Raw genomic sequence first — 55506 nt, 5'->3', positions numbered from 1 at the left:
TCCCGGCCAGCGATCCCAGCTCCGCCACCGCCACCGGCGGGCCGCGCGCCACGCCGGTGCAGGGGGGCGCGGCGGCGCCGCAAGTGCCGGACGCCAAGACGCTGACGCGCCGCTTCAAGGACCATGAATCGGCCAAGCTCGCGCTGGAGGAGCTGGTGCGCAGCGTGCCGCTGGACCGCGAGGCCACCCAGCTGGAGGGCAGCGAGCTGCAGCTGCGCGTGCCGCGCGACGACGCCGCGCGGATCGAGGCGCTGCTGCAGGCGGCCTGAACGCCTCAGCCCGCGACCGGCAGGCCCTTGCTGGTCGAGTATTCGAAGTGCAGCGCCTCCCCCGGGAAGATCCTCGGGTGGATGGCATGCGCCGCCATCGCCGCCTCCGAGAATCCCTGCAGGATCAACTTCAGCTTGCCGGGATAGGTGGCGATGTCGCCGATGGCGTGCACGCCGGGGATATTGGTGGCGCAGGTCGCGGGCTCCACCGCGATATGGCTGCGATCGAGGCCCAGGCCCCATTCGGCGATCGGGCCGAGCTCCATGGACAGGCCGAAGAAGGCCAGCAGATGGTCGGCCGGCACGGTCTTCACCTCGCCCTTCAGCGTGGCGAGCGACACGCCGGTCAGCACGCCATCGGTGCCTTCCAGCCCGTGCAGCTGGTAGGGGATGGCAAGCTCGATCTCGCCGCGTTCCGCCGCCTGCTTCAGCTGGGCGGCGCTTTCGGGGGCGCAGCGGAACTTGTCGCGGCGATGCACCACGGTCACATGCGCCGCCACCTGCTTCAGGCTGAGCGCCCAGTCCACCGCGCTGTCGCCGCCGCCGGCGATGACCACGCGCTTGCCCCGGAACTCCTCCCGCTTCGTGACCAGGTAGCGCACGGCGCCCGAGGCCTCGAATTCCGGCAGGCGTTCCAGCGGCGGGCGGTTCGGGCCGAAGGCGCCGGCGCCGGCGGCCAGGATCACCGCCTTGCAGGTGACGGTATCGCCCTCGCTGGTGGTCAGCACCAGGCTCTCTCCCTCCCGCCGCAGGCCCTCCACGCGGCGGCCGAGCATCAGCATGGGGTTGAAGGGGGCGCATTGCTTGTGCAGCGCCGCGATCAGGTCGCCGCCGGTGACTTCCGGATGGGCGGGGATGTCGAAGATCGGCTTTTCGGGATAGAGCGCGCTGCACTGGCCGCCGATCTCGCCCAGCGCATCGATCACCACCGTCTTCATCCGCAGCATGCCGCATTCGAAGACGGCGAAGAGCCCGACCGGACCCGCGCCGATGATCGCCACATCCGTCTCGACAACCGCCGGCATGCTGCCCCCGTTCCTTCTGCCTGGCGGCTGCTTGGACCAAGGCGAGGGAGGGATCAAGGTCCGCCGCCGCGCGGCTTGTGCGGTGCGGCACGGGCGGGGCAGATTGCCGCGGCGCATGTCCCTGATTCTCCCAATCGTGCTCCCCTTGGCCAATGAGGCCGCCACCGCGGCGCTGGCCGCGAAGCTGGCCGCGCGCGCCCGGCCGGGCGATGCGCTGCTGCTGGAAGGCCCGCTCGGCGCCGGCAAATCCGCCTTCGCCCGCGCCTTCCTGCGCGCGGCCTCGGGCGACCCGGCGCTGGAGGTGCCCTCCCCCACCTTCACCCTGGTGCAGCACTACGACCTACCGATCGGACCCGCCTTCCACTTCGACCTCTGGCGCCTCGATGGCCCCGCCGGCCTCGACGAGCTGGGCTGGGAGGAGGCGCGGGAGGGCATTTCGCTGATCGAGTGGCCGGAGCGGCTGGGCGCGCTGCGGCCGGCGGAGGCGCTGACCATCGCGCTGGCGCCGGGCCCGACCGAAACCGCGCGCATTGCGACGCTGACCGGCTGGGCCGGGCGACTGGAAGGAATGGGCGCATGAAGGCCGAGGCGGTCGCCTTCCTGACCGAGAATGATTTCGTGCATGCGGTGCGCCAGCCCCTGCCGGCCGATGCCTCCTTCCGCCGCTACACCCGGCTGGTCGGCGGCCCGCGCCCGGCGCTGTTGATGGAGGCACCGCCGCCGCAGGAGGATCTCGGCCCCTTCCTGCGGGTTGCCGCCCATCTTGCCGAGGCCGGTCTCTCGGCGCCGGAGGTTCTGGCCGCCGATCCGCGCCAGGGCTTTGCCATCATCGAGGATTTCGGCGCCCACACCATGGCGCAGTTGCTGGATGCCGGGGCGGAGGCCGCGCCGCTGTATCTCGCCGCCACCGCCGCCCTCGCCCGGCTGCACGCCGTGCCGCCGCCCGCAAACCTGCCGGCCTGGGACGCCGCGCGCATGGCCGACACCGCCGCCGCCACTTTTCTTGAATGGTGGTGGCCGGCGGCCTTCGGCGAACCGCCCTCCGAGGCGATCGGCGAGGAATTCGGGCTGGCGATCCATGCGATGCTGGCGCCCTATGCCGCTGCGGGCTTCGTGCATCGGGACTTCTTCCCGGCCAATCTGATGCCGCTGCCTGGCCGCGCGCCGCCGGCCGATATGGGGCTGCTGGATTTCCAGGACGCGGCGCTCGGCCACCCGGCCTATGACCTCGTCTCGCTGGTCGAGGATGCGCGGCGGGACGTGGACCCGGCAGTCCGCGAGGCCTGCATCGCCCGCTACCTGGCATTGCGGCCGGAATTGGACCCGCAGGAATTCCGGGGCGCCATGGCGGCGCATGCGGCGCAGCGGCATCTGCGGGTGGCCTGCCTCTGGGTGCGGCTGGCGCAGCGCGACGGCAAGCCGCATTACCTGCGCCACGGCCCGCGCTGCTGGGCGCTGCTCGGCCAGGCCTTGCAGCACGCGGCGGCGGCGCCGCTCGCGGAATTTCTGGACAGGCATGTCCCCCCGGCGTTGCGCGGCAACCCGGCGGGGCTGGAGGCTGAGGCGGCATGATCACCCTGACCCATGGCATGGTGCTCGCCGCCGGCCTCGGCACGCGGATGCGGCCGCTGACCGACGACCGCCCGAAGCCGCTGCTGGAGCTGGAGGGCGAGTCCCTGCTGCACCATGCGCTGGACCGGCTGCGCGATGCGGGCGTCGCGCATCACGTGGTGAACGCCCATTGGTTCGCCGACCAGGTGGCAGCGGCGGTCGAGGCGCATGACGCGCCGGACCGGCTGGTGCTGCGGGAGGAGGTGCTGCTGGAGACCGGCGGCGGCCATGCCGCCGCGCTGCCGCATCTGGGCGAAGGCCCCTTCGCCGTGGTGAATGGCGACGCCTTCTGGCTGGACGGCCCGACCCCCGCGCTGCAGCGCCTGGCCCAGGCCTTCGACCCGGCGCGGATGGATGCGCTGCTGCTGCTGGTGCGCACCGCCCAGGTGGATGGCGAGGCCGGCCGCGGCGACTTCTTCATCGACCCGCTGGGCCTGCTGCGCCGGCCGAAGGAGCGGGAGATTTCGCCCTATCTCTTCGGCGGCGTGCAGATCCTCTCGCCAGCGCTTTTCGAGGGTGCGCCGGCGGGGCCCTTCAGCCTGAATCTGCTGTATGACCGCGCCATCGAGGCCGGCCGCATCTTCGGCCTGGTGCATGACGGCGCCTGGTTTCATCTCTCCACCCCGCGCGACCTCGACCGGGCGGAGACCATGCTGCGGGCGGGGATGCTGACGGCGCTATTCTGAGACGGGCCGCTCCCCCAGATTTTGCGCCACCATCAGCAGGTAGCCGTCCGGGTCCTGCACAAAGACCTCCCGCTGGCCGCTCTCGCGGTCGCCGGTGCAGCGCCAGATCTCGCGCGGGCCCTGGTGGATCGGCCAGGACCGCGCCGCCAGTGCCGCCAGCACCGGGGCGAGGCGGGACAGATAGAGCTGGAACATCACGCCCTGGCCGAGCGGCCGGTCCATCGGCCCGGTCTCGAAGCGGCCACTGCGCTGGCACAGCATCGCCTGCTGGCCCGCATCCGGGTGCTCCAGATAGACAAACAGCTCCTCCGGCCGGTCATAGGCGAGGCCAAAACCCAGCACCTCGCGCCAGAAGGCCAGGCTGGCGGGCAGGTCGTTGACCATCAGCTCCGGCACGAAGCCCGCCCAGCCGCTGCGCGGCGGCGCACCCCGATCTCCCATAGCGGCTCTCCCCGCTGCCCGAAGCGCAAGCTGGACCAAACCGGTGCCCTGGCCTAGCGTTAGGAACGGAACATGAATCTCTTCGATATCCCGGCCGAGCTGCCCTTTCTTGAATGCCTCGCCGCCGGGGTGCTCGCGGATGTCCGCGACCGATCGCCGGAGGCGCTGTCCCGCGCCACCATCCTGCTGCCGACGCGGCGTTCCGCCCGCGGCCTGCGCGATGCGTTCCTGGCCCGCGCCGAGGGCCGCGCGCTGCTGCTGCCGCGGATGCGGGCGCTGGCGGGGCTGTCCACCGAGGATGCGGATGAGCTGGCCCTGCCCACGCTGCTGGAGCTGCCGCCGGCCGTCCCGGCGCTGACTCGCCAGGCGGTGCTGACCAGCCTGGTGATCCGCCTGCCGCCACGCCATGGCGGACCGGGCACGCCGGAGCAGGCCTGGGGCCTGGCGGCAGAGCTGGCCCGCATCTTCGACGAGATCGCGCTGGAGGAGCCGGATACGGAGCTGCTGGCCAACGGCACCCCGGCTGAATTCGCGGAAACCTGGCTGGCCCGGCTGGAAACGCTGGTCCCCGAATCCCAGGCGACCCATTGGCAGATCACCACGACCTTCCTGCGCGGCGTCGCCACCGCCTGGGCCGGCTGGCTGGAGGAGGAGGGCCTGCTCGATATCGGCCTGCGCCGCGTGCTGGCGCTGCGGGAGCAGACCAAGGCCTGGCAGAAGGACCCGCCTCGGCACCCCGTCATTGCCGCCGGCATCGGCGTCGGCGGCACCATACCGGCCGCGGTCGAGCTGCTGAAGGTGGTGGCGCGGCTCGACCAGGGCGCCGTGGTGCTGCATGGGCTGGACCGGGCGGAGCTGGCCGAGATCTGGCCGCATATCTGCGACAGCCCCACGCACCCCTTCTGCAGCCAGGGCCGGCTGCTGGCCGCCATGGGCGCCGCGCCGCGCCAGGTGCGCCGCTGGCACGGTTGTGCCGAGACCGCCCCCGCCGTCCCCGCCGCCCGCGTCGCGCTGCTCGAAATGGCGCTGCGCCCGCCGGAGGGAATGACGCCCTGGACCCAGCCGGCGGCCGAAAGATGGGCACCGGGCCTCGAAGGGCTGCGTCTGGTGGCGGCGCCCGAAGCGCAGACCGAGGCCGCCGCCATCGCCCTGCTGCTGCGGGAGGCCCTGGAAAAGCCGGGCGCCCGTGCCGCGCTCGTGACGCCGGATCGCGACCTCGCCCGTCGCGTCTCGGCCGAGCTGGTGCGCCACGGCATCCGCGCCGACGATTCCGCGGGCCAGCCGCTCGGCCAGACGCCCACCGGCGTCTTCCTGCGCCTGCTCGCCCGCACCGTCGCCGAGGATTTTGCCCCGGTGCCGCTGCTGGCGCTGACAAAGCATCCGCTGGCGGCGGCGGGGATGGATCGCGCGGAGTTCCTGGACGCCGTGCGGCTGCTGGAACGCCGCGTGCTGCGCGGGCCGCGGCCGCTCGGCGGGCTGGAGGGGCTCAAGCAGGTCATCGCCGCCCTGCCGGAGGATGACCGCAAGACGCGCCTCCAGGCGCTGGTCGGCGCTCTGGAGAACGCGCTCGGCGGCTTCAGCACCCGCCACGGCGCCGCCCGACCGCCGGCGGATCTGCTGGAAGCCCATCTCGCCGCCGCCGAGGCCTTGGCCACCACGCCGCAGGAACCCGGCGGGCTGCGCCTCTATGCGGCGCAGGAGGGCGAGGTGCTGGCCAGCCACATGGCGGACCTCGCCCCGGCCTTAAAACATCTGCCGCCGATGGACCCCGCGAACTGGCCGGCACTCTTCGAGGCGAGCCTGGAGGGGGTGGCCACCTACATCGTCCGCAAGCACGGCGCGGCGCATCCGCGGGTCGAGATCCTCGGCCTGCTGGAGGCGCGGCTGCTGGCCTTCGACCGCGTCGTGCTCGGCGCGCTGGATGAGGGCGTCTGGCCGCTCGCCACCGATCCCGGCCCCTGGATGAGCCGCCCGATGCGCAAGCAGTTCGGCCTGCCGGAGCCCGAGGCCCGCATCGGCCGCGTCTGCATGGATTTTTTCCTGTTTGCCTGCGCGGCGCCGGAGGCGGTGCTGTCCCGCGCCGCCCGCCGCGGCGGGTCGCCCACCGTGCCCGCGCGCTGGCTGACACGCCTCGAAACCTTCCTTTCAGGTCAGGATCTCAGGCTGCCGGGCAGCGAGGCGGCGCGGATGGCCGCCGCGCTGGATGTGCCGGACCGCGTCACCCCCGTCTCCCGCCCCGCCCCGCGCCCGACGCTGGCCCAGCGGCCGCGCGAAATCTCTGTGACGGAGGTCTCGGACCTGCTGGCCGATCCCTATGCCTTCCACGCCAAGCGCATCCTGCGACTGCGGAAACTGGACCCGCTGGATGCCGATGTCGGCGCGCTGGACTACGGCATCATCGTCCATGCCGCGCTCGCCGGTTTCGTCAGCGCCATCAGCCGCGCCCCCGGCGGCTGGCCCGGCGAGGAGGCGGCGCTGGAGGCCTGGGGGCAGGCGGCGGCCAAGGCCCTCGAAGACCAGGGGCCGCGCCCTTCGCTCGCGGCCTTCTGGCGCCCGCGGCTCGCCCGCATCGGCGCCTTCGTCGTGGCGCTGGAAGCGGAGCGGCGGGAAGGGGGCGGCATCGCCCGCAGCTGGACCGAGACCGATGGGCGGCTGGAGCTGCGCCGCCCGCGCGGCACCGTCACCCTGAAGGCGCGCGCGGACCGGATTGACCGGCTCGGCGACGGCAGCCTCGCCATCCTCGACTACAAGACCGGCACCCTGCCCCGCCCGGACGAGCTGCAGGACGGCCGCGCGCCGCAGCTCCCCCTGGAGGCCGCCATGGCCGCCGCCGGCGCCTTTGCCGACATCCCCGGCGCGGCGGTGCGGGCGCTGACCTATTGGAAGCTCTCGGGCGGCGAGACCCCTGGCGAGGAAAAGCAGATGTTTTCGGAGCCTGAGGACGTGGCCGAGCTGGCCGGGCAGGCGATGGAACGGCTTGGCGCGCTGGTCGACCGCTTCCTGCTCGGCGACGCCGCCTTCACCGCCCGGCCGCATCCCGGCCGCAGGACACGGGGCGGGGATTACGATCACCTTTCCCGCGTCGATGAATGGGCGGATGCGGAGGGCGAGGAATGAGCCTGACCCTCACCCCGCGCCAGGAAGCCGAGTTCGAGCAGGCCCGCGCCTCGGACCCCGCCGCCTCCGCCTGGGTCGGCGCCTCGGCCGGGTCCGGCAAGACCAAGGTGCTGACGGACCGGGTGCTGCGCCTGCTGCTGGCGCCGGGCACGCGGCCGGGCGCGATCCTGTGCCTCACCTTCACCAAGGCCGCCGCCGCCGAGATGGCGCATCGCCTGGCGCGCGACCTCGGCCGCTGGGCGGTGGAGCCGGAGGCGAAGCTGGCCGCGCGACTGGCCGCGCTGCTCGGCCGCGCGCCGGACCGGCAGGACCTGGATGCGGCGCGGGGGCTGTTTGCCCGCGTGCTGGACCTGCCCGGCGGCATGCGCATCAGCACCATCCACGCCTTCTGCCAGTCCCTGCTGCGCGCCTTCCCGCTGGAGGCCGGCCTCGCCCCGCAATTCGCCGTGGTGGAGGAGGCGGATGCCGCCGCCCTGCTGGCCGAGGCGCGGGAGGCGGTGCTGGCCAGCCCCGCCCAGGGCCCGGCACTCGAAGCCCTGGCCAGCCTGGTGCCGCCCGATTCCTTCGCCAGCCTGGTGCGGGCGCTGGACCGGGACCGCGAGAAACTGGGCACGGCGCTGCGCGAGACCGGCTCGCTGCCCGCGCTCTGCGCCGCCATCGGCCGCCATCTCGGCCTGCCGGAGGCGGCGCATGAGGCGGCGCTGGTCGCCGCCGGCGCCCAGGGGGTGGACGACCAGGCGGTGATCGCCGCCCGGCTTTTGCAGGCCAGCCGCAACGTCAACGACCAGGCGCGCGGCACAAAACTGCTGGACTGGCTGTCGCTGCATCCGGCGGAACGCGCCGCGCGCTGGGCGGATTGGGTGGAAATCCTGCTGACGCAGGAAGGCACGCCGCGCGCCCGCATGGCCACCAAGGATGTCGGCCCGCGCCAGGCCGAATGCGCCGAGATCCTGCGGCGGGAGGGGGAGCGCGTGGCGGCCGTGGAAGGCGCCCGCCGCGCCAGCCGGCTGCTAGCGGCAACGCGCGCCCTGCTCGGCCTCGGCGCCCCGGTGCTGGAGGGGTATCGGGCGCGCAAGCAGGCGCGCGGGATGCTGGATTACGACGACCTGATCCTCGCCGCGCGCCAGGTGCTGCGCGACCCCGGCAGCGCCTGGGTGCTGTTCAAGCTCGATGGCGGGCTGGACCATGTGCTGCTGGACGAGGCGCAAGACAGCAATCCCGCGCAATGGGGCATCGCCGCCGCGCTGACCGAGGAGTTTTTTGCGGGTGCGGGCGCTGAGAGGCGGGACCCCCGCGCGCGCACCATCTTCGCGGTCGGCGACGTCAAGCAATCCATCTACGCCTTCCAGGGCGCCGACTCCGCCGGCTTCGCCCGCTGGCAGCGCCACTTCGGGCAGCGGTTGCAGGCGCTGGGGGAGGAGCTGCGCGACGTGCAGCTGCAGGTCTCCTTCCGCTCCACCGCGCCGGTGCTGGCGCTGGTCGATGCCGTCTTTGCCGAAGGTGCGGCGCGGGACGGCGTGGTGGCGCCGGGCGAGACGTTGCGGCATCGGCCGGACCGCATCGGCCATGCCGGCTGCGTCGAACTCTGGCCCATGCTGGACGGCGCGGAGGGCGAGCCGCCGCCGCCCTGGGAAGTGCCCGAAACACCCGCCGCCGCGACGGGCGCCGATGCGCAGCTGGCCGAGGCGATCGCCGCCCGCATCGCAACCTGGCTCGACACCGGCGAAATGCTGCCCAGCCGCGGCCGCGCCATGCGCGCCGGCGACATTTTGGTCCTCGTGCGCAAACGCTCCGGCGGGCTGCTGCCGCGGCTGGTGCGGGCGCTGAAGGAGCGCGGCGTGAAGGTCGGCGGCACCGACCGCATCCGCCTGGTCGAGCAGATCGCCGTGCAGGATTTGCTCGCGCTCGCCGATGCGCTGCTGCTGCCGGAGGACGACCTGCAGCTCGCCGCCGCGCTGAAATCGCCGCTGATCGGGCTGGATGACGACCAGCTTCTGGCGCTTGCAGCCGGGCGTGAGGGCAGCCTCTGGCGGCAGCTCCAGTTGGCGCGGGGGCAGGCGACGCCCGAGGGGGAGGCGGCCGATTTCCTCGCCGGGCTGATGTCCCGCGCCGATGTCGTCACCCCCCATGCGCTCTTCGCCGAAATTCTGGGGGAGCATCGCGGCCGGGCAAAGCTCTTGGCGCGGCTGGGGCCGGATGCGGCGGATCCGGTGGATGAATTCCTGAACGCGGCGCTGGACCATGGCAGCCGCCACCCCCCAAGCCTGCAAGGCTTCGTCGCTTGGCTGCGGCGCGGCGGCGCCGAGGTGAAGCGGGACCAGGAGGCCGCTGGCGATTCCGTGCGCATCATGACCGTGCACGGCGCCAAGGGATTGCAGGCGCCGGTGGTGATCCTGCCGGATACGGTGGCCGCGGGTCGGGACAGCACGGAGGTGCGCTGGGTGATGCCGGAGGAAGGCCCGCCTTTGCCCCTCTGGGCCCCCAACAGGGACCACCACGCCCCGGCCTTTACCGATCTGCTGGCCAGCGAGAAGGCGGCACGGGCGGCGGAGGAGCATCGGCTGCTCTATGTCGCCCTGACCCGCGCCGAGGACCGGCTGCTGGTCTGCGGCTGGCAGCGCAAGCGCCCGAAAAGCCGGGATTTTCCCGAATCCTGCTGGTACGACCTCGTCGCCCAGGGCTTTTCGCGGCTGCCCACCACCGAACTGCCGCTGGAGGCGCCGCCCGGCCTCGGCTTTGCCGCCACCACGCTGCGCCGCCTCGACTCCCGTCAGGAGGTTCCGCCGGTGCCGGATGGGCGGGACACGCCGCCCGCCGCCGCCGCCGATCTGCCGGACTGGGCCCGCCGCCCGGCCCCGCCGGAGGTGACGCTGGACGCCCTCGCCCCCTCCGCCGTCCCCCGCGAGGAAACGCGGGAAACCCCCGCCGCCGCCCCGCATGGCGCCGCCGACCCCACCGGCCAGCGTTTTCGGCGCGGCCGCCTGGTGCACGCCCTGCTGCAGCACCTGCCCGACCGCCCGCCGGCGGAGCGGGAGGCGGCGGCAAAGACCTTTCTCGCCCGGCGCGGCCAGGGGCTTTCCGAAGCCGAGCAGGCGGCGACGCTGGCGGAGGTGATGGCATTGCTCGCCGCGCCGGATTTCGCCGCCGCCTTCGGCCCCGACAGCTTGGCGGAGGCGCCGATCGCCGGGCAGGTGGGCAACCGGCTGGTCAGCGGGCAGGTCGACCGGCTGCTTGTCGCGCCCGATCGCGTGCTCGTGCTCGACTACAAGACCAACCGCCCGCCGCCCACCGAGGTCTCGGCCGTCCCGGCGCTCTACCTGCGCCAGATGGCGGCCTACCGCGCCGTTCTGGCCCGCGCCTTCCCCGGACGGCGGGTGGATTGCGCCCTGGTCTGGACTTTCGGGGCGCGGCTCATGCCTCTCCCGGAAGGGTTGCTGGATGCGCATGCGCCAGGCGCATGACGCCCCGCGCCCCTCGCAAGATGCCCCTTGCTTGACCCGGGGCCGCACCGCCACGATCTTGCCATCAAAGCGCCAGCCCCCCGCGAGCGCGCCCGGAGACTCCCGATGAGCGAATTCACCAAGGCTGTCACCGATGACAGCTTCAAGCAGGACGTCCTCGAGGCGCCCGGCCCCGTCCTGGTCGACTTCTGGGCCGAATGGTGCGGCCCCTGCCGCATGGTCGCGCCGATCCTGGACGAGATCGCCCAGGAATATGCCGGCAAGCTGACCATCGCGAAGGTCAATATCGACGACAACCCGATGACGCCGAACGACTATTCGGTGCGCGGCATCCCCACCATGATCCTGTTCAAGGACGGCAAGCCGGTGGACACCAAGGTCGGCGCCCTGCCGAAGAGCGCGCTGAAGGACTGGGTCGCCGGCCGCCTGGCCTGAGGCTGATGCGGCCGTGATGCGGGTGGCGCTGGCGGAAGCCGCGCGCCACCTTACATCGCGGTCATGATCAAGCGCATCCTGGCCCTTGCCCTGGCTTTTCCGCTTGGGGCCCTCCCCCCTCCCGCCCTGGCGCAGAATGGGGAGGTCGTCCGTTCCGAGCGGGCGAATTTCCGCCTCACCACCTTCGCCAGCGGCCTGGAACGGCCCTGGGGCATGGCGCAGCTGCCGGATGGCCAGCTGCTGGTGACGGAACGGCCGGGCCGGATGCGGCTGGTGGGGCGCGACGGCGCCCTCTCCCGACCGCTGGGCGGGGTGCCGCAGGTGGAGGCGGCGAGCCAGGGCGGGCTGCTCGATGTCGCCCTGGCGCCGGATTTCGAGCGCAGCCGGGAAATCTTCTTCTGCTCGGCGATGCTGGTCCAGGGCGGCGCGCTCACCCGCCTCACCCGCGCAAGGCTGGCCGCGGACGGCGCGGAGCTGGAGGCGGTGACCCCGATCCTGGATGCGACGCCGGCCCAGAGTTCCGGCCGGCAGCACTACGGTTGCCGCATCGCCTTCGGCGCGGATGGGCGCCTGTTCCTCTCGACCGGCGACCGCAATGTGGACCGGATGCGGTCGCAGCGGCTGGACGACCTGGCGGGCAAGGTGCTGCGGGTGGACCGGGAAGGCCGGCCGCAGCGCGACAACCCCTTTGTCGATCAGCCGGGCGCGCGTCCGGAGGTCTTCTCCCATGGCCATCGCAACCCGCAGGGGCTGGCCCTGAACCCCTGGACCGGCAGCCTGTGGCTGGCCGAGCACGGGCCGCGCGGCGGGGACGAGATCAATGTGCTGCGCCCCGGCGCCAATTACGGCTGGCCGGTGGTGACGCATGGCGTGAACTACAGCGGCACCACGATCAGCGAGCGCAGCAGCGCGCCTGGCATGGTGGACCCGATCCGGGTCTGGACGCCGGTGATCAGCCCCGCCGGCCTCGCCTTCTACGACGCCGCCGCCTTCCCCGGCTGGCGCCGCAGCCTGTTCGTCGCGGCGCTGAACAGCCCGGGCCTGGTACGGCTGACCACCGATGGCGACCAGGTGACGGGGGAGGAGCGCCTGCTCTTCGACCGCCGCATCCGCATGCGGGACGTGCTGGTGGCGCAGGATGGCAGCTTGTTGGTGCTGACGGATGAATCCGACGGGCGCATCCTGCGCCTTGCGCCGGGCTGAAAGGCCGCCCGGCCGGGACAAGGCGGGGCGATGGCGGCAGAGGAAGTCACGGTTCGGCCGGCCCGGGCGGGGGAGGGTGCGGCGCTGTTCGACCTCACCCTGCGCTCCGTCCGCGGCCTGGCGGCGGGCCATTACGCGCCGGCGCAGATCGCCGGCTGGATGGGGGCCCGCACGACCGCGACCTATGAGGCGATGATCGCCCGCGGCGGCACCATGGTGGCGGAGCGCGCAGGCATGATCCTCGGCTTCGTCGATGCCGAGCCCGGCGAGGTCACGCGCCTGTTCCTGTTGCCGGAGGCCGCCGGCGCCGGGCTCGGCCGGCGGCTGCTGGAGATCGGGCTGGAGGCAGCCCGCCGCGGCCATGCCGGGCCGATCCGGCTGGAGGCGACGCTGAATGCCGAGGGCTTCTACCGCCGCTGCGGCTTCCGGCGCATTGGCACCGGCCACTTCGACCAGGGTGGCGATCCCATCCCGGTCGCGATCATGGAGCTTCCGGCAGGCTGAACGCCCTCAATGGTCGTAATGCAGGCGCAGCTCCTGCCGGCCATCGGCCAGCCGTCCCTCCGCCACCCGGTCTGCGGCGCGGCGCAGCATCACCGCGGCGAGGCGGGCCGCGAGGGCGGCATCCTCCGCCTCCTCCAGCGTCGGCGGCAGGCCGGCGGGCAGCAGGGCCTCGCCCGCCCAGCGCAGGGTCGTGTCCAGGTTGAACTCGTCGAAACGGGCGGTGACCTCCACCGCGCCCTGCGGGCCCAGCAGGCCGGGCAGGGCATGGGCCACCTCCTCCAGCGCCGCCTCCAGCCGCGCCACCACCTCGGCCCGCGCGCCCCAGGCGGCGCCGGACTGGCGGGCGAAATCCTGAAGCGCCGCCGCGCCATCCTGCGGCCGCCACAGCAGGCGGCGCTGCTGCGCCGTGCCCATCCGGAAGGCCGCCACCAGCAGCAGCGCCGCCACCATCCCCAGCACGAGCGAGGATGAGACCAGCAGCCGTGCCGCCTGGGGCAGGCCCGCGAAGATCTGCGGCGCGGCGTCGTAGGACAGGCCGATCACCAGGGCGGCGCCCACCACCAGCGTGCGGCGCGCATCCATCAGCCGCTGGGTGACGATGCCCATGCCGGTGACGGTGATGAAGGCGGCGGCGAAGAACAGCGCCGCCCCCAGCACGCCGCGCGGCACCGCCAGCACCACCTCCGCCGTGCCCGGCACGATGGCGAGCACGATCCACAGCACCCCCACCGCCAGCCCGACCCGCCGCGCCGTGACGCCGGTGGCGATCGAAAGGCCGACGCTGGCCGTGTAGCTGTTGGTGCCCGGCACGCCGAGCAGGCCGGCCAGGCAGGTGCCGAGCCCATCGGCCAGGGCGCCGGCCTTCATCTGCGCGTAATCGGGCCGCCGCCAGTTCGGATCGGTCGCCCGCTGGCAGGCCACCACGTCGCCGCAGACCCGCACCAGGCAGGCCAGCGCGCCCATGGCGAAGCCGGGCAGCAGGGTCCAGTCCAGGCTGGGGGTGGCCAGGGGCCAGCTGGGGAACTGCCAGATGATCGGCACCGGCAGCAGCGGCGTTCCCCGCAGCTGGGTCACCATGACATGCACGGCGAAGCCCAGCACCAGCCCGCCCAGCACGGCGATGGGCCTCAGCCGCGGCCCGCCCCAGACGCTGACGCCGATGATCACCGCCAGCGCCACCGCGGTGGCCAGCAGATCATCCGTGCCGCGGTCCAGCCCCGGGCCGAAACCCAGCATCATCCGCAGCGCCAGCAGGCCGAGGCTGACGCCGATCATCAGCACAACCAGGCCCACCAGCTCCGTCGGCAGCCAGGGCCGTAGGCGCTGCACGGCGAAGGACAGCACCAGCTGGGTCAGGCCCGCCACGATGGTCATCCCCGCCACTGCCGAAAGCCCGCCCAGCTGCGCCGCGATCAGCGTCGGTGGCAGGTAGATGGCGGTGAAGACGGCGGGCAGCAGGAAGCCGGAGCCGATGGTCGTCCCGCCCCAGATCGGCCGGCCCCAGGCCTGCAGCAGCGTGGCCAGGCCCAGCGCCAGCATGGCCAGCGACAGGTAGGAGGAGAGGGTGGCCGCATCCGCGCCGGCGGTATCCGCGACCACCAGCGGAAAGACCAGGGTGACGGAGCCGAGGCCGATATGCTGCAGGGCGGCGGGCCAGAGCACGCTGGCGGGCGGCGCGCTGTGCAGGCCCCAGCCCGTGGCCGGCGGCGCAGCCGCACGGACCGTCTGCTCGGTCATCCGCCCCCCCTGTGCCACGCGCTCCGGTTGTCCAATGATTGGAGTGCTACCGCAAGCATGGGCCGGCACATTGCCGCCGGCTGCCGAGGGGCCGGGGCAGCCGGCGGGGGGCCCGGGTCAGGCCCTCTGCATCAGGCCGGCCGGATCGGCGGGCCGGGGGGGCGTCGGCCGCTCAGAACCAGCCGAGGTCGGAGGAATCGTTCACCGTCCCGGGCGTGAAGATGTCCGGGTCCAGCTGGCCATAGCCGGGCTCGCTGAACTCCGAAGGGTCCAGCTGGCCATAGCCGGGCTGGCTGAATTCGGACGGGTCGAGCTGCCCGTAGCCGGGCTGGCTGAATTCGGCAGGGTCCACCTGCCCATAGCCGGGCTGGCTGAACTCCGAGGGGTCGAGCTGGCCATAGCCATAGGTTCCGGAGGCGGTTTCGTAGATGCCGCTCATGCGGGCTCCTCTTGCGCGGCGGCCATGATGCCGGTCCCGGGCCGCCTGGTTGTGTCCGGCAGGGCGCCGGATGGGTGGGAGCCGGTGCGCCCAAAACCTCGCGCACCGCTGCCGGCCCTCCCCAGGATCAGACAGCCCCTGGCGGAGGAGCCGGCGGCCGGATCATGTCCGGCCCCTTGGCATCACGACAGCGGATATGGTCGGCAGCCCCGGGGAGTCCATGCAACGAGACGGCGTCAAGTCTTCACGGCCGCGTGGGAACTTGCCTTACTTGCGACACAATGCGTTCTTCTGGTGAGACCTTGCTGGTGACTTCACGCGGTGTCGGCGGCGGCGTCCAGCTTCAGCACCTCGCCCGCCAGATACAGGCTGCCGCAGATCAGCACCCGCGCCGGGCCGCCTGTGGAGGCCAGCCGGTCCAGCACCTCCGCCACCGTGCCGCCGGGATGCGCGGCGCCGCCGCTGGCGCGCACCACATCGGGCACGGTCATGGCCAGGTGCTGCCCGGGCTCCGCCACAGCCCAGAGGCTGTTGGCCACCGGGATGATCGGCGCCAGGAATTCCGGCACCTGCTTGCCGCCCTTCATGCCGACCAGGACGTGGATGGGCCGGTCGGCGAAGCTTTCGCGGATGTGCTGGCCGATCACGACGCCGGCGCCGGCATTGTGGCCGCCATCCAGCCACAGCTCCCAATCCGGCGGCAGCAACGCGGCCAGCCGCCCGGTCAGGCGCTGCATGCGGGCGGGCCAGCTGGCCTGGGCGACGCCCTGGCGGATGGCATCCTCGGTCAGCCAGGGGGGGTTCCAGGCGCGCAGCGCGGCGATGGCGATGCCGGCGTTTTCCGCCTGGTGCGGGCCGATCAGTCCCGGGCGGGGCAGGGCCATCCGCGTCGTCTCATCCCACCAGTCCAGGCTGCCATCCGGCTTGCGCAGCACATCCCAGTCACGGCCGCGGACCCGCAGCGGCGCGCCCTGCCCGGCTGCCTCCTTCAGGATCACCTCCGCCGCCTCCGGCACCTGCCGCCCCGTGGCGCAAAGCACGCCCGGCTTGATGATGCCGGCCTTTTCCCAGGCAATTCGGGAAATGTCGTCGCCGAAGAAGTCCATGTGGTCGCGGGAGATGCTGGTGATGGCGGTGACGGCGGGGCGGTCCACCACATTGGTGGCATCAAAGCGCCCGCCGAGGCCGACCTCCAGCACCAGCAGGTCCGCCGGGACGCTGGCAAAAAGGTGCAGCGCGACGGCGGTGGTCACCTCGAAGACCGTGATCGGCTGGCCGCCATTCACCTGCTCGACATGCGCCAGCGCCGCTGTCAGCGCCTCCTCCGTCACCAGCTTCCCCGCCAGGCGGATGCGCTCATGGAAGGAAACGAGGTGGGGACTCGTGAAGACATGCACGCGCAGCCCGGCCGCTTCCGCGATGGCCCGGAAGAAGGCGCAGGTGCTGCCCTTGCCGTTGGTGCCGGCGACATGGACGACCGGCGGCAGTCGCCGTTCCGGATGGCCGAGCGCGGCCAGGCAGCGCTGCAGCCGGTCCAGGCTCAGGTCGATCAGTTTGGGATGCAGGCTGTGCAGCCGGTTGATGATCTCCTCGCTGCGCGAGGCCGGTAGCTGGCTCACGCGGGCTTCACGACCTCGGCCTCCACCGTCTCCGGCGCCGGCAGCATGGGAAGATCCTCGGCCGGGGTCTCGGCCGACAGGGTCGGCTCGCGCAGCAGGGAGATCACCTGGGCCAGCGTCGCGCGCATGTCGTGCCGCTTCACCACCATGTCGAGGATGCCGTGCTCCAGCAGGTATTCGGCGCGCTGGAAGCCCTCGGGCAGTTTTTCGCGGACTGTCTGCTCGATGACCCGGGCGCCGGCGAAGCCGATCAGCGCATTCGGCTCGGCGATCTGGATATCGCCCAGCATGGCGAAGCTGGCGGTGACGCCGCCCGTGGTGGGATCGCACAGCACCACGATGAAGGGCAGCCCGGCCTCCTTCACCATGCGGGTCGCGATCACGGTGCGCGGCATCTGCATCAGGCTGATGGCGCCTTCCTGCATGCGGGCGCCGCCGGAGGCGGTGAAGACGATCAGCGGCGCATCCTGCAATACGGCGAGCTTGGCCGCCGTCACCAGCGCCTCCCCCACGCCGGCGCCCATGGAGCCAGCCATGAAGTTGAATTCGAAGACGCCGAGCACCGCCTTGCGCCCCAAAATGGTGCCCTGGGCCACCAGCACGGCGTCGTCCATGCCGGATTTCTGCTGCGCCTCCTTCAGCCGGTCGGCGTATTTCCGCTGGTCGCGGAAGCGCAGCGGGTCCGCCGGGGCCTTGGGCAGCTCGATGCGCGACCAGCCCTCATCCAGCGTCGCCTTCACCCGGCCGGCGGCGGACAGCCGCATGTGATGCCCGCAATGGGTGCAGACATGCAGGTTCCGCTCCAGGTCGCGGTGGAAGATCATCTGCTCGCAGGCGGGGCATTTGTGCCAGAGATTGTCCGGCACCTCCCGCGGCTGCCCGAACAGGGCCTTCACCTTCGGCAGCGCCCAGTCGGAAATCCAGTTCATCGGTCCATGCCCTCAAGCGCCCGCCTGCCCCGGGGGGCGGCCGGCCTGCCCCGGAAGGGGCTTCCTCGCGCGCGACGCGCGCGGCCATTGGCGGCGGAGGTAGGGTCAATGGGGGCTGCGGCGCAAGGGGTCCCGCCACAGGCCCGCGGGTCAGAAGCGGCGATGGAGGCCGAGGCGGAGCGCATGCAGGTCCAGGCGATGGATCCCAGCCCGGCCGGCAGAGCCAGCGGATGAGATGCCCGGCTGACCGCTGCGATCGCCCACGGCATCAACCTAATCGATTGATGCCATCTATGATACTCCCTAAGCGCCCCCTGGTATCATCGATGGAGAAGCAAGACGGGGAGGCCGCCACCATGAACCTGCGCGACCTGCGCTACGCCCTGGCGGTAGCGGAACACCGGCACTTCGGCCGCGCGGCCGAACTCTGCCACATCAGCCAACCCACCCTCTCCACCCAACTGCGCAAGCTGGAAGACGAACTCGGCGTGGTGCTCTTCGAACGCACCAACAAATCCGTGGTGCCCACCGCCGCCGGCGAAGCCCTGCTCGCCCATGCCCGCGCCGCGGTGGAGGCCGCCGACGCCATGCTGGCCCTGGCCCACGCCTCCCGCGACCCGCTGCGCGGCCAGCTCCGCCTCGGCATCATCCCGACCCTCGCCCCCTACCTGCTGCCCCTCATCTTCGGCCCCCTCCGCGACGCGCTGCCCGAGCTGGTGGTGGAACCCTGGGAAGACGTGACCGCCGCCCTGCTCGACCGGCTGCGCAGCCACGACCTCGACGCCGCCCTGCTGGCCACCGAAACCGAAGCGCCGGACCTGGAAACCGAAACCCTCTTCTCCGAACCCTTCCTGGCCGCCCTGCCGCCCGACCACGCCCTGGCCCACCAACCCCGCATCCGCGAGGAAGACCTGGCACCCGACGTCCTCGTCCTCGCCGACGGCCACTGCCTGCGCGACCAGGCTCTGGCCGCCTGCGGCCAGAACGGCCCCCGCAGCGGCGCCCTGCGCGCCGCCTCCCTCGCCACCCTGATGAACATGGTCGCCGCCGGCTACGGCACGACCCTAATCCCCGGCCTGGCCGCCGGCGTGGCCCGCGACGCCGGCATCACCCTCCGCCCCCTGACCCAAAACACCGGCCGCGACATCCGCCTCGTCTCCCGCACCACCTTCCCCCGCCGCGCGGCGCTGACCGCCATCAGCCACCTCATCCGCAGCCGCCTGACACCGTTTGCCGAAAGCGCCGCGAAGGGCGACGTCTGACGCCGAGGGGGCGGTGGTTGCGCCCGTGATGCGGGGAGGGCGCTGCCCTCCCCGCACCCCTCCAGCCAGGAGGCAGTGGCCTCCTGGACCTCAGGACCTTGAACGGAAAGGGAGAGGGGCCGGAGCGCGCGCATGTTCGGCGCACCCGCTGGCCCCTCTCCCTTTCCGTTCATGAATCAAAGGGTTCCAAGGGGCCACTGCCCCTTGGCAGGGGGTGCAGGGGGACAGCGTCCCCCTGCAATCACGCAGCGCACCCTCCGCCCATCCCTAGGGCTTCAGTCGTTCGCCATCCGCAGGGCTTCGCAGACGGCGTCGGTGACTTGGCGGGTGGTGGCGGGGCCGCCGAGGTCGGGGGTGTGGAGGTTGGGGTTGGCGGTGGTGTGTTCGATGGCGCGCATCAGGCGTTGGGCGGCGTTGGGTTCGCCCAGGTGGTCGAGCATCATGCTGGCGGTCCAGAAGGTGGCGATCGGGTTGGCGATGCCTTTGCCGGTGATGTCGAAGGCCGAGCCGTGGATGGGTTCGAACATCGAGGGGGTGTCGCGTTCGGGGTTGATGTTCGCGGTGGGTGCGATGCCGAGGGAGCCGGCGAGGGCGGCGGCCAGGTCCGACAGGATGTCGGCGTGCAGGTTGGAGGCGACGATGGTGTCGATGGTGGCGGGTTTGATGACCATGCGCATGGTCATGGCGTCCACCAGCATCTTGTCCCAGGTGACGTCGGGGAATTCGGTGGCGATTTCGGCGGCGATTTCGTCCCACATCACCATGGCGTGGCGTTGTGCGTTGGATTTGGTGACGACGGTCAGCAGCTTGCGCGGGCGGGATTGGGCCAGGCGGAAGGCGTAGCGCATGATGCGTTGCACCCCGGCGCGGGTCATGATGGAGACGTCCTGGGCGACTTCGATCGGCAGGCCGCGATGGGCGCGGCCGCCGACGCCGGAGTATTCGCCTTCGGAGTTCTCGCGGACGATCACCCAGTCGAGTTCCGGGCCGGAGACGTTGCGGAGTGGGCTGGTGATGCCCGGCAGCACGCGGGTGGGGCGCACGTTCGCGTATTGGTCGAGCGGCTGGCAGATGGCGAGGCGCAGGCCCCAGAGGGTGACGTGGTCGGGGATGTCGGGGGCGCCGACGGCGCCGAAGAGGATGGCGTCGAAGGCGCGCAGCTGGTCGGCGCCGTCGGCCGGCATCATCACGCCATGCTTGCGGTAGTAGTCGGAGCCCCAGTCGAAATCGGTGAAGTCGAGTTGGAAGCCGCCGTCGCGTTCGGCGCAGGCCTTCAGCACTTCGACGCCCGCCGAGATGACTTCCGGCCCGATGCCGTCCCCGCCCATGGCGGCGATCCGGTAGCTGCGCATGCGTTCTCTCCCTGGATTTCTCCCCTGTCGTATGGCGCGTGCGGGCGGTGGACAAGCGCCGCGCCGCTGCGCACCTTGGGGCGGCTTGGATGCAGGGGGTTCGGATGGCCGATCGGGCATATGATCTGGTGGTGCGGGGCGGCACGGTCGCCACGGCGGCGGAGGTGGTGGAGGCTGATATCGGCATCCTCGGCGGGCGCATCGTGGCGCTCGGCCGCAACCTGGCCGCGGGGCGGGAGGAGGTCTCGGCCAAGGGCCTGGTGGTGACGCCGGGCGGGCTGGATCCGCATTGCCACCTGGAGGAGCTGGCCCAGGACGGCTCCGTGCATGAGGAGAGTTTTGCCAGCGGCTCCGCGGCGGCGCTGGCCGGCGGCACCACCTCCTTCATCTGCTTCCTGCCGCAGTGGAAGGGCCACAGCCTGGCGGACAGCGCCCCGGGGTATGAGGCGCGGGCGCAGAAATCGCGCTGCGACTATTCCTTCCACCAGATCATCACCGACCCGACGCCAGAGGTGCTGGAGCGGGAGATTCCGGCGTTGATCGCGCGCGGCGTGCGCAGCCTGAAGGTGTTTCTCACCTACGACCCGCTGCGGCTGGACGATGCGCAGCTGATCCGGGTGCTGGCGGTGGCGCGGCGGCATCGGGCCTTCGTCACCATCCATGCGGAGAATTACGACGCCATCGGCTGGCGCATCGACGCGCTGCTGAAGGCCGGGCTGACCGACCCGCTGCAGCACGCCTGGGCGCGTCCCCCGGTGGTGGAGCGCGAGGCGACGCATCGCGCCATCGCGCTGGCCGAGATGGTCGATCAGCCGGTGCAGATTTTTCACGTGAGCTGCGAGGAGGCTGCGGAGGAGATCGCCCGCGCCCGCGCGCGGGGGGTGAAGGTGTGGGGGGAGACCTGCCCGCAATACCTGACCCTGTCGCATGACGACCTGCAGGGCCCGGACTTTGCGGGTGCCAAGGCCGTATGCTCGCCGGCGCTGCGCGAGAAGGGGGAGAATGAGCGGGTCTGGCGGCGCATCCTGGATGGCACGCTGGACATCGTCTCCTCCGACCATTGCGGCTTTTCCTTCGCGACCGCCAAGCGCGCGCCGGGCAGCGGCGGCTATGGCATGGGCGATGCGAACCTCCGCCCCGACGGCACGCCCGCCTTCAATGCCATCCCCAATGGCGTGCCGGGCATCGAGACGCGGCTGCCTGTACTGTTCAGCGAGGGTGTCTCGAAGGGCCGCATCGACCTGCCGCATTTCGTCCGGCTGAGCTCCGCCAATGCGGCGAAGCTGTTTGGCCTGGAAGGACGCAAGGGCAGCCTGATGCCGGGCGCCGATGCGGACCTGGTGCTCTGGGACCCGGATGCGGAGCGCACCATCCGCAATTCGGAGCTGCACCACGCCATCGACTACACGCCCTGGGAAGGTTTTGCCGTGAAGGGTTTTCCTAGTGTCACCATCGCCGCTGGCCGTGTGGCCGTGCAGGGCGGGGAGGTGCTGGCGCAGCCGGGCGCGGGGCGTTTTCTCGCGCGCGGCCCCTATGCCATGGCGCGGCCAAGCGGGCGCGTGCCGGATGGCTTCGACGCCGCCGCGGTCGAGTGAGTCTGCCTGTGGCTCCCGCCCGGTGACGGGTGGGAGCCTTTCGCTGCTCCGCAACAGAACCTTCTAGGCTTTCACGGTTTCAAAACCTCTCGCCGCTAAACCTCGGCTGACGATTGCCCTTCGGCTGTCGTGCAGAGGCGACGCGAACCGTGCCGATTCAGTTGCTCCATGCGCGGAGGCTGTCCGCGTCGATCCTGCCTTCCGGCCGCGGCGATGCGGCGCCGGCGGAGGCGCGCCCCTCCGGCATCATCCTGGCCCCGCTCGCCGGCGTGGTCTGCGGCGCGGCGCTGGCCGCCGGCGCCCTGCTGCTCTGGCCCGGCGCGCTGGCCTCCGCCGGCGCCTCCAGCCCCGCCGTGGTGCTGGCGGTGGAGGATCGCGCCGCGGCGCTGGAGACGCTGCTGCGCCAGGCCAATGCCCAGCTCGCCGCCCATGCCGCGCGGGCCGAGGCCGCGGCGCAGCAGGCGGAAGCCGCCGCCCAGCGCATGGCGGCGCTGGAACAGCGCGGGCCCACCGCCGACCGTTTCCTGGCCGCGGCGCTGCTGCTGCAATCGAGCATCGCAACCCCCCGCCCCTGGCTGCGCGAATACCAGGCCATGGCCGCACTGGCCCCGCCCGGCGCGCTGCCGCCGCCGCTGGCCGAGGTGCTGGCCAGCCACGCCGCCCGCGGCCTGCCGACGGAAGCCGAGCTGCGCGAGCGTTTCGCCGCCCTCGCCCCGCAGCTGCTGGCCCGCGCACCGCGGGAGGCAACGCTGGTCGACCAGGCGGGCAGCACGGCCCGCGGCATGCTGGCCGCCATCGGCCTGGCGGCGCAGCCGCAGCCGGGCGCGCAGGCCACGGCGCTGGCCGGCATCGCGGAACATCTGAAGCGCGGCAACCTGCCCGCGGCACTGGCCGATGCTGGCGCGCTGGATGCCTCGCTGCAGCCGCTGGTCGCCGGCTGGCTCGCCCAGGCGCGTGCCCGCGTGGCGGTGGAACAGGCGGTGCAGGAAACCCTGCTGCGCGCCCTTTCGCCGCCGCCCAGCCCGGCGCTGGCCGCCATGCGTCGCCCGTCCTGATGCCCGCCGCCCGAGCCTGACCTGCGCCGTCGGGCCGCCCGCTTCACGCCCTTCCCCTGGAGTTCCAATATGGCACGCCTCCGCAACCTCCTGATGGGTCTCGCTCTCGCGGCCGGCGTGCTGCCGCTGGCTGCCGCACCGGCCGCGGCGCAGAACGGCCTGGCGATGCGCGACCGGCTGGTGGTCATCAGCTCCTCCTCCGCCACGGCCGTCACCCGCATGCTGAGCCTGAGCTTCACCGAGCGCTTCGAGGGCGTGACGGAGCCCCTGGTGCGCCAGCTGCCCTCCTCCACCGCGCTCGACCTCTTCTGCGCCGGCATCGGGCCGCAGACGCCGGACATTGCCGTGGTGGTGCGGCGCATGGCCCGCACCATGCTGGAAAGCTGCCAGGAGAATGGCGTGCGCGACGTGGTCGAGCTGCGGCTCGGCCTTGGCGCCGTGGTGCTGGCGGTGCGGCGCGGGGAGCCGACGCCGAATCTCTCCTCGCGCCAGGTCTGGGAAGCGCTGGCGGCGGAGCATGTGGTGCAGGAGGAGTTCGTGCCGAACCGCCTCTCGCTCTGGTCCGATGTCGCGCCCAGCCTGCCGCGCAGCGAGATCCGCCTGCTGATGCTGGAGCACGGCAACGGCACCACCGGCCTGTTCGAGGACATGGTGCTGGAAGCCGGCTGCCGCGACGTGAAGGCGGTGCGGCTGATCTTCGAAGCCTCCTACCGCCGCAGCAAATGCGTGACGCTGCGCGAGGATGGCCGCGTCCGCATGATGGATGGCGTGGACATTCCCGCCGCCCTGCTGGCCAGCCCGCCGGGCACCATCGGCGTGCTGTCCTACGACCAGCTGCTGGCCAGCGGCGGCAACCTGGTGGCGCTGTCGCTGGATGGCGTGCTGCCGACCCAGGCCACCATCTTCGCGCAGGACTACGGCCCGACGCGCACCGTCTATCTCTACGCCAAGCGCCAGCATACGCGGCTGCGCGAAGGCGTCGGCGTGGTGCGCGGCATTCGCGAATTCCTGAACGAGGCGACCAGCGAGGCGGCGGCCGGCCCCGGCGGCTATCTCGCCGTCACCGGCCTCGTCCCGCTCGGCCCGGCGGAGCGTGCGCAGCAGCGCCAGATCGCCGATCGCCTGACCCTGCTGTCCCGATGATCCCCCCGCCGGAGAAACCCGCCATGCCGCATTCCTCCCCGAAGCGCCGCCGCGCCCTCGGCTGGCTGCTCGCCGGCACGCTGGCCGTGCTTCCCCTGGGAAGCCAGGTGACGCAGGCGCAGGGCGTGGCCCCCGCGGCGCCGCGCACCATGGTGACCGTGCCGCTGCAGGACCTGACGGACTCCGGCGGCATTGGCGAAAGGGCGGAGGAGCTCTGGGGCCGCGTGCTGGACTTCTTCGGCTTCAGCGGTGGCACCGGCCATTTCATGCGTCGCCATGGCGCGCTGTCGCGGTCGCGCGCGCAGAACGACGACTTCACCTGGCTGATGGATATCAGCGGCTACAAGCTGAAGGAGATCGAAAGCTCCATCGGCCTGATCCCCACCTTCGGCCTCACCTTCGGCCAGGCGCGCGAATTGACGGAAGCGGATCGCGACTATGTCGAGCGCATGCTGGAACGCCACGCGCAGCGCAATCCGGGGCCGCTGGCCGTGGTGCAGCGGACCATCGTGCGCGGCATCCTGGATGCGACGGAGATCGGTGGCTTCACCGTGGACAAGGTGGATGTCGATCTCTTCCCGCTGCCGCGCGTGAAGTTCGTGCTCTCGCCCACCGATGCGCCGCTGGGGCTGGAAGCCAGCCGCATCCTGCGCGCGATCGACCGGCTGAATGCGCGGGTGCAGGGCATGGCGACGCAGCCGCAGGGCATGGATGGACCAGCGATCGCGCCGCCGACGCAGGGGCTGCGCCCAGCGACGCTGCACAATTGAAGCATGAAGGATAGTGCCATGATGGCCGGGCATGATGGCCGGACCCGCTTCGGCGAACTGGTCAAGCTGCAGATGCAGGGGCGCCGCTTCCTCGAAAGTGCGGAGGAACGCCGACTGCTGGAGGAAGGGCTGACGCGCTACGGGCTGACGCTGGAACAGGCCAGCGGGTTGCTGCGCGCGGCGGCGGAGCAGGACGAGATCGCGCTGGAAGGCGAGCTCGGCCGTTCCTCCGGCATGCTGCTGAAGACCATGGCGGATCGCCGCAACCGCATCGCGAGGCACGATTTCGACAAGGCCGTGGCCTTCTACCGCGCGCGTGCCGGCGCCGGGCTGACGCAGGCGGAAGCCGCGCGCCGCGTGAAGCGGCGGATGGAGGAGCTGGAGCTGCAGCCGAAGCCGCATGGAAGGCTGATCCGCACGCGGCGCTGGTACCGCGCGATCGAGAGCTGAGGAAGGACCATCCCATGAAGACGCTGCTCGCCACGCTGCTGCTGCTCTCCGCGCTGGTCCTTGCCCCGCAGGGTGCCCAGGCCCAGCCGGTGCTGACCACGCCGGCCATTCCCTCCGTCACCATTCCCGCCGTGACGCTGCCGGCGGTGCCGGCGCAGCAGATCACGGCGGGCCATGCCGTGGCGCTCGGCGTCGGGCTTTTCGTCGGCGCCACGGCGGGCTCCGCGCTGATCCATGGCGGTGCGCTGGCCGCCGCGATCGGTGGGCTGGCGGGCCTTGCCGTCGGCCATTGGGTCTGGACCGAAGCCGAACAGGATTGAGATCGCCCGCGCCAGAAGGCGCGGAGGGGGCAAGCCCAGGAGGGGCGGTTGGAAATCTCGCTGCCACATCAGATCGCGGCCATGCCCGGCTGGCTCGCCATCGCGCTGACCGCCGGCGTGCCGGTGCTGCTCGCGCTCGGCATCGGCCATGTCATGCACCAGCTTTTCACGCCGCAGGAATTCGCCGCGAATTCGCAGATCGGCGCGGTGAAATACGGCTTCGTGGTCGAGATCTATGCGGTGGTCGCGGCCCTCGCCTTGGTCGGGTCCTGGGACATCTACCAGACCGCGCGCGACACCGTGCAGCAGGAGACGGCGAACCTCTATATGCTGGCGCTGTCGGTCGATGCCTTCAGCGGTCCCGATTTCGCCAGCCTGCGGGAGGAAATGCGCACCGCCATCCGCCTCTATGCGGGCGCGGTGGTGCAGCAGGACTGGCCGGCAATGCAGGCGGGCCAGCCCAGCACGGGGTCGGAGGCCGCCTTCCAGCGCCTGGCGCGCGTCTTCCTCGATGCCAACGGCGAAACCTCCGGCCAGCAATCGCTGAAGCAGACCACCGCGGACTGGCTGGCGCAGGTCTCGCAGGCGCGGATCGGGCGGCTGTCGGTGATGTCGCGCACGCTGTCGGGGCTGATCTGGGCGCTGGTGCTGACCGTCTCTGTCGCCACCATCGCCTTCCAGTGGTTCTTCGGCGGCGGCCACGCGGCCATCCACTACACCATGGGCGCGGTCATCGCGCTGATCGTGGGCGCGGTGCTGCTGGTGGCGCTGAAGCTGGCCTTTCCCTTCGTGGGCGACCCGGCGCTGCTGACGCCGCGGCCCTTCCTGTCGCTGATGCAGGTGACGTGATGCTAATGCCCGGTACGAGCGGGCGCATGACGCCAGCGCTGGAAAGCGAACAGCAGCAGCGCGAACAGCCAGAAATTCAGCAACGCCAGCATCCAGGCCAGCAGGTGGATGGCGTAGTGCAGCAGCAGCGCGGTGCTGGCGGCCAGCAGCAGAAAGGCGCAAAGGGCGCGCAGGCTCGCCATGCCGCGCCACCAGCGCAGCGCCGCCAGCGGCCCAGCGGCCAGCAGCAGCAAGGCGAGCCCACCCGGCAGGGCGCCCAGCCCGCCGCCGCGCAGCTGCGCCCAGGCAGCCTGCAGCGTGGCGGCATCGGGCAGGCCGTGGCGGGCCAGGAAGCCGGGCAGGCCGAGATGCCAGGGCCCGTCGGCGGCGAAGATGCGGGAGATGCGAAAGCTCTCGGCATGCGGCACGGCAAACAGCAGCGCCACGCCACAGGCCAGGCCCGCGGCCAGCGCCAGAACATGCAGCAGCGGCACGGCTTCCGCATCCGCCGGCGCCAGCGCGCCATAGAGCACGCTGGCCAGCCGCAGCAGGGCGAGTGCGAGCAGGATGGCGAGCGCGGCCTCCGCCCCGCCCCACAGGATCGTGCCGATGCCGCTGGAGTCCATTTTGCGAAACTAGGGCGGCGGGGCGTGCTGCGTCCATGGGTTGCGCTGGGGATGGTGCTTTTCGCTTTTCCGGCGATGGCCGCCCCGATGGCGGTGCGCCAGGCCGATGGCAGCTGCGCCTTGCGCGAAGTGCCGGAGGCCGTCCTGGCCGAATGGGATGAGCGCCTGGGGGCGGAGGCCGCGCGCCTCCAATCCATGGCGCATCGCCTGCTGGCAGATGCCGCCGCCATGCGCCTGGCCGCGGCACGGGAAGCGGTGCCGGCCTTCGGCGACTGGGCCTATGGCTGGGTGCAGAGCTACATGACCGCCTATCGCGTGCTGGGCCTGGCCGCGCGCGGCCTGGCGGAAGGCGTGGCCCAGGCCGATGCCCAAAGCCTGCCGGAGCGGATCGCCCAGGGCATGGCCACGCCGGTGCGGGAGGAATTCCGCAACCGCGTGCTGGCCCCCGCCATCCCGCCCGAATCCCTGGCCGAGGATCGCGCCCATGTCGCCGCGCTGGTTTCGGCCGAATGGCGACGGGCGCTGGAGGGCGTGGCGCGGCAGGCCGCTGCCCTGCCCCGCGTCGCGCTGATCGCCCCCGGCGCCGTTTCCGTGCCCCGGCTGGATCTGGCCGCCGCCGCCCGGCCGCTGGCGGATTGGCAGGAGGCGGGGCTCGATCCGCTGGCCCTGGTGGTGGAGGAAGGCGCCGATACCGGCACGGTCTTCCTGCGCTCCATGCGGCCCATGGCGGCGCGGCTGGGGGCGGTGGTGCTGCGGGTGAGCGAGGCGGGGTCGCTGGTCGCGACCGGCGGCGCCTTCGGCTATGCGCTGGGCGGCACGCCGGGCGTGGCGCTGGGGGTGGCCGGCGGCGTCGGCCTGTCCTGGGGCCTCGACTGGGTGCTGAACCGCGTCGATTCCGCCCTGAACCGCGAGGCCTTCGAGGCCCAGGCGCTGGAGGCCATCGGCCGCGCGGAGACCCGGCTGGCCGATGAGGGCCGCGCCGCCATCGCCGCCGCCCTGGCCGCCCGCCAGGCGGCGCTGCGCGGCGCGCAGACGGGGTGCGGCTGATGCGCCGCGCGCTGCTGGCCCTGGTGCTCACCGCGCTGCTGGCCCCCGCGGCGGGCGCGCAGCCGGCGCTGCTGGCGCTGGCGGGGGCCGAACTGCTGGCCCCGCATCTGTCCCGCGCCGCCCCCTTCCCGCGGCCGCTGGCCGTGGCCCAGGCGCTGACCGCCGGCGATCCCGGCTGGCAGGCGTTGCTGGCGCCGCTGGAGGCGGTGGCGCCGCTCGGCGCGCCGCTGCCGCGGCAACTGGCCGCCAGCTTCCCCGCCGCTGCCGAACGCGCGGTGCTGGCCGAGATGGGCGAGGCGGAGCCCGGCCGGATGCAGCACTGGATGGCCGCCGCCATGCGGCTGGGTGCGCGCTTCGGCGCCCGGATGGGGGCCGATGACAGCCCGGCACTCGCCGCCACCGCGGCGGCGGAGGCGCTGCTCGACCAGGGCGCGCTGGCGGCGGCGGATGGGGTGCTGGCGACGCTGCAGGGCCCGGCGGCCGAGGCGCTGCTTCCCTGGCGCGCGCAGCTCGCCCGCCGCCTGGCGGCGGACGCGGCCGCCGCCGCTTTGGCCGGGCTGGTGGCGCAGCGCACGGGATTAAGCCCGTGAGCGCGGAGCGCTTCGACTGGCGCGGCGTGGTGGCGCGGGGGCTGTTCTGCCTCTTCGTCGTCTTCGGCGCCTACAACCCCTCCGGCTATTCCTACCTGCATTGGCTGCTGCAGGGCTTCGACTGGTTCTGGGCCAAGCTGGCGGTGGGCGCGCTGCTGACCATCATCCTGCTGATGCTCTGGCGCACCACGCGCGGCGTGCTGAAGCTGCGCGGCATGGTGCTGGTGACGCTGTTCTGCCTGGGCGCCGGCATGACGCTGGCCAATCTGACCGGCGCCGGCGCCTTCAGCCTGGGCTCGCTGATCACCGGCGCGCTGCTGACGCTGGCGGCGCTGTTCACCGCCGGCCTGTCCTATTCCCATGTCGATCACCGCCTGGGCGGCATCAGCCATACCGAGGAAATCGCGAAATGACCCAGGCGCCCCATGGACCGCCCAGCAAGGCGGATGCCTTCGTCGTCGGCTGCATCGATCCGCGGCTGGTGGACGACCTGACGGTGCTGATGGATGCGGTCGGACGCACCGATCGCTACGCCGAATTCCGCATCGCCGGCGCGGCGCTGGCGGCGGTCGATTCGAATCGTCCCGCCTGGGGTCAGGCGCTTTGGGAAAATCTTGCGGCGTCGCGCCAGCTGCACGGCGTGCGCAAGGTGGTCTTCGTCAATCACCGGGATTGCGGCGCCATGGACCTGTTCGCCGGGCGGCGCCTTTCGCTCGACCCGGCGGATGAGCTGCGGCAGCACCAGGCGGTGCTGGACCAGGCGGCGGCCGCCGTGCTGGCGCGGCATCCGGACATGCAGGTGGAGCTGCGGCTGATGGAGCTGGATGGCCGCTCCACCCTGCTGCCCTGCGCCGCCTGCGCCGGCTTCCCCCAAGCTGGCCGCGCCCCGCTGCGGGCGGAGGCCGTCTCCCCCGTCCAGCCGACCAGCGCGGTGCCGCCCGCCTACGCCGAGCTGCTGCGCCTTCGCCTGCGCGACGGCCCGCTGGCGCCGGAGGCCGAGCGCGATCTGCTGGCCGAAGGCGTCACCCGCCATGGCCTGACCGCAGAAGCCGCCCGCGCAGCGCTGGCCGCCGCCGCCAGCGAGCGCGGGCAGGCTACGGGCGCCGCCGCGGCGCGGGAGGTGGCGGTCTACCTCCGCAGCCGCGCCGATGCGCGCGGGCGCGTCGCCCGCACCGATCTGGCGCGGGCCAGTGCCCTGTATCGCCGCCTGTCCGGCAGCCTGCCGACCGCCGAGGCCGATCGCCGCACCGCCCTGCTGCTGGAGGCCGAGGGGCTTTCGCCAAGGCCGGAGGGGCTGTGGCGATCCACCAGCTGGTTCGACCGCCTGGTCAGGGCGCCCGCGCCGCGCCCGGCGTGATGCCGAAGGCCGCCCGGAAGGCAGCACCGAAAGCCGGCGCGCTGGCATAGCCCACTGCCGCCGCGGCGCGCGCCGGGGTTTCGCCACCGGCCAGCCGCGCCGCGGCCTCCGCCAGCCGCAGGGTCTGCCGCCAGCGGGCGAAGGACAGGCCGGTCTCGGCGCGAAAGCGGCGCTCCAGCGTACGCGGGCTGGCGCCGGCCAGCGCCGCCCATTCCTCCAGTCCGCGCTGGCTGGCGGGCGCGGCGCGCAGCGCGGCGGCGAGGCGCTTCAGGCGCGGGTCGCGCGGCTCCGGCACCCGGAAGGGCAGCGCGGGGGCGCGGGCGATCTCGTCCAGGATCAGCGCGGCCAGATGCCCGCCTCGCCCAGCCTGGTCCCATTCCAGCGGCTCCGCGCAGGCGGCCAGGATCAGTTCGCGCAGCAAAGCGGATACGGCGAGCACGGTGGTGGCGCCGGGGCCGGCGCGGGCGGCATCGGCGCGCAGGAACAGGGCGCGCATGGCGACGCCGCCCTCCGTAACCACCTGATGCGCCACACCCGCCGGCATCCACAGCGCGTGCAGCGGCGGCACGACGAAGCCGGCCTCGTCGGTGGTGATGCGCATGATGCCCTGCGTCGCATAGAGCAACTGGGCGCGGTCGTGGCTGTGGCGGGGCACTTCCTCGCCGGCCGGATAGTCGCGGGCGAAGGCGGCGAGGGGGCGGTCCACCGCCTCCTGCGGCAGCCCCCTTCGCGGGGCGGGATCTTGGCGGATTGGCGACATGATCTGTCGAGCCGTCTGTGGACCGCCAGGCTAGCATGAGGCCGTTCAGGGGAAACGGTCATGGACGCGGCACAGCGGCAAATCTGGTTCGTCAATGCGGCGCATATCTTCACCCATTACGGGCTGCTGATCCTGGCCACCGCCGTGCTGGCCATCGTGCTGCAGGAACCGGCGATGTTCGGCACCGACTACGGGCCGATCCTGGCGCTCGGCACCGGCATGTTCGTGCTCTATGGCCTCGGCAGCCTGCCGATGGGCTGGCTGGCGGAACGTTTCGGCCGGCCGGCGCTGATGGCGGCCTTCTTCCTCGGCAGCGGCGGGGCGCTGGTGCTGTCGTCCTTCGCGCCGGGGCCGTACTGGCTGGCGGCGGGGCTGGCAGTGATGGGCGCCTTCAGCGCGATCTACCACCCGATCGGCACGGCCATGCTGGTGGATGCGGCGGGGGCGCGGGTGGGCGCGGCCATGGGCATCAACGGCGTCTTCGGCAATCTGGGCGTGGCCCTGGCGCCGGTGGTCACCGCCTTCCTGGCCGCCTGGCTTGGCTGGCGCTGGGCGCTGGCCGTGCCGGGCGCCTTGTGCCTGCTGGTCGGCCTTCTGTACCTGCGGGAGGGGCCGGAGGACGTCGCCCGCAACAAGGCCGCCGGCAAGCCCTTTCCCGAAATTCCGGCCGCGGTGGTGCGGCGCGCGGTGGTGGTGCTGCTGAGCCTGGCCACCGTCTCCGGCTTCATCTTCAACGCCTTCACGCTGCTTTTGCCAAAACTGATGGCGGAGCGGCTGGCGGATAGTCCGGACCTGCTGCCGGTGGTGGGGCTTCTCGCCTTCCTGGTGACGATCTGCGGCGGGCTGACGCAGTTCACGGTGGGCCGCCTGATCGACCGCAACACGCTGAAGCGCGTCTTCCTGCCGCTGGCCTGCATCCAGATGCCCGGCTTTCTGCTGTTGTCGCAGTTGCAGGGCTGGGCGGTACTGCCGGTGGCCGGGCTGATCGCGGCCGCCATCTTCGGCCAGGTGACGGTGAACGAGACGATGACGGCGCGCTATGTGGCGCCGGCGCTGCGGGCGAAACTCTATTCGATCCGCTTCTTCGTGGGGTTTTTGGGCGCCGCGGCGGCCAGCCCCTTCATCGCCTGGCTGCATGCGACGGCCGGCGGCCTGGGCAGCGTGCTGACGGTGCTGGCGGTCTTCGCCGCCATCACCTTCCTCTGCGCGCTGGCCTTCCCGGATCGGAAGGAGGAGCTGGCGCCGGAGCTCTGGGCCGCGCCGGCCCCGCCGCGCGGGGCGGTGCCGGCGGCGGAATAGTCAGTCCTTCAGCCGGGCCGCCCAGCCCACCAGCCCCGCCAGCACTTTTGTCACCGCGGCGCGGCTCGGTTCATCGATCAACTCGCCGCCTTCAAACTTCTTCGGCGCGGCACTGACAAAAGCCTCGGGCCCCGGCATCACCGGGGTGCCGGTGGATTGCAGCGACATGCGCAGATGCTGCTGCGCGCGCGCCGTGCCGAGCATGCCGGGGGAAGCGCCGATGATGGCGGTCGGCAGTCCGGCCAGCGGCGTGCGGCGTGTCTCGCCGGGCGGCGCCGTGACGCCGCCGATGCCCTCGGCGCGGGACAGCCAGTCGATCGCGTTCTTCAGCGGCGCGGGAATGCCGGCATTGTATTCGGGGCAGGCGATCAGAAGCGCCTCGGCCGGCCAGACCGCACGACGCAGGCGCTGCACCGCTTCCGGCCAGGCCGGCTTTTCCAGATCCTCGTTCATCAGCGGCAGGTCGCCGATCTCCACCACCTCCAGCGTCGCGCCGGCCGGCAGCAGCCCAGCGCAGGCGCGCAGCAGGGCGCGGTTGAGGCTGGCCGCCCGCAGGCTGCCACAGATGCCGATGATGCGCGTCACATGCACTCTCCGATTTGCCGCATTTTCCGAGTCGCCTTGCGAAGCCGCAAGGCTTGAAAATGCTCAGTCCTCCGCCAGCAATCCCAACCGGCGAAGCTTGCGGCAGAAGCCCAGGCTTTCCAAGCCGAGCTCCGCCGGCGTCGCGCCCTCGGACAGGCGCTCCACCCATTCGGCCTCCCGCGCCCCCAGCGCGATCGGCGCGCCGGCCCAGCGCAGGGACGCGCCCTCGCCGGAGGGTTCCGGCACCAGCGCATGCAGCGCGCCCGGTGCCAGACGCAGCCTAGTGCCTGCCTCCGGATCCTTCGGAAACAGCCCGCGCGCCAGCAGCGCCGGCTGGTCCGCCGCCAGCCGGTCCAGCAGCGCCAGCGCCGTGCGCTCCAGCGCCGCGGGTTCCGCCAGCTTGGCTGCCAGCGGCTGCGCCAGGGCGGCCAGGCTGCCGGGGCCGTCCGCCAGGCGCCAGGTGGGGAAGGCGGCGCGCAGCGCGGGGTCCGCTTCCTCCAGCAGGTCCACCGCCATGCGCAGCACCGCGGCGAAGGAGGGTTCCATGAAACCCACGGTGATATGCAGCGAGGGTTCGCCATCCTGCGTCGCCGCGTCATGCAGAACGCCGCGCGGCACATAGAGCGCATCGCCTGGGCGCAGCGTGATAGCGACGGGCTCCGCCACCGGCTCGATCCCACCCGGCCAGGGGGTGCGGCGCGTGGGGTTCGGAAAGGGCTGGCCCGGCCAGATGCGCCAGGCCTTCTCGCCCTGTACCTGCAGCACCAGCACGTCATGCGTGTCGTAGTGCATCCGGAACCCCTGGGCGCCGGGCGGGGTCAGGTAGATATTGGCCTGCACCGCATGCAGGAAGACCTGCTCCAGCCCCCGGCAGAAGCGCGCCAGCGGCGCGTGCAGCTGGTTGAACTGGGAGATGACGAGTGTCGCCCCCGCATCGAAGCGGGCGAACAAATTCGGCAGGTCCACGCCGCCATCCTCGAAGGCATACTCCTCCTCCGGCACCGCGGCGCCGCCCTGGCGGCTGCCATCGGCCATCGAGATGCGCGGCCGCGCCGCCGCATCGGTCGCCAGGAAGGCGTCGATATCGGCGATGGAGAGCAGATGCGCGTAGCGGCCGGGGTCGCCGCCGGGGAAGTGGCGCCAATCCGTCCCCTCCCGCAGCGCCAGCCCTTCCTCGACCGGCAGCGCACCGAAGGCGAGGCTCCACGCCTCCTCAGCCAGGGTGGGGGGCCGGAGTGTCATGCAGGCGGACCTTGCTTCTGGCCGACCGGGCACCGGCGGGGCGGACGGGCCTGTGAGGGGATCAGTAGCCGCGGCGGCCGCGGCCCGGACCATCCGAGGGATCGCTATCGGTCAGGCCGCTGCTGCGGCGATAGCCGCCCCGGCCCCGGCCCGGCCCGTCCGAGGGGTCGCTATCCGTGATGCCGGAGCCACGGCGATAGCCGCCGCGTCCACGGCCGGGACCATCCGAGGGGTCGCTATCCGTGATGCCCGTGCCGCCGCCGCGATAGGAGACGCCGCGCCCGCGCCCCGGCGGGTCGTTCGGGTCGCTGTCGCTGACGCCGGCGCTGCGGCGATAGCCGCCGCGGCCATAGCCGGGCGCATCGTTCGGATCGCTGTCGCTGACCCCGCTGCCGCGATGCCCGCCGCGGCCATTGCCGGGCGCGTCGCTGGGGTCGCTGTCGCTGATGCCGGTGCCGCGGCGCACCTGCGGCGGCGGCGCGTAATAGACCGGCCCCTGCTGCGGCACGCAGGCGGCGGCGGGCAGCACGCCCAGCATGGCGCCCAGGCGCAGGACGAAAAGCCGGCGGCGTGTCGGCGTGCCCGATTCGGGCGTCTTATCCTCCGGCTCGTCGGTCACCGGCAGCTCCCATCCCCTGCGGCAGCCGTCCGGGGTCCGGGGGCTGCGCCATGCGCCACCTGCCAAGGGCCTGGGCCGGCGGCGGCGGCAAGCCATGATGACCCAGCCGCACTCAATGTTACAGATCGCCGGGTAAACAAATTTCTAAAATTTTGCGCCGGGCCGTCCCTGCGCCTCATTCTTGCGAATGCGTCGCAAGCGCGGGCTTATCGCGCCGGCAGGATCACGATGGTCACCGCCCGCGCCCCCGGCTCCGACACGCGGCCGCTATAGGCGCCGACCCGCGCCTCCGCCCGAACCCGGTCCCGCTCCACCCCGTTCTGCGCCAAGGCGAGGGAGACCGCGCGCGCCCGCCGCGCGGCGATCTGCGTGCTGGTCTCCGCACCGGCGCGGCGATCCGCATGGCCGAGCACGCAGATGTTCCGCTCCGGCTCCGCCCGCGCCTGGGCGGCTGCCGTCTCGATCGCGCTGCGTCCGGCGGGGCCCAGGCTGGTGCTGTTGCGCGCGAAGGGCACGGCGATGACGTCATCCTCCAGCTGCTCGGCGCCGACGCAGTTGAAGGGCCGCGGCTGCGCCATGGCGGGATCGGCCAGGGCCAGCAACCCGGCGGCCAGGATGACGGCCCTCATGCGCCCGGCGCCAGCAGGCCGGCGGCCGAAAGCCGCCCGAGCAGCGCGCCGGCATCCACGGCCGGCGCCTTGGCGGCCAGCTCGGGCTCCGTCACATCCGGCCGGGCGAGCAGCCAGGCCGCCGCCTCGGCTTCCGGCGGCGTCACCACCACCGCGCCCTGCGGCCCCTTCACCACCCATTCGGCGCCGCGGCGCACCGGCTTGGCGCCGGCCGCCAGCACACGGAAGCTGGGCGCATCGCCGCCACCCGCGGCGGCGGGCGATGCCACGCCGCGTGAGGCCAGCACATCGTAGCCGCCGCGGCTGTAGCGGTAGTTCGCCACGAACTGGGCCAGGACCTCCATCACCTTCGGGTCGCGGCTGAGCTCCGCCAGCCGCTGGCCGAGCAGCCCGGCGCGCTGCGTCAGCGCGAATTTCGCTGGGTTCGAGCCATCCTGCCGGGGCAGCGGCTTGCGGAATTCCGGGTCGTAGAGGATGCGCTCGGACAGGATGTTCACGAAATCCATGCCCAGCGGCGCATGCACGCCATAGGCGACATGGACGCTGGCCGGCGCCTCCGCCAGCGCGTCGTGATACCAGCCGCGCGGCAGGTACAGCAGGTCGCCCGGCTGCATGTGAACGGTGCCGCGCAGCTTGCCGCGCGCCTGGTCGTGATGCGCCTGCGGCTGGCCACGGAAGGCGGGGTGCGGGATGGGGTAGTCGGCGCGCCCTTCCCAGATGTTCCAGACCTTCTCGCCTTCCACCTGCACGGCCCAGACATCATGCGTGTCGTAATGGCTGTGGAAGGCCTTGTGGCTCTGCCAGCTGATATAGACATTGGCCTGCGCCTTGCCGAGGCCGGCGGCCTCCAGCGCATTGGAAACGCTGGCCAGGCCGGGGGTCAGGCTGTCCACGTCGTTCATCACCACGCTGGCGCCCTTGGCGATCCAGCCCTGCACCAGCCGGGCATCCGGCTGCAGCACCGCGGCGCCATCGCGGCTGGTGGCGCGGCTGCAGAACTGCTCCGGCGGCACGGCGCCGCCATCCATCACCAGCTTCAGGCTGGTGCTGGTCCAGATATGCGTCATGTCCAGCAGCCGGTTGATCTGCCGCCAGGACAGCACATCGGCGAACTTCGCCGCCGTGCCGCGGATATGCAGCGGCTGGCGGTCCAGATGCTCGGCGAGGAAACGCTCGGGCGTGACGGGGGCGAGCAGGGCGGCGAGGCTGTCGATCATCGCAACAGAATAGCCTGGATGCGGCCCAGGTTGCACCCATGGCGAAAGGCCGGCCACTTTCCCGGCGGCTTGCGCCGGAATGGCCAAGGACCCAGCTTGCGGGGCGCAGGAGGAGCCAGCGCATGAACGACAAGGCCGGTAGGACGGGCGAAATGCCGGAGGATGGCGTACGGCCCCAGGTGCTGGCGGCCGCGGAGGCGGCGCTGGCCCGCCTGGCCCCCGCCCTGCCCCCGGCCGCGGCCGAATTGCTGCGCCGGCTGCACGCGGCCGTGCCCACCGCGGAGCTCGCCGCCACCGCGCCGGAGGAGCTGGCCGAGGCCGCCGCCAGCCTGTTCGCCTTCGCCGAGCAGCGCCGCCCGCGGGAGACGCGGCTGCGCCTGCTGCCGCCCGGCCCCGGCCGCGGCGCCGTGGCGGTGGCCGAGATCGTCACGGACGACATGCCCTTCCTGGTGGACAGCGCCCTGGCGGCGCTGACCGTCAGCGGCCGCGTGGTGCGCCAGCTGCTGCATCCGGTGGTGCCGGTGCGCCGCGACGCAGAAGGTCGGCTGCTGGCGATCGAGGAGGGTGCGACGACGCGCGAGAGCATGATGCGCATCTCGCTGGCCGCCGGCGCCACGCTCTCGCTGGCGGGCACCGGCGCCGCCGATTGGCCGGCGGTGGAGGCGGCGCTGCGCCGGGCCATGTCCGATGTGCGGATGGCGGTCGGCGATTTCGGCGCCATGCTCGCCCGGCTGACCCAGGCCGAAGGCGAGGTACAGGCCGAGGGCGGATCGGCCGCGGATTTCCTGCGCTGGATGGCGGAGGACAATTTCGTGCTGCTCGGCCATCGCCGCCTGGAATGGGACGCGGCCGGGCGCCTGTCCGTGGTGGCGGAGGAAGACCTCGGCATGCTGCGTGACGCCTCGGTGCCGGTCTTCGACGCGCTGCGCGACCTGGCCGCCGTGCCTGCCGCCGTGCGCGCCACCTTCGGGCGGATGGAGGCGGTGGTGGTCGCCAAGGCGAATATGCGCGCGACGGTGCATCGCCCGCAGCACGCCGATGTGGTGATGACGCGCATCCGCGACACGGAAGGCCAGGTCACCGGGCTGCGCATGTTCCTCGGCCTGTTTGCGGCGGACGCCTACAACCGCAACCCGCGCGCCATCCCCCTGCTGCGCGACAAAGTTTTGCGAGTCTTGGCCATGGCGGGGCTGGATCCCGAGAGTCATGACGGGCGCGCGCTGCGCAACATTCTGGACACCTGGCCGCGCGACGAGCTGTTCCAGGCGCCGGAGACGGAGATCCTCGCAGGGGCGCGGCGGGCGCTGGATCTCGCGATCCGGCCGCGCGCGGCGCTGGTGCTGCGGCGCGATCCCTTCGAGCGCTTCGTCGCCGCCATCGCCTGGCTGCCGCGCGACACCTTCGACACCACGCTGCGGCAGCGCGTCGGCCAGATGCTGGCCGAGGCCTTCGGCGGCAGGCTCTCCGCCTGGTACACCTTGATGGGCGATGCGCCGCTGGCGCGCGTGCACTACGTGATCGGAACCAAGCCGGGCGCGCTGCCGGCGGTGGATGCGGCGGCGCTGGAAGCCGCGGTGGCGCAGGTGGCGCGTGGCTTCGCCGAAAGGCTGGAGGAATCGCTGGCCGAGGATTTCGGCGCCGCCGGGGCGCCGCGCCTGGCCCGCTGGCGCGGAGCCTTCCCCCGCGCCTATCGCGACCAGGAAACCATCGCCCAGGCGGTGGGCGATATCGACCTGGCGGAGCTGGCGCTGGAACAGGGCCGGCCGCAGGCCCGGCTGCACCGCGCGCCCGGCGCCGCGCCGCGCCGCCTGACGCTGCGCCTGGCCAGCCCCGGCCGCCCCCTCGCGCTGGCGGAGGCGCTGCCGCTGTTCCAGAGCCTCGACCTGCGCGCCATCGAGGAACAGCCCTATCGCCTGACCCCGCACGAAGGGCCGGAAGTGGTGCTGCATGTCTTCCAGCTGGAAGCCGGCGCGGATGTGGCGGAGGCGCATTTCGACGAGATCCTCGACGCGCTGGCCGCCCTGCTGGATGGCCGGGCCGAGGCCGATGGATTCAACCGCCTGGTGCTGCGCGCGGGCCTCACCTGGCAGCAATCCTGGCTGCTGCGGGCGATGTATCGCTGGCTGAAGCAGGTGGGCTTTTCCTTCGCGCAGGAGAGCGTGGAGGACGCGCTGGCCGCACACCCCGATGCCGCGCGTCTGCTAGTCGACCTCTTCGCGACCCGCTTCGACCCGGCGCGCGAAGATCGCGACGAAGGCGGGCTGGTCGCGAACTGGTCCATGCTGCTGGACGGCATCGCCAATCCGGACGAGGACCGCATCCTGTCGCGCCTGCGGCGGCTGCTTGATGCCATGCTGCGGACCAACTTCTACCAGTCGAAGCCCTATCTCGCCTTCAAGGTGGATTCGGCCCTGGCGGGCGACATGCCGCTGCCGCGGCCCTGGCGCGAGATCTTCGTCCATTCGCCGCGCATGGAAGGCTGCCATCTGCGCGCCGGCCCCGTGGCGCGCGGCGGCATCCGCTGGTCGGACCGGCGCGAGGATTTCCGCACCGAAGTGCTCGGCCTGATGAAGGCGCAGCGGCTGAAGAACGTCGTCATCGTGCCGACCGGCGCGAAGGGCGGCTTCGTGCTGAAGCATCCGCCGCCGATGACGGATCGCGAGGCCTTCCAGGCGGAAGGCATCGCCGCCTACAAGACGCTCGTGCGCGGCATGCTCGACCTGACTGATAATTTTTCGGAATCGGGCGGCGTGGTGACCGCGCCGGGCATCGTGCGGCGGGATGGCGACGACGCCTATATCGTCGCCGCGGCCGACAAGGGCACGGCGACCTTCAGCGACATCGCCAATGGCCTGTCCGCCGAATACGGCTTCTGGCTCGGCGACGCCTTTGCCAGTGGCGGCTCCGCCGGCTACGACCACAAGGGCATGGGCATCACGGCGCGCGGCGCCTGGGTGATGATCGATCGGCATTTTGCCGAAATGCGTGGCCAGGGCGTGCAGGAGGCCGATTTCACCTGCGCCGGCGTCGGCGACATGTCAGGCGATGTCTTTGGCAATGGGTTGCTGATCTCGAAGCGCACGAAGCTCGTCGCGGCCTTCGACCATCGGCACATCTTCCTCGATCCCAACCCGGATCCGGAAACGTCCTTCGCCGAACGCGCGCGGCTGTTCGCGCTGCCGCGGTCGAGCTGGGCGGATTACGACGTGCGGCTACTTTCGCCCGGTGGCGCGGTGTTGCCGCGCAATGCGAAGACGCTGCCGCTGTCGCCCGAGGCGCAGGCGCTGCTCGGCATCGCGGCCGATCGCGCAGAACCCGCCGCCATCCTGCGCGCCATCCTGACGCTGGACGTCGACCTGCTCTACTTCGGCGGCATCGGCACCTATGTGAAGGGCAGTACCGAAAGCCAGGCGGAGGCGGGGGATCGGGCCAATGACGCGATCCGCGTCGATGGCGCGCAGCTGCGCGCGAAAATTCTCGGCGAGGGTGCCAATCTCGGCATCACCCAGGCGGGACGCATCGAGGCCGCCCAACATCGCGTGCGGCTGAACACCGATGCGCTGGACAATTCCGCCGGCGTCAGCACCTCGGATCACGAGGTGAACATCAAGATCCTGCTGGCCGAGGCCGAGCGCGAAGGCGCCCTCACCCGCCGGCAGCGCGACCAGCTGCTGGGCGAGATGACGGAGGAAGTCGGCCGCCTGGTACTGGCCGACAACCACGCGCAATCCATCGCCATCAGCCTGGATGCGCTGAATGCGGCGGAGGACCTGACCGCCCATGCCGCGCTGATGACGCGGCTGGAGGCGGAGGGCGTGCTGGATCGCGCGGTCGCCGGCCTGCCGGATGCGGCGGCGCTGCGCGCCCGCGCCGCGGCGGGGCAGGGGCTGACACGACCCGAACTCGCCACCCTGCTGCCGCCCGCAAAACTCTGGCTGACCGAGGCGATCGAGGCCAGCGACCTGCCGGACGAGCCGGCGCTCGCGCCCCTGCTTCGCGCCTATTTCCCGCAGCCGCTGCAGGACCGTTTTTCCGAGATCATCCCGCGCCATCGGCTGCGGCGTGAGCTGGTGGCGACGGGGCTGGCGAATCTGGTGGCAAACCACCTCGGCACCGCCGCGCTCGGCCGACTGGCCGGCGCCGAGGCCGGCGGCGCCGCGGTGGCCCGCGCCGCCTGGCTGGCCAGCGCGGTCTTCGGGTTGCAGGAGGCATCGGCCGCGGCCGATGCCGCGCCGGTGGCCCCGGCGCTGCGGCTGGACGTGCAAGGCGCGCTGCGCCGGCTGCTGGAGGCGGCGACGCGCAAGCTGATGCTGGGGGAGGCGGCGCTGCCGCTGGAGGCCGCGCTGGACGCCCTGGCGCCCGGCGTGGCCGCCCTGGTGGCCGCCGAGCAGGCGGAGCCGGGGGAGGAGGCCAGGCGGCTGACCACGGCCGGCCTGCCGGCCTCACTCGCCGCCTTGGCGGGCGGTGCCGCCCGGCTGGCCGCCGCACCCTCCGTCGTGCGGCTGGCGCAGGAGATCGGCGCCGACCCGGCCAGCGCGGCGCGCGCCTGGCGCGAGATCGGCGAGACCTACGGCTTGGATGCGCTGCGGGAGGCGGCGGAGGCGGCGCGCGTGACCAATGCCTTCGGTGCCCGGGCGCAGGCAGAGGCCCTGGCCGACCTCGCCGCCGTCCAGGCAAGGCTGGCCCGCGCCCGGCTCGCTGGCCAGGCCGAGCCGCCGCGGGCGGCGGAGGCGGTGCAGCTGGCGCGGGAGGCGGCGATTGCCGGGGAGCTGGTGGCGATCGGCGTGGCGGCGCGCGCGCTTTCGGCCCTGGCGTGACGCCGGACGTCCTGCCGGACCTGCTGCCGCCGGGGCTGCGGCTGGTGTTTTGCGGGATGGCAGCCGGGCCGGAATCGGCGCGGCGCGGCGCCTATTACGCGGCGCCGGGCAACCGCTTCTGGCGCCTGCTGCACGAGGCCGGCTTCACGCCGCGCCGGTTGCGGCCGGAGCAGTTCGCCGAACTGCCCAGCCTCGGCATCGGGCTGACGGACCTGGCAAAAACGCAATGGGGCGTCGACCGGGTGGTGCGGGTGACGCAGGCGGATCGGGACCGGCTGTTCGGGGCCATCCGCACGGCTGCACCCGGCGCCCTGGCCTTCACCAGCGGCCGCACGGCGGCGCTGGCCCTGGGTCTCAAGGCCGTGCCCTTCGGGATGTTGGACGAGGCGCTGCTTCCGCAAAAATTCCCGCCGGTTTTCGTGCTGCCCAGCACCTCTGGTTCCAACAACGGGAATTGGGATAGGAACGGCTATCAGGCGCATTGGATGGATACGGCGATGGCCCTCGGCTTCCGCGACGCATGACCCGCCCCAAATGACCCGCAAAGCCTGGGCCTGGGCCCTGTACGACTGGGCGAACAGCAGTTTTCCCACTGTCGTCTCAACCTTCGTCATCGCCGCCTATTTTGCGAGTGGCATCGCCGCGGACCAGGTGACGGGGCAGGCGCAGTGGGGCTGGATGCAATCCGCTGCCGGGCTCGCGGTGGCGCTGCTCTCGCCGGTGCTGGGGGCGGTGGCGGATGCGGGCGGCAGGCGGCGGCTGATGCTCGGCATCTTCACGCTGCTGACCGCGGTTTCCACCGGCATGATCTGGTTCGCCCAGCCCAGCCCGGACTGGGCGTTGTATGCGCTGGTCTGCGTCGGGCTGGCGACGGTGTGCTTCGAGATCGGCACGGTCTTCTACAATTCGATGCTGCCGGGCGTGGCGCCGCCCGGGCGGCTGGGGCGTGTCTCCGGCCTCGGCTGGGGGCTGGGCTATGCGGGCGGGCTGGCCTGCCTCGCCATATCGCTGGTGCTGCTGATCCAGCCGGATCCGGCGCTGTTCGGGCTGGACCGCGGCGCGGCGGAACATGTGCGCGCCACGGCGCTGCTGGTGGCGCTCTGGCTGCTGGCCTTCGGCTGGCCGGTGCTGGCTGCGCTGCCCGATCCGGCGGGGCCGCGGCCGAGCTGGGCGGAGGCCGCCGCGCGTGGGCTTTCGGAAATCGGCGCGCTGATCCGCACCCTGCCGCGCAACCCGGACCTCGCCCGCTTCCTGCTGGCGCGGCTGTTCTACACGGATGGGCTGAACACGCTGTTCGCCTTCGGCGCCATCTATGCCGCCGGCGTCTTCGGCATGGGGCTGGATCGCATCCTGCTTTTCGGCATCGCCATGAATGTCACAGCCGGCCTCGGCGCCGCGGGCTTCGCGCTGATCGAGGACCGCGTCGGTTCCCGCCGCATGGTGCTGGGCGCGCTGCTGGCGATGGTCCTGCTCGGCACCGGCCTGCTGCTGGCGGAGACAGAGCTGTGGTTCTGGATCATGGCGCTGACGCTGGGCCTGTTCTTCGGCCCGGCCCAGGCGGCCAGCCGCAGCTTCATGGCGCGCCTGGCGCCGCCGGAGGAGATTGCGGCGCATTTCGGCCTGTTCGCGCTCTCCGGCCGCATCACCGGCTTCCTCGGTCCGGCGGCGCTGGCGCTGGTCACCTCGGCCACCGGCAGCCAGCGGCTCGGCATGGCGACGGTGCTGGTCTTCCTCGGCATCGGCGCCGCCATCCTGCTGACGGTGCGGGAGCGGCGCTGAGCCGCTCCCTCCTGCCTCAGACGGCGGTATAGAGATAGGCCGGCATGGGCGTCGTCTTGTCCTTCACGCCCTTCACGCCCGGCACATTCTCCGCCAGCACGCGGAGTGCGCGCTGCACCTCCGCGCTGCGGCTGAAGCCGTTGAGCTCCACCACGCCGTCCTTCACGTCGATCAGCGTGTAGAAGGTATCCGCCCAGGGCTGCTTGCGCATCGCCGCCATCACGGCGCCGCGCACGCGGTCATCGGAGAGTTCGAGCGCTTCATTTTGCGGCGCCACCAGCGCGCGCAGCAGATCGGCGCGGGAGACGATGCCGAGCAGCTTTCCGCCCTCGAGGACCAGCACGCGGCGGATGCTGCGCTCCTCCATCATCTGCGCCACCTCGGCCGCCGGCGTGGTGGGGCCGACGGAGACGAGTTCGGTCGTCATCACATCCGCGGCGGTCACGCCATGCGCGCGGGCATAGCGCGCGGCGTCACGCTCCGCATTGGCGAAGAGGCTGGCGAGCCAGGAGGCGGGATGATCCGCCTCTCCCGCCAGGCGGCGGATCAGGTCGGCCTCGGTCACGATGCCGAGCACGCGGCCGGTGCCATCCAGCACCGGCACGGCGGAAATGCCGCGGTCGGCCAGCAGCCGGGCGATGGACAGGACGGGCGTGGCCGGCGGCACGGTCACCACTTCAGCCGTCATGAGATCACGGGCGGAAAGGCGGGTCATGGCCTGTTCTCCTTCATCGTCGCAACGATGAAAAGAAGGTTAGGCGCGGCCGGGACGCGCGACCTTGATGCAGGTCAAATCTCTGCTCTTTCCCATCCGGCGAGGCGCCTGTATTGCTGGACGCGGCCAAGAACACAAAAGGGGAGACACAGGAAGATGACATCCATTCTGGGACCGCGTGCAGTGGGACGCCGTGCGCTGGGCGCGGGCAGCCTTGCGGCCGCAGCGGCGCTGGCCCTTCCGGGCCGCGTCCATGCGCAGGCAGCACAGCAGCTTGCCATCGCAACCGGCACCACGGGCGGCGTCTATTATCCGCTCGGCGGTGCGCTGGCGAACTACCTCTCGCGCAGCATTCCCGGCATGTCCGCAACGGTCGAGGTCACGGGCGGCTCCGTCGCCAATCTGCAGCTGCTGGGCGCCAATCGCGTCGGCATGGTGATCAGCCAGGTCGATGCGGCGGTGGATGCGGTGCGCGGCAATGACCGCTTCCGCGGCCGCCCGGTGCCGGTGCGCGCCATCGCTGTGCTCTACACCAACCGCATGCAGGTGGTGACCGTCGCCTCCACCGGCATCACGAAGATGTCGGACCTCAAGGGCAAGCGTATCTCCACCGGCGCGCCGGGCTCCGCCACCGAGGTGATGGCGCTGCGCCTGATCGAGGCCGCCGGCCTGCACCGCGACAACGATTTCCGCGCGCGCGAAAGGCTCTCGCCGGCCGAGAGCACGAATGCCATCAAGGACGGCAAGCTCGACGCCTATTTCTTCGTCTCCGGCTATCCGACCAGCGCGATCACCGATCTCGGCGCCTCACCCGGCGTGCAGCTGGTGCTGATCGACCATCACGAATACATCCCGTCGATCATCGAGAAATACGGCCCGGTCTATTTCCCCGAGGAGATTCCGGCCGGCGCCTATCCGGGCCAGACGCAGCCGAACAAGCAGATGTCGGTCGCCAATATCGTCGGCGTGCGAGAGGACATGTCCGCCCAGCTGGTGGGGCAGATCCTCGACGTGATGTGGAACAACCGGCAGGACTGGGCGCAGGTCCATTCCGCCGCACGGGACTTCAAGCTGGAAGGCCAGAAGACCGCGGCGGCCGGCGTGCCCTGGCACCCGGCGGCGGAGACCTTCTGGAAGGGCAAGGGCGCGACCCTCGCCTGAGTGCGGGTGCCGCACACCACTGAACACGGCGCGGGGCCTGCCCCAGAGCAATATGCGCTCAGATGACTTCATCTGACCGCATTTCCTGCTCTGGTTTCAAAAGCTCCTGGAGCACGCGGCGTTCAAGCGAACGCAGCGGGCTCCAGGGCGCCGCCCCGGTTTCGCCATGGCCGACCTTAGCCGCCTGGCCGTCATGGCCTTGCTGCCGGAGCTGACATCTTGAGCACCCATTCGCCCCTGCCGCCGGAGCTCGCGCCCGGCGCCCTGGATGAGGCCACCGCCTCCCGCCTCGAGACGCTGATCGAGGAGGAGGAGGGTGCGCAGAACCGCTTCACCGGCCTGCTCGGCCTCGGCGCGGTGGCCATCGCGCTGGCGATGAGCCTGTTCCACCTCTGGGCCGCATGGGACATCGTGCCGACGACGACGCTGCGCTTCGTGCATGTCGGCTTCGCACTCGCCATCGGCTTCACGCTGTTCCCCATCTCCCGCCGCTTCCGCCACCGGCTGATGCCCTGGGACTGGGCGCTGGCGGCGGCCGGCATCTATGTGGTCTGGTACCTGATCAGCGGCGGCGACGATCTGCAGGACCGCGCGATCTTCCCCGAGCCGATGGACATCGTCGTCGGCTGGATGCTGGTGGCGATGGTGCTGGAAGTGGCGCGCCGCGCCACCGGGCCGGTGATGCCCGTGGTCGCGATCTGTTTCCTGCTCTACGGCTTCTTCGGCAATTGGCTGCCCGCGCCCTGGCAGCACCAGGGCTATGATTCCGAGCGCATGATCCCGCATCTGGCGATCGGCCTCGATGGCATCTTCGGCACCGCGGTCGATGTCTCCGCCACGCTGATCATCCTGTTCACCATCTATGGCGCCATCCTGCAGGCCAGCGGCGCGGGCAAGTTCTTCGTCGATTTCTCCTTCGCCGCCACCGGCGGCAAGGCGGCGAGCGCGGGGCGCACCGTGGTGCTGTCCTCCTTCCTGCTGGGCGGGCCTTCGGGGTCCGGCGTTGCCACCACCGTCACGCTGGGCACCGTCGCCTGGCCGATGATGAAGAAGGTGGGCTACCGGCCGGATGATGCGGGCGGGCTGCTGGCCGCCGGCGGGCTGGGCGCCATCATCTCGCCCCCCGTGCTGGGCGCCGCGGCCTTCCTGATCGCCGAGTATCTGAACATCGGCTATCTCGACGTCATCAAGATGGCGATCATCCCGACCGTCCTCTACTACGCCTCGCTGCTGTTCATGGTGGAGTTGGACCAGCGCCGGCTGATGGCCAGCGGCAATGCGGTGGCGGAGGATGCGCTGCAGGTCGAGCCGATCCCCGTCATGCTACGGAAATACGGCTTCCACTTCTCGTCCCTCATCGCGATCATCGTCTTCATGGTGATCGGCTATTCGCCGACCATGTCGGTGCTCTACGCCATGGGGGTCGCGGTGGTGCTGTCCTTCGTGCGGCCGGAACAGGCGCTGTGGCCGCGCAAGCTGATCGGCGCGCTGGCGGCGGGTGCCGTGCAATCCGTGGGCATCGCCGCCACCTGCGCCAGCGCGGGCATCATCGTGGGCGTCATCACGCTGACCGGGCTCGGGCTGAAATTCTCCGATATCGCGATCCAGGCGGCGGGCGGGTCCGTGGTGATCACGGCGATCTACACGGCGCTGATCGTCTGGGTGGTCGGCCTCGCCGTGCCGGTGACGGCCAGCTACATCATCTGCGCGGTGGTCGCGGCGCCGGCGCTGATCAAGCTGGGCGTGCCGGACTATGCCGCGCATATGTTCGTCTTCTACTACGCGGTGCTCAGCGAGGTTTCGCCGCCCACCGCGCTGTCGCCCTTCGCGGCGGCGGCGATCACCGGCGCGGGCCCCTACCGCACCACCTTCCAGGCCTGGAAGTACACCCTGCCCGCCTTCGTCATGCCCTTCGTCTTCGTGACGGATCCGGAAGGCGTCGGCCTGCTGCTGAAATTCACCGGCGACATGGGCTGGGCGGATGTGGCCTGGCAGTTCCTGCTGGCCGTGGTGGGCCTGGCCACGCTGGCGATCGCCTGCCAGGGCTTCTTCCGCCGCGCCTTGCCGGGCTGGGAGCGCTGGCTGCTGGCGGTGGCCGGGGTGCTGATGATGTTCCCGGCGCTGCTGGACACCATCGCGCCGAACCTGCTGCCCTATCCGCATCTGATCGGCATGGTGCTGGCGCTCGGCCTGCTGTCCCTGCAATGGCGGCCCGCGCCCCGCACGGCATGAGGCGCGGGCGCGCCCTGCTGGCGGCGCTGGCCCTGCCGGGCCTGGCCGCCTGCGGGGATATGCCGGCCGCGACCGCGCTCTGGGCCGCGCCACCGCCGGCGCCCACGGTGGCCGCGGTGGCGCCCGCCGGGCCGGTGCTGCGCGTCACCGGCGGCCCACGGCCCCTCCTATTCTCGCTGATCCAGGAGACCGGCGAGCGCCGCTTGTGGCGTGCCGAGGCGGGCGCTGCGCTGGCCACCGAGGGCCCGCGGATTACCGCCATCGCCGGCCTCGGCCCCGGCCTTTCCGCCACCCGCCTGGACCAGCCGGACCCGCTGGCGGATCCGCGCGCGCTGCTGGCCACGCCGGCCACGACGCGGCGCAGCATCGACCTGCATGGCGGGGATGGGCAGGCCGCCGGGCGGCGCTTCGGCGTGACCCTGTCCTGCCGGCTGTCCGCCACGCCGGAAGGCGGCTGGCTGGTGGTGACGGAGGCCTGCGCCGGCGACGACATCGCCTTCGAGAACCGGTTCGTGGCGGAGCCGGCCACCGGCCGCATCCGAGGCAGCCGGCAATGGGTGGGCGATGCGGTGCTCGAGGTGGAGGGGCCATGAGGCTGGTCCTGGCCCTGCTGCTGGTCGCCTCGCTGGTCGCTGCCGCCCAGACCCCCGCGCGGGGCGACTGGAACGCCGAAAAATGCGCCCGCTACAGCGCCGACTGGCCGCGCGCGCTGGAAATGTTCGGGCGGCAGGGGCTGAGCGCGGAATTCCTCGACCGGCATGCCGCCTTCCTCGACTCCGGCTGCCGGTCCCGCATCGAGGTCTGCCCACGCTCGGCGCAGGAGCTGGCGCTGGCGGATGCCATGACCATCGCGGCAATGAATTCCGGCATGGCCAGCAGCTTCGTGCCGTTTCGCTGCGGCGGCGGCTGAGAAGGGGCTTGCAGCCGAGGCAGTCTCGATATATCTGAGAAAAAGATACATCGAAACTGCTACGGAAGACGATCATGCATCATCGACATCACGGCTGCGGTCGCCACGGCCACGGTAACCATCACGGCCACGACCGGCGCTTCGCGCGCGGCGAGGAGGGCGGCCACCGCTTCGGCCGCGACCATGGCCGCATGCGGGGCGGACCCGGCGGCGGGCGGTCCGGAAGGCTCTTCGACCACGGCGAGCTGCGCCTGGTGGTCGCCGCGCTGATCGCGGAGCAGCCGCGCCACGGCTACGAGCTGATCAAGGAAATCGAGGACCGCGCCGCCGGCACCTACAGCCCCAGCCCCGGCGTGATCTACCCGACCCTGACCATGCTGGAGGAGCTGGGCCATGCCACGGTGGCGGAGGGCGCGGGCAAGAAGCTCTATGCCATCACCGAGGAAGGCCGCGCCTGGCTTGCCGCCAACCAGCCCGCGGTGGATGCCGCGCTGGCCCGGATGCAGGCGGTGCGCGCCGCGCATGGCGGGCCGCAGCCGGAGCTGATGCGGGCGACCGAGAACCTCAAGCTGGCGCTGCGCCTTCGCCTCGCCCGCGGCCCGCTGGATGCGGCGCAGCTGCGCACGATTGCGGAGGCGCTGGACGCCGCCGCCATCGCGATCGAGCGGAGCTGAGGCGATGGAGCCCGCAGCCCTGCTGCTATTCGCGGCCTCCTACCTCGCGGTGCTGGTGCTGCCGGGGCCCAGCGTCACGGCGCTGATCGCGCGCGTGCTGGCCCAGGGCCTCGGCGGCGCGCCGGCCTTCGTGGCGGGCGTGGTGGTGGCGGCGCTGGTCTGGTTCACCCTGGCGGCCACGGGCCTGGCGCTGCTCGCCGCCTCGCTCGGCGGCGTCTTCGAGGTGATCCGCTATGCCGGCGCCGCCTATCTGCTGTTCCTCGCCTGGAAGATGTGGCGGGCGCCGGTCCGGCCGCTGGCGGCACCGCCGCCGGTGGCGGATGCGGGCCGGATGTTCCTGGCGGGGCTGGCCGTGAACCTCGGCAATCCGAAGGCGATGATGTTCTTCTTCGCCCTGCTCCCCACGGTGGTGGATCTCGGCGGGCTGACATTACTGGGCTTTGTCGAATTGGCGCTGGTGATCGTGCTGGTCTGCGGCGGCGTGCTGGGGGGCTATGCGCTGGCGGCGGCGCGGGCGCGGCGGCTGTTCACCTCGCCTTGTGCCATGCGCTGGATGAATCGCGGCGGCGCCACGGTGATGGCCGGCACGGCGGCGACCATCGCCGCGCGCTGATCTCAGCGCCAGCCGAGGCCGGCGGCGCGCATCCGGCGCATCACATAGGCCAGCCAGGCGCATTGCACGGCCAGCGCCGGCACCACCACCAGCGGCTTGGCCGAGGGCGACATGTCCAGGAACAGCAGCGCCAGTCCGGCGTGGAACAGGGTGAAGGCCCAATGCGTGGCCGCCACCGCGCGGGTCGGCACGCCGGCGCGCTGGGCCAGCTGATACAGATGCGTCCGGTGGCCCTCGGCCAGCCGCTCGCCCATCAAGGCGCGGCGGGCCAGGGTGAAGCCGGCATCGAAGAGCAGGCCGAAGATCAGCAGCGGGACGATCAGGAAGGAAACCTGCTGCCCGTCGAAGCGCGCGGCGGCGACCGCCAGGGTGGCGAAGATGAAGCCGGAGAACTGGCTGCCGACATCGCCCATGAAGATGCGCGCCGGGTGCAGGTTGAAGGGCAGGAATCCCGCGAAGCCGGCCGCCAGGAACAGGGCCGCGGCATAGACGAACCAGCCGCCCTGCAGCGCCGCGATCAGCGCCAGCGCCGCGGCCGCCAGCAGCAGCGTGCCGCCGACCAGCCCGTCCAGCCCATCCATGAAGTTCACCGCATTGGTGCAGCCGACGATCCAGACCAGCGTCAGCACCAGGCCGAACAGGCCCAGATCCACCACGCCGATCCAGGGCAAGGCGAGGCGCGAGATCACCAGCCCGCTGCCCACCGCCACCAGCGCCACGCCGCATTGCGCCGCCAGCCGGAGTCTTGCGGAGAGGTCCCGCACGTCATCGACCAGCGCGACGGCGGCAATGGCGACGGCCGCCAGGATCACCCCCAAAAACTGCGTCTCCGCGATGCGGGCGAAGCGGGCCGTCAGGTACAGCGCCAGCATGCCGGAGACGAAGGCCACCACCACGCCCAGGCCCCCGCCGCGCGGTGTCGGCGTCTTGTGCGCACTGCGGCCATTTGGCGTGTCGAGGATCGGAAAGGCGATCATCAGCCGCACCACGGCGGCCGAGAGAAGGGCGAGCCCGCCGGCATAGGCCAGGTGCTCGATCAGGGCGTGGAATTGCATCGGTCAGGGGGTCAGCCGCGCGGGCTCCAGGCTGGCATAGACATCGCCGGAATTGGCGGCGTGGGGCAGGGCGGCGATCCAGGCGGCCATGGGCTCGGCCGGGATCGGGGCGGGGTGGGCGAAGGACATGCCCTCGCCGAGGCAGGCGTTGAAGTGGCGGTAGCCCAGGGCGGCGAGCTTCGCCAGGCACTGCGCGGCCACGTCGCGCTGGATGGTGGTGAATTCGAAGGAGAGGCTGCGCGGGGCCTGGGTGAGGCCGGAGAGCGCCACGGCCTCATAGCCCTCGACGTCGATCTTCAGGAAGTCGGGCGCGCCGTGCTGCGCGGCCAGGGCGTCCAGCGTGGTGACGGGCAGGGTGAGTTCTGTGTCCCAGACCTGATCCTCCCAGCCCTCGGCGCCTTCGGCGGCGGCGATGAAATCCGGGGAGGCGCTGGCAACCGTAGGATTCCGGGAATTGACCCGCAGGGTGGCGGTGCCGGGCTCCGAGCCGACCAAGGCGGAAACCAGGGTGAAGCCGGGACTGCGGCCCAGCATCAGGCGGATCAGACGGGCGAGGCGCGGCTGCGGCTCCACCGCCAGGGCGCGGGCGCCGAGGCGCAAGAAGCTGGCGCTGCGGTCGCCGACATGGCTGCCGATATCGAAGCCGAGCTCGCCCGGCCCCAGGAAGCGCGCGTGGAACGCGTCCAGCGCGGCAGCACGGCCGGGGCCGTAATAGGTGCGCAGCGAATGGCGGATGGCGGAAAGGGTGGTCACGCGAAGACCACCGCGGCACCGCCGGCGGCCTCGGGCGGCACCATGATGCCGTCGGGCGTTTCCCGGCTTGGCAGGCCGGTCAGCACGGCGCGGGCGGCCTGGCCCTGGTCGTTGGTGCGGATCACCAAGCCGGCGATGAAGGGCAAGGTCGGCGCCGTCACGCCGGGCAGCACCTGGCTGAGGGCGGACTGCGGCAGGATGCGGAGATGCGTCGGCAGGGCCGGCGAGAAAGGCCCCGCGCCGCCGGCCACGCCCGGCAGGGTCAGCACGAAGCCGGCCAGCGGATCGGGCCGCGCCGGCTGGCCGGTGAGCTGCGACAGGCGCGCTGTTGTCGCCGCCGGGTCGGCGACCGCCAGGATCGTGGTCTCCAGCGCCACGGCGCCGTTGCGATGGCCCATCCAGCGGCGGTCCCAGACCAGCTCCGGCGTCAGGTGCTGGATGAGCTGCATGCGGCCCTCCGGCGCATCCGGGAAGGGCAGGCGGGCGAAGCGGGCGATCGGGCCGCCTGCCTCCACCGGGCGCTGCAGCCAGGACACGCCGGGGATGGGCAGGCCGCCGCGGCGCAGGCGCTCGAGGTTGCCCTCGGCGTCCTGGATGCCGAAGGCGATGATATGCGCGCCGGCGTAGCGCGCCAGGAAGCCGTCCAGGCCATTGGCGAAGAGGGTTGGGTCGACCAGCCCCAGCAGCTCGATATAGCCGTGCTCCAGGAAGGCGCAGCGATTGCCGGTGCCATAGGGCTCCACCGGACCATCGGGCGTGCGCTTGCCGGATTGCTGGGCGAAGGGCGACAGGGCGAAGCCCATGCGTTCCCAGGCCGCGGTCAGGGCCGGCAGATCGGCGGTGCAGAGGCCGACATGGTCGAGTGTGGTGGCGAAGCTCACAGGGCGGGGCTTTCGTATTTCGGCAGCAGCCAATCCGCGGGCTCGGCGGCGGCCTCGGCATACCAGCGATCGACCAGGGGATGGGCGCGGACGGCGGCGACATAAGCTTGGGCGGCGGCCGAAAGCTCCGGCTTCCAGGTGAGGAAGCGGGCGACGACGGGGGCGTACATGGCGTCCGCCAGGCCGAAATCCGGGCCCATCAGGAACGGGCCGCCGTAGAGGCCCAGCGCCTCGGCCCAGATCGCCTCGATGCGGGCGATATCGGCGAGGCTTTCGGGGTTGCGGCCATGGCCCGGGAATTCGCGGCCGAGATTCATCGGCATGGCCATGCGCAGCGCGCGGAAGCCGGCATGCATCTCCGACGCGATGGAGCGGGCATGGGCGCGGGCCGTGCGGTTGCGCGGCCAGAGGTCCGCCTTGAATTCCGCGCAGTATTCCGCGATGGCCAGGCTTTCCCACACCCGCGCACCGCGGTGTTCCAGGTAGGGCACCAGGGCATTGGGGGAGACGGCCTTGATGGCCTGGGTGCCGCCGCCGCCGGCCAGCGGGATCACCACCTCTTCCACATCCAGCTGCGCCAGATGCACCATCAGCCAGCCGCGCAGGCTCCAGGAGGAGTAGCGCTTGGTTCCGATCACCAGCCTGCCTTCGGCCATCGTCTTTCCCACCCGTTGGACCGGCCGCAAATTGGCACGAAGGAGGCACGGCGTCGAACGCCCGGCGCGGCGCCTTCCGGGGAAACCCGCGCAGGGCTATGGAGGCGGCATGGCGGCATCGGCGCGGGATCGGATACTCCTCAATCTGGGGCTGGACGCGCTGGTGGCGGCACTCGCCCTGCCGGCGGCGGTGTGGCTGGCCGCGCCGGGCGCCTGGCCGCCGGGGCTTTGGTGGCTGGGCGCGGTGCCGGGGGCGGCGGCGGCGCTGCTGCTGGCCGGGCTGCCGCTGCGGCTGCCGCAGCAATACTGGCGCTTCGCGTCGCTACCCGAATTGCTGGCCAGTTCCGGCGCGGCGCTGGGCGGGGCGGTGCTGTTCTGGATCGGGCTGCACCTGTCCGGTGCCTGGCGGTCCGAGAATATCGGCTTTCCCGTCATCCATGCGCTGGTGCTGGCGGCGCTGCTGGCGGCGCCCCGGATTGCCGCGCGGCTGCAGCATGCGGGGCGCGCCGGGCCGCTGAGCGAGACGCCGGCACAGCCCGCGCTACTGGTGGGCGCCGGGGATGGGGCGGACCTGTTCATCCGCGCGCTCGCCCAGGAACGCAGCCCGGCCTACCGGGTGGTGGGCATCCTGTCGCAGCGGGCGCGGCAGCTCGGCCGGCGCATCCATGGGCTGCCAATCCTCGGCACGGTGGAGGATGCGGCCGCCGTGCTGGACGGGCTGCGCGAGGAAGGGCGGCTGCCGGCCCAGATCATCCTGGCGACGCCGGACCTGCAGGGCGCGGCGCTGCAACGCCTGCTGGACGCGGCGGACCGGCACGGCGTGCCGGTGAAGCGCGCGCCGCGGGTGACGGCGCTCGGCCCGGCCAGCCGCCGGCCGGGCGAGCGCGCGGAGCCGGATCGGCGCGTGACGCTGCGGCCCGTCGAGATCGAGGATCTGCTGGACCGCCCGCAGGTGCCGCTGGACCGGGAAGGCATGGCCCGCCTTGTGCAGGGCAGGCGCGTGCTGGTGACGGGCGCGGGCGGGACCATCGGCGGGGAGCTGGCGCGGCAGGTGGCGGCGCTAGGCCCAGCCAGCCTGACGCTGCTCGATCACGGCGAATACGTGCTGTACGAAATCGACCTGGAGTTGCGGGAGCGGCACCCGGCGGTGCCTCGGCGGGCCGTGCTGGCCGATGTGCGCGATGCGGAGCGGATCGGGCGGCTGTTTGCCGAGATCCGGCCGGAGCTGGTGTTCCACGCCGCGGCGCTGAAGCATGTGCCGATGGTCGAGAACGACCCGATGGAGGGGCTGCTGACCAATGCCGCTGGCACCCGCGTGGTGGCGGATGCGGCGCGGGCCGCGGGCTGTTCGCTGATGGTGTTCATCAGCACCGACAAGGCGGTGAACCCGACCAGCGTGATGGGGGCCTCGAAGAGGCTTGCGGAAATGTACTGCCAGGCGCGGGACCGGGAGGCACGGCTGGCCGGCGCGGGGATGCGGCTGGTAACGGTGCGCTTCGGCAATGTGCTGGGCTCCACCGGATCCGTGGTGCCGCTGTTCCGCCGGCAGCTGGAGCGCGGCGGGCCGCTGACCGTGACCCACCCCGACATGCGCCGCTACTTCATGACGGTGCGCGAGGCGGTGGGGCTGGTGCTGCAGGCGAGCGTGGTGGGCGCGACCGACCGCGCCGACCAGCCGAAGGAGCTGCGCGAGGGCGGCATCTTCGTGCTCGACATGGGCGAGCCCGTGAAGATCGTGGACCTGGCGCGGCGCATGATCCGCCTGGCCGGGCTGCGGCCGGAAGAGGATGTGGAAATCCGCTTCACGGGGCTGCGCCCGGGCGAGAAGCTGTTCGAGGAGTTGTTCCACGGACAGGAGCCGCCGCAGCCGACGAATTTCGCGGGGCTGCTGGTGGCGGTGCCGCGGACGACGGATGCGGCGGAGATGGGGCGGGCGATCGACGAGATCGCGGGGCTGGCGGAGCGGGGCGAGGGTGCAGCGGCGCTGGCGCGGCTCTCGGCGCTGGTGCCGGAGTTTGCGCATGAGGATGGGACGGGCGGGGGCTGATCCCCCCCCGCGCGGTTCAGTAGTAGGCGCGGGGTGGCGTGCGGCCGGCGGCCTTGGCGCGCTGCTCGATCCGACGCAGGAGTTCGCGCTTTTCCTCGGTGCGGTTGGTGCCCTTGTTGCGCAGCGCTTCTATACTCTCGGGCTTGTCGATCAGGCCGAGTTCGGCCCTGCGCGCCTCAATTCTTCTCTCCAGTTCGGCCAATGTGAGCTTGACCATCGGGCGGCTCCTCGTCCGGCGTCAGAAGGGCGAAATCACCGCCTTTCTATGAAGGTGGTTGGCAGCAGCCCAACCTATCTCCCCTGCCTGAGCGCCGTCCTCCCCATCTGGCGCAGTCCCGAAAAAAGGAGGGGGCCCAGGTATCTCCCTTGCGGAGTTCACTCCCCCGTCTTCATCCCCCGTGATACGCAGCGCCCCATGATCGATTTCCCTGCCGGCTTCAAAGCCCCCTTCGTCCGTCCTTCCGGTCGTGTCGCCGATGCGATGCGGGAGGTCACGCTCACCCCCGGCGCCTCGCGCCATGCGGAGGGGTCCTGCCTCATCCGTTTCGGGGTGACGGAGGTGCTCTGCACCGCCAGCATCGAGAGTCGGGTGCCGCCCTTCCTGCGCAATACGGGCCAGGGCTGGGTCACGGCGGAGTACGGCATGTTGCCGCGGGCCACGCACACGCGCGGGGACCGGGAGGCGGCGAAGGGCAAGCAGTCCGGACGGACGCAGGAGATCCAGCGGCTGATCGGGCGGTCCTTGCGCGCCGTGACGGATCTGAAGGCGATGGGGGAGATGTCCATCACCCTCGATTGCGATGTGCTGACGGCGGATGGCGGCACGCGCTGTGCGGCGATCACCGGCGCCTGGGTGGCGCTGCATCTCGCCTTCCAGCATTGCATCAGGTCCAACATCCTGAAGGTGAACCCGCTGCGCGATCATGTGGCGGCGATTTCCTGCGGCGTCTGGCAGGGCACGCCGGTGCTGGATCTCGACTATGCCGAGGAC

53 protein-coding genes (2 of these 53 cut by a window edge) are annotated in these 55506 nt (G+C 72.0%); 33 read left to right on the top strand and 20 right to left on the bottom strand.

The features are described 5' to 3' along the window. Nucleotides 1-269, top strand: partial view of a hypothetical protein gene (locus J3S20_RS03970; RefSeq protein ID WP_216834799.1) — the 3' portion only. Its footprint begins 61 nt before the window's first position; the window shows 269 of its 330 coding nt (coding positions 62-330); the start codon falls outside the window, past its left edge; its stop codon occupies nucleotides 267-269. Between the two features lie 5 nt (nucleotides 270-274). Here J3S20_RS03970 and J3S20_RS03965 read toward each other — a convergent pair whose 3' ends face one another. Then, the gene (locus J3S20_RS03965; protein WP_216834797.1) at nucleotides 275-1294 is read right to left on the bottom strand and encodes an NAD(P)/FAD-dependent oxidoreductase; all 1020 of its coding nucleotides are present in this window, start codon (nucleotides 1292-1294) and stop codon (nucleotides 275-277) included. 115 nt (nucleotides 1295-1409) lie between these two features. On the opposite strand from J3S20_RS03965, the gene tsaE reads away from it, so the two are divergent. Genes tsaE through J3S20_RS03950 form a run of 3 tightly spaced genes read left to right on the top strand, consistent with a single transcriptional unit; the run spans nucleotide 1410 to nucleotide 3591 of the window. Beyond that, nucleotides 1410-1874, top strand: a complete 465-nt coding sequence (gene tsaE, locus J3S20_RS03960) for a tRNA (adenosine(37)-N6)-threonylcarbamoyltransferase complex ATPase subunit type 1 TsaE (RefSeq protein WP_216834796.1) — start codon at nucleotides 1410-1412, stop codon at nucleotides 1872-1874. Next, on the top strand, nucleotides 1871-2866 hold the full coding sequence (locus J3S20_RS03955) for an aminoglycoside phosphotransferase family protein (RefSeq protein WP_216834794.1): 996 nt from the start codon (nucleotides 1871-1873) through the stop codon (nucleotides 2864-2866). Before tsaE ends, J3S20_RS03955 begins: the two co-directional genes overlap by 4 nt. Further along, on the top strand, nucleotides 2863-3591 hold the full coding sequence (locus J3S20_RS03950; protein ID WP_216834793.1) for a nucleotidyltransferase family protein: 729 nt from the start codon (nucleotides 2863-2865) through the stop codon (nucleotides 3589-3591). Before J3S20_RS03955 ends, J3S20_RS03950 begins: the two co-directional genes overlap by 4 nt. Here J3S20_RS03950 and J3S20_RS03945 read toward each other — a convergent pair. Then, nucleotides 3583-4032 carry a VOC family protein gene (locus tag J3S20_RS03945; protein WP_216834790.1) on the bottom strand — a complete coding sequence of 150 codons (450 nt, stop codon included), beginning with the start codon at nucleotides 4030-4032 and terminating at the stop codon, nucleotides 3583-3585. The genes J3S20_RS03950 and J3S20_RS03945 overlap by 9 nt on opposite strands. 72 nt (nucleotides 4033-4104) lie before the next feature. On the opposite strand from J3S20_RS03945, the gene addB reads away from it, so the two are divergent. The 5 genes from addB to J3S20_RS03920 all read left to right on the top strand — a co-directional run bounded on the left by addB (nucleotide 4105) and on the right by J3S20_RS03920 (nucleotide 12752). Continuing rightward, complete coding sequence (gene addB / locus J3S20_RS03940) at nucleotides 4105-7149, top strand: double-strand break repair protein AddB (protein ID WP_216834788.1); 3045 nt, start codon at nucleotides 4105-4107, stop codon at nucleotides 7147-7149. Next, on the top strand, nucleotides 7146-10610 hold the full coding sequence (addA, locus tag J3S20_RS03935) for a double-strand break repair helicase AddA (protein ID WP_216834786.1): 3465 nt from the start codon (nucleotides 7146-7148) through the stop codon (nucleotides 10608-10610). The genes addB and addA overlap by 4 nt, the downstream gene beginning before the upstream one ends. A gap of 105 nt (nucleotides 10611-10715) precedes the next feature. Then, the gene (gene trxA, locus J3S20_RS03930; RefSeq protein ID WP_216834785.1) at nucleotides 10716-11045 is read left to right on the top strand and encodes a thioredoxin TrxA; all 330 of its coding nucleotides are present in this window, start codon (nucleotides 10716-10718) and stop codon (nucleotides 11043-11045) included. 63 nt (nucleotides 11046-11108) lie between these two features. Then, entirely contained in the window at nucleotides 11109-12248 is a 1140-nt protein-coding gene (locus J3S20_RS03925; protein WP_216834783.1) for a PQQ-dependent sugar dehydrogenase, read from the top strand. A 30-nt stretch (nucleotides 12249-12278) separates the two neighbouring features. After that, complete coding sequence (locus J3S20_RS03920) at nucleotides 12279-12752, top strand: GNAT family N-acetyltransferase (protein WP_216834780.1); 474 nt, start codon at nucleotides 12279-12281, stop codon at nucleotides 12750-12752. A 6-nt stretch (nucleotides 12753-12758) separates the two neighbouring features. Here the strand turns inward: J3S20_RS03920 and J3S20_RS03915 are convergent, their stop codons facing one another. The 4 genes from J3S20_RS03915 to accD all read right to left on the bottom strand — a co-directional run bounded on the left by J3S20_RS03915 (nucleotide 12759) and on the right by accD (nucleotide 17476). After that, the gene (locus J3S20_RS03915; RefSeq protein WP_216834779.1) at nucleotides 12759-14489 is read right to left on the bottom strand and encodes a uracil-xanthine permease family protein; all 1731 of its coding nucleotides are present in this window, start codon (nucleotides 14487-14489) and stop codon (nucleotides 12759-12761) included. Between the two features lie 172 nt (nucleotides 14490-14661). Beyond that, on the bottom strand, nucleotides 14662-14928 hold the full coding sequence (locus J3S20_RS03910) for a hypothetical protein (RefSeq protein ID WP_216834777.1): 267 nt from the start codon (nucleotides 14926-14928) through the stop codon (nucleotides 14662-14664). 314 nt (nucleotides 14929-15242) lie between these two features. Further along, nucleotides 15243-16547, bottom strand: coding sequence for a bifunctional folylpolyglutamate synthase/dihydrofolate synthase (locus J3S20_RS03905; RefSeq protein ID WP_216834775.1), 1305 nt, complete (start codon nucleotides 16545-16547; stop codon nucleotides 15243-15245). After that, nucleotides 16544-17476, bottom strand: coding sequence for an acetyl-CoA carboxylase, carboxyltransferase subunit beta (gene accD / locus J3S20_RS03900; RefSeq protein WP_216834773.1), 933 nt, complete (start codon nucleotides 17474-17476; stop codon nucleotides 16544-16546). The genes J3S20_RS03905 and accD overlap by 4 nt, the downstream gene beginning before the upstream one ends. A gap of 326 nt (nucleotides 17477-17802) precedes the next feature. Here accD and J3S20_RS03895 point away from each other — a divergent pair, with 326 nt between their 5' ends. Beyond that, nucleotides 17803-18738, top strand: a complete 936-nt coding sequence (locus J3S20_RS03895; protein WP_246602249.1) for a LysR substrate-binding domain-containing protein — start codon at nucleotides 17803-17805, stop codon at nucleotides 18736-18738. Between the two features lie 275 nt (nucleotides 18739-19013). Here the strand turns inward: J3S20_RS03895 and J3S20_RS03890 are convergent, their stop codons facing one another. Then, entirely contained in the window at nucleotides 19014-20090 is a 1077-nt protein-coding gene (locus tag J3S20_RS03890) for a tartrate dehydrogenase (protein ID WP_216834771.1), read from the bottom strand. A gap of 104 nt (nucleotides 20091-20194) precedes the next feature. Between J3S20_RS03890 and hydA the strand changes: the two genes are divergently transcribed. From hydA to J3S20_RS03855, 7 genes are all read left to right on the top strand, one after another. Then, on the top strand, nucleotides 20195-21685 hold the full coding sequence (gene hydA / locus J3S20_RS03885; protein ID WP_216834769.1) for a dihydropyrimidinase: 1491 nt from the start codon (nucleotides 20195-20197) through the stop codon (nucleotides 21683-21685). Nucleotides 21686-21834: 149 nt separating this feature from the next. Next, nucleotides 21835-22740, top strand: a complete 906-nt coding sequence (locus J3S20_RS03880; RefSeq protein ID WP_216834768.1) for an MICOS complex subunit MIC60 — start codon at nucleotides 21835-21837, stop codon at nucleotides 22738-22740. A gap of 69 nt (nucleotides 22741-22809) precedes the next feature. Beyond that, nucleotides 22810-23883 (top strand): PstS family phosphate ABC transporter substrate-binding protein, encoded by a 1074-nt coding sequence (locus J3S20_RS03875; protein ID WP_216834766.1) that lies wholly within the window; start codon nucleotides 22810-22812, stop codon nucleotides 23881-23883. Nucleotides 23884-23906: 23 nt separating this feature from the next. After that, the gene (locus J3S20_RS03870; RefSeq protein ID WP_216834765.1) at nucleotides 23907-24653 is read left to right on the top strand and encodes a hypothetical protein; all 747 of its coding nucleotides are present in this window, start codon (nucleotides 23907-23909) and stop codon (nucleotides 24651-24653) included. Nucleotides 24654-24656: 3 nt separating this feature from the next. Further along, nucleotides 24657-25103, top strand: coding sequence for a hypothetical protein (locus tag J3S20_RS03865; protein WP_216834763.1), 447 nt, complete (start codon nucleotides 24657-24659; stop codon nucleotides 25101-25103). Between the two features lie 14 nt (nucleotides 25104-25117). After that, nucleotides 25118-25423 (top strand): hypothetical protein, encoded by a 306-nt coding sequence (locus J3S20_RS03860; protein WP_216834762.1) that lies wholly within the window; start codon nucleotides 25118-25120, stop codon nucleotides 25421-25423. An 81-nt stretch (nucleotides 25424-25504) separates the two neighbouring features. Next, nucleotides 25505-26272 (top strand): bestrophin-like domain, encoded by a 768-nt coding sequence (locus tag J3S20_RS03855; protein ID WP_216834760.1) that lies wholly within the window; start codon nucleotides 25505-25507, stop codon nucleotides 26270-26272. 2 nt (nucleotides 26273-26274) lie between these two features. Here the strand turns inward: J3S20_RS03855 and J3S20_RS03850 are convergent, their stop codons facing one another. Then, complete coding sequence (locus tag J3S20_RS03850) at nucleotides 26275-26877, bottom strand: hypothetical protein (RefSeq protein WP_216834757.1); 603 nt, start codon at nucleotides 26875-26877, stop codon at nucleotides 26275-26277. A gap of 24 nt (nucleotides 26878-26901) precedes the next feature. Between J3S20_RS03850 and J3S20_RS03845 the strand changes: the two genes are divergently transcribed. The 4 genes from J3S20_RS03845 to J3S20_RS03830 are packed head-to-tail and all read left to right on the top strand — an operon-like array spanning nucleotide 26902 to nucleotide 29871. After that, nucleotides 26902-27924, top strand: coding sequence for a hypothetical protein (locus tag J3S20_RS03845; protein WP_216834756.1), 1023 nt, complete (start codon nucleotides 26902-26904; stop codon nucleotides 27922-27924). Further along, on the top strand, nucleotides 27924-28514 hold the full coding sequence (locus J3S20_RS03840) for a hypothetical protein (protein WP_216834754.1): 591 nt from the start codon (nucleotides 27924-27926) through the stop codon (nucleotides 28512-28514). Before J3S20_RS03845 ends, J3S20_RS03840 begins: the two co-directional genes overlap by 1 nt. Next, complete coding sequence (locus J3S20_RS03835; protein WP_216834752.1) at nucleotides 28511-28927, top strand: DUF6524 family protein; 417 nt, start codon at nucleotides 28511-28513, stop codon at nucleotides 28925-28927. The genes J3S20_RS03840 and J3S20_RS03835 overlap by 4 nt, the downstream gene beginning before the upstream one ends. After that, the gene (locus tag J3S20_RS03830) at nucleotides 28924-29871 is read left to right on the top strand and encodes a hypothetical protein (protein WP_216834750.1); all 948 of its coding nucleotides are present in this window, start codon (nucleotides 28924-28926) and stop codon (nucleotides 29869-29871) included. Before J3S20_RS03835 ends, J3S20_RS03830 begins: the two co-directional genes overlap by 4 nt. Here J3S20_RS03830 and J3S20_RS03825 read toward each other — a convergent pair. After that, nucleotides 29843-30577, bottom strand: a complete 735-nt coding sequence (locus tag J3S20_RS03825; RefSeq protein ID WP_343215146.1) for an AraC family transcriptional regulator — start codon at nucleotides 30575-30577, stop codon at nucleotides 29843-29845. The two genes, J3S20_RS03830 and J3S20_RS03825, sit on opposite strands and share 29 nt — an antisense overlap. 114 nt (nucleotides 30578-30691) lie before the next feature. Here J3S20_RS03825 and J3S20_RS03820 point away from each other — a divergent pair, with 114 nt between their 5' ends. After that, the gene (locus J3S20_RS03820) at nucleotides 30692-31930 is read left to right on the top strand and encodes an MFS transporter (RefSeq protein ID WP_216834746.1); all 1239 of its coding nucleotides are present in this window, start codon (nucleotides 30692-30694) and stop codon (nucleotides 31928-31930) included. Here J3S20_RS03820 and J3S20_RS03815 read toward each other — a convergent pair whose 3' ends face one another. From J3S20_RS03815 to J3S20_RS03795, 5 genes are all read right to left on the bottom strand, one after another. Then, complete coding sequence (locus tag J3S20_RS03815) at nucleotides 31931-32515, bottom strand: NADPH-dependent FMN reductase (protein ID WP_216834744.1); 585 nt, start codon at nucleotides 32513-32515, stop codon at nucleotides 31931-31933. A 63-nt stretch (nucleotides 32516-32578) separates the two neighbouring features. Continuing rightward, nucleotides 32579-33757 carry a cupin domain-containing protein gene (locus J3S20_RS03810; RefSeq protein WP_216834742.1) on the bottom strand — a complete coding sequence of 393 codons (1179 nt, stop codon included), beginning with the start codon at nucleotides 33755-33757 and terminating at the stop codon, nucleotides 32579-32581. 61 nt (nucleotides 33758-33818) lie between these two features. Next, nucleotides 33819-34376, bottom strand: coding sequence for a hypothetical protein (locus J3S20_RS03805; RefSeq protein WP_216834740.1), 558 nt, complete (start codon nucleotides 34374-34376; stop codon nucleotides 33819-33821). A gap of 206 nt (nucleotides 34377-34582) precedes the next feature. Further along, nucleotides 34583-35005, bottom strand: coding sequence for an OmpA family protein (locus J3S20_RS03800; RefSeq protein ID WP_216834738.1), 423 nt, complete (start codon nucleotides 35003-35005; stop codon nucleotides 34583-34585). Further along, nucleotides 35002-36222 (bottom strand): cupin domain-containing protein, encoded by a 1221-nt coding sequence (locus J3S20_RS03795; protein WP_216834736.1) that lies wholly within the window; start codon nucleotides 36220-36222, stop codon nucleotides 35002-35004. The genes J3S20_RS03800 and J3S20_RS03795 overlap by 4 nt, the downstream gene beginning before the upstream one ends. 122 nt (nucleotides 36223-36344) lie before the next feature. Here J3S20_RS03795 and J3S20_RS03790 point away from each other — a divergent pair, with 122 nt between their 5' ends. From J3S20_RS03790 to J3S20_RS03780, 3 genes are read left to right on the top strand one after another with little or no spacing between them, the layout of a single operon-like run. Continuing rightward, a complete protein-coding gene (locus tag J3S20_RS03790; protein WP_216834735.1) occupies nucleotides 36345-41039 on the top strand; it encodes an NAD-glutamate dehydrogenase in 4695 nt (1564 codons plus the stop codon). Further along, nucleotides 41036-41563, top strand: coding sequence for a mismatch-specific DNA-glycosylase (locus J3S20_RS03785; protein ID WP_216834732.1), 528 nt, complete (start codon nucleotides 41036-41038; stop codon nucleotides 41561-41563). Before J3S20_RS03790 ends, J3S20_RS03785 begins: the two co-directional genes overlap by 4 nt. A 10-nt stretch (nucleotides 41564-41573) precedes the next feature. Continuing rightward, entirely contained in the window at nucleotides 41574-42818 is a 1245-nt protein-coding gene (locus J3S20_RS03780) for an MFS transporter (protein WP_216834731.1), read from the top strand. Between the two features lie 16 nt (nucleotides 42819-42834). On the opposite strand, the gene J3S20_RS03775 is transcribed toward J3S20_RS03780, so the two are convergent. Further along, complete coding sequence (locus tag J3S20_RS03775) at nucleotides 42835-43533, bottom strand: CBS domain-containing protein (RefSeq protein ID WP_246602248.1); 699 nt, start codon at nucleotides 43531-43533, stop codon at nucleotides 42835-42837. 156 nt (nucleotides 43534-43689) lie between these two features. Here J3S20_RS03775 and J3S20_RS03770 point away from each other — a divergent pair, with 156 nt between their 5' ends. The 6 genes from J3S20_RS03770 (at nucleotide 43690) to J3S20_RS03745 (ending at nucleotide 49123) form a co-directional block, all read left to right on the top strand. Next, a complete protein-coding gene (locus tag J3S20_RS03770) occupies nucleotides 43690-44694 on the top strand; it encodes a TAXI family TRAP transporter solute-binding subunit (protein WP_216834729.1) in 1005 nt (334 codons plus the stop codon). Between the two features lie 219 nt (nucleotides 44695-44913). Continuing rightward, a complete protein-coding gene (locus J3S20_RS03765) occupies nucleotides 44914-46926 on the top strand; it encodes a TRAP transporter permease (protein ID WP_246602247.1) in 2013 nt (670 codons plus the stop codon). Continuing rightward, entirely contained in the window at nucleotides 46923-47519 is a 597-nt protein-coding gene (locus tag J3S20_RS03760; protein WP_216834727.1) for a YjbF family lipoprotein, read from the top strand. Before J3S20_RS03765 ends, J3S20_RS03760 begins: the two co-directional genes overlap by 4 nt. Then, nucleotides 47516-47836 (top strand): hypothetical protein, encoded by a 321-nt coding sequence (locus J3S20_RS03755; RefSeq protein ID WP_216834725.1) that lies wholly within the window; start codon nucleotides 47516-47518, stop codon nucleotides 47834-47836. The genes J3S20_RS03760 and J3S20_RS03755 overlap by 4 nt, the downstream gene beginning before the upstream one ends. Nucleotides 47837-47910: 74 nt before the next feature. Then, nucleotides 47911-48510: a PadR family transcriptional regulator gene (locus J3S20_RS03750; protein WP_216834723.1), complete on the top strand. Its 600-nt coding sequence runs from the start codon at nucleotides 47911-47913 to the stop codon at nucleotides 48508-48510. A gap of 4 nt (nucleotides 48511-48514) precedes the next feature. Then, nucleotides 48515-49123: a LysE family translocator gene (locus tag J3S20_RS03745; RefSeq protein WP_216834722.1), complete on the top strand. Its 609-nt coding sequence runs from the start codon at nucleotides 48515-48517 to the stop codon at nucleotides 49121-49123. A 2-nt stretch (nucleotides 49124-49125) separates the two neighbouring features. Here the strand turns inward: J3S20_RS03745 and J3S20_RS03740 are convergent, their stop codons facing one another. Genes J3S20_RS03740 through J3S20_RS03725 form a run of 4 tightly spaced genes read right to left on the bottom strand, consistent with a single transcriptional unit; the run spans nucleotide 49126 to nucleotide 52468 of the window. After that, nucleotides 49126-50178: a glycosyltransferase family 4 protein gene (locus J3S20_RS03740; RefSeq protein WP_216834720.1), complete on the bottom strand. Its 1053-nt coding sequence runs from the start codon at nucleotides 50176-50178 to the stop codon at nucleotides 49126-49128. 3 nt (nucleotides 50179-50181) lie between these two features. Beyond that, entirely contained in the window at nucleotides 50182-50931 is a 750-nt protein-coding gene (locus J3S20_RS03735; RefSeq protein WP_216834718.1) for an FkbM family methyltransferase, read from the bottom strand. Continuing rightward, entirely contained in the window at nucleotides 50928-51812 is an 885-nt protein-coding gene (locus tag J3S20_RS03730; RefSeq protein WP_216834716.1) for a VOC family protein, read from the bottom strand. Before J3S20_RS03730 ends, J3S20_RS03735 begins: the two co-directional genes overlap by 4 nt. Next, entirely contained in the window at nucleotides 51809-52468 is a 660-nt protein-coding gene (locus J3S20_RS03725; RefSeq protein WP_216834714.1) for a glutathione S-transferase family protein, read from the bottom strand. Before J3S20_RS03725 ends, J3S20_RS03730 begins: the two co-directional genes overlap by 4 nt. A gap of 109 nt (nucleotides 52469-52577) precedes the next feature. On the opposite strand from J3S20_RS03725, the gene J3S20_RS03720 reads away from it, so the two are divergent. Next, entirely contained in the window at nucleotides 52578-54515 is a 1938-nt protein-coding gene (locus J3S20_RS03720) for a polysaccharide biosynthesis protein (RefSeq protein WP_216834712.1), read from the top strand. Nucleotides 54516-54531: 16 nt separating this feature from the next. On the opposite strand, the gene J3S20_RS03715 is transcribed toward J3S20_RS03720, so the two are convergent. Further along, on the bottom strand, nucleotides 54532-54732 hold the full coding sequence (locus tag J3S20_RS03715; RefSeq protein ID WP_216834710.1) for a hypothetical protein: 201 nt from the start codon (nucleotides 54730-54732) through the stop codon (nucleotides 54532-54534). Between the two features lie 198 nt (nucleotides 54733-54930). Here J3S20_RS03715 and rph point away from each other — a divergent pair, with 198 nt between their 5' ends. Next, a protein-coding gene (rph, locus tag J3S20_RS03710; RefSeq protein ID WP_216834708.1) for a ribonuclease PH crosses the window boundary here: on the top strand, nucleotides 54931-55506 show its 5' portion. The gene runs 177 nt beyond the window's last position; 576 of the gene's 753 nt are visible here — the first part of the coding sequence; the start codon lies at nucleotides 54931-54933; the stop codon falls past the right edge of the window.

This window comes from Falsiroseomonas tokyonensis (assembly GCF_019024325.1).
GTDB classification, from domain to species: Bacteria; Pseudomonadota; Alphaproteobacteria; order Acetobacterales; family Acetobacteraceae; genus Falsiroseomonas; species Falsiroseomonas tokyonensis.
This window is presented reverse-complemented; position numbering and strand designations above follow the sequence as displayed.

Excerpts from the sequence above, each read along its gene's own strand:
- J3S20_RS03965 (WP_216834797.1), bottom strand. The coding sequence starts at position 1,294 with ATGCCGGCGGTTGTCGAGACGGATGTGGCGATCATCGGCGCGGGTCCG.
- tsaE (WP_216834796.1), top strand. The coding sequence starts at position 1,410 with ATGTCCCTGATTCTCCCAATCGTGCTCCCCTTGGCCAATGAGGCCGCC.
- J3S20_RS03955 (WP_216834794.1), top strand. The coding sequence starts at position 1,871 with ATGAAGGCCGAGGCGGTCGCCTTCCTGACCGAGAATGATTTCGTGCAT.
- J3S20_RS03950 (WP_216834793.1), top strand. The coding sequence starts at position 2,863 with ATGATCACCCTGACCCATGGCATGGTGCTCGCCGCCGGCCTCGGCACG.
- J3S20_RS03945 (WP_216834790.1), bottom strand. The coding sequence starts at position 4,032 with ATGGGAGATCGGGGTGCGCCGCCGCGCAGCGGCTGGGCGGGCTTCGTG.
- addB (WP_216834788.1), top strand. The coding sequence starts at position 4,105 with ATGAATCTCTTCGATATCCCGGCCGAGCTGCCCTTTCTTGAATGCCTC.
- addA (WP_216834786.1), top strand. The coding sequence starts at position 7,146 with ATGAGCCTGACCCTCACCCCGCGCCAGGAAGCCGAGTTCGAGCAGGCC.
- trxA (WP_216834785.1), top strand. The coding sequence starts at position 10,716 with ATGAGCGAATTCACCAAGGCTGTCACCGATGACAGCTTCAAGCAGGAC.
- J3S20_RS03925 (WP_216834783.1), top strand. The coding sequence starts at position 11,109 with ATGATCAAGCGCATCCTGGCCCTTGCCCTGGCTTTTCCGCTTGGGGCC.
- J3S20_RS03920 (WP_216834780.1), top strand. The coding sequence starts at position 12,279 with ATGGCGGCAGAGGAAGTCACGGTTCGGCCGGCCCGGGCGGGGGAGGGT.
- J3S20_RS03915 (WP_216834779.1), bottom strand. The coding sequence starts at position 14,489 with ATGACCGAGCAGACGGTCCGTGCGGCTGCGCCGCCGGCCACGGGCTGG.
- J3S20_RS03910 (WP_216834777.1), bottom strand. The coding sequence starts at position 14,928 with ATGAGCGGCATCTACGAAACCGCCTCCGGAACCTATGGCTATGGCCAG.
- accD (WP_216834773.1), bottom strand. The coding sequence starts at position 17,476 with ATGAACTGGATTTCCGACTGGGCGCTGCCGAAGGTGAAGGCCCTGTTC.
- J3S20_RS03895 (WP_246602249.1), top strand. The coding sequence starts at position 17,803 with ATGGAGAAGCAAGACGGGGAGGCCGCCACCATGAACCTGCGCGACCTG.
- J3S20_RS03890 (WP_216834771.1), bottom strand. The coding sequence starts at position 20,090 with ATGCGCAGCTACCGGATCGCCGCCATGGGCGGGGACGGCATCGGGCCG.
- hydA (WP_216834769.1), top strand. The coding sequence starts at position 20,195 with ATGGCCGATCGGGCATATGATCTGGTGGTGCGGGGCGGCACGGTCGCC.
- J3S20_RS03875 (WP_216834766.1), top strand. The coding sequence starts at position 22,810 with ATGGCACGCCTCCGCAACCTCCTGATGGGTCTCGCTCTCGCGGCCGGC.
- J3S20_RS03870 (WP_216834765.1), top strand. The coding sequence starts at position 23,907 with ATGCCGCATTCCTCCCCGAAGCGCCGCCGCGCCCTCGGCTGGCTGCTC.
- J3S20_RS03865 (WP_216834763.1), top strand. The coding sequence starts at position 24,657 with ATGAAGGATAGTGCCATGATGGCCGGGCATGATGGCCGGACCCGCTTC.
- J3S20_RS03860 (WP_216834762.1), top strand. The coding sequence starts at position 25,118 with ATGAAGACGCTGCTCGCCACGCTGCTGCTGCTCTCCGCGCTGGTCCTT.
- J3S20_RS03855 (WP_216834760.1), top strand. The coding sequence starts at position 25,505 with ATGCCCGGCTGGCTCGCCATCGCGCTGACCGCCGGCGTGCCGGTGCTG.
- J3S20_RS03850 (WP_216834757.1), bottom strand. The coding sequence starts at position 26,877 with ATGGACTCCAGCGGCATCGGCACGATCCTGTGGGGCGGGGCGGAGGCC.
- J3S20_RS03840 (WP_216834754.1), top strand. The coding sequence starts at position 27,924 with ATGCGCCGCGCGCTGCTGGCCCTGGTGCTCACCGCGCTGCTGGCCCCC.
- J3S20_RS03830 (WP_216834750.1), top strand. The coding sequence starts at position 28,924 with ATGACCCAGGCGCCCCATGGACCGCCCAGCAAGGCGGATGCCTTCGTC.
- J3S20_RS03820 (WP_216834746.1), top strand. The coding sequence starts at position 30,692 with ATGGACGCGGCACAGCGGCAAATCTGGTTCGTCAATGCGGCGCATATC.
- J3S20_RS03810 (WP_216834742.1), bottom strand. The coding sequence starts at position 33,757 with ATGACACTCCGGCCCCCCACCCTGGCTGAGGAGGCGTGGAGCCTCGCC.
- J3S20_RS03800 (WP_216834738.1), bottom strand. The coding sequence starts at position 35,005 with ATGAGGGCCGTCATCCTGGCCGCCGGGTTGCTGGCCCTGGCCGATCCC.
- J3S20_RS03795 (WP_216834736.1), bottom strand. The coding sequence starts at position 36,222 with ATGATCGACAGCCTCGCCGCCCTGCTCGCCCCCGTCACGCCCGAGCGT.
- J3S20_RS03790 (WP_216834735.1), top strand. The coding sequence starts at position 36,345 with ATGAACGACAAGGCCGGTAGGACGGGCGAAATGCCGGAGGATGGCGTA.
- J3S20_RS03780 (WP_216834731.1), top strand. The coding sequence starts at position 41,574 with ATGACCCGCAAAGCCTGGGCCTGGGCCCTGTACGACTGGGCGAACAGC.
- J3S20_RS03775 (WP_246602248.1), bottom strand. The coding sequence starts at position 43,533 with ATGACCCGCCTTTCCGCCCGTGATCTCATGACGGCTGAAGTGGTGACC.
- J3S20_RS03770 (WP_216834729.1), top strand. The coding sequence starts at position 43,690 with ATGACATCCATTCTGGGACCGCGTGCAGTGGGACGCCGTGCGCTGGGC.
- J3S20_RS03760 (WP_216834727.1), top strand. The coding sequence starts at position 46,923 with ATGAGGCGCGGGCGCGCCCTGCTGGCGGCGCTGGCCCTGCCGGGCCTG.
- J3S20_RS03755 (WP_216834725.1), top strand. The coding sequence starts at position 47,516 with ATGAGGCTGGTCCTGGCCCTGCTGCTGGTCGCCTCGCTGGTCGCTGCC.
- J3S20_RS03750 (WP_216834723.1), top strand. The coding sequence starts at position 47,911 with ATGCATCATCGACATCACGGCTGCGGTCGCCACGGCCACGGTAACCAT.
- J3S20_RS03745 (WP_216834722.1), top strand. The coding sequence starts at position 48,515 with ATGGAGCCCGCAGCCCTGCTGCTATTCGCGGCCTCCTACCTCGCGGTG.
- J3S20_RS03740 (WP_216834720.1), bottom strand. The coding sequence starts at position 50,178 with ATGCAATTCCACGCCCTGATCGAGCACCTGGCCTATGCCGGCGGGCTC.
- J3S20_RS03725 (WP_216834714.1), bottom strand. The coding sequence starts at position 52,468 with ATGGCCGAAGGCAGGCTGGTGATCGGAACCAAGCGCTACTCCTCCTGG.
- J3S20_RS03720 (WP_216834712.1), top strand. The coding sequence starts at position 52,578 with ATGGCGGCATCGGCGCGGGATCGGATACTCCTCAATCTGGGGCTGGAC.
- J3S20_RS03715 (WP_216834710.1), bottom strand. The coding sequence starts at position 54,732 with ATGGTCAAGCTCACATTGGCCGAACTGGAGAGAAGAATTGAGGCGCGC.